A 57,671-nucleotide genomic window follows, 5' to 3' on the forward strand; every position below is an offset into this window, starting at 1 on the left:
CGATGGTCGCGTCCAGCAGCGCGATCAGCGACTCACCGCCCTCCAGCGAGAAGCGCTTCTGGCCGACGTACTTGGTCTGCAGGAAGGTCTCGAAGGCCTCGGCCGAGTTCAGGCGGCGGAGGATCCGCAGCTGCTCCTCGCGCTCGGGCTTCGCGTACGGCTTCTCCAGGCGCTCCTGCAGCCACTTGCGCTGCTTCGGGTCCTGGATGTGCATGTACTCGATGCCGACGGTGCGGCAGTACGTGTTGCGCAGCAGGCCGAGGATGTCGCGGAGCTTCATCATCTTCTGGCCGCCGAAGCCGCCGACCGCGAACTCGCGCTCCAAGTCCCACAGGGTGAGGCCGTGGGTGGTGACGTCCAGGTCGGGGTGCTTGCGCTGCTTGTACTCCAGCGGGTCGGTGTCGGCCATGAGGTGGCCGCGGACCCGGTAGGAGTGGATCAGCTCCATGACGCGCGCGGTCTTGTTGACCTCGTCGTCGTGGGTGGTGGCGACGTCGGTGGCCCAGCGGACCGGCTCGTACGGGATCCGCAGCGACTCGAAGATCTCGTCGTAGAAGCCCTTTTCGCCGAGCAGCAGGCGGTGGATCTCGCGCAGGAACTCGCCGGACGCCGCGCCCTGGATGACGCGGTGGTCGTAGGTCGAGGTCAGCGTCATGATCTTGGAGACGCCCAGCCGGGACAGGGTCTCCGGGGCGGAGCCCTGGAACTCGGCCGGGTACTCCATGGCGCCGACGCCGACGATGGTGCCCTGGTTCTGCATCAGGCGCGGCACGGAGTGCACGGTGCCGATGCCGCCGGGGTTGGTCAGCGAGACCGTGACGCCGGTGAAGTCGTCCATGGTCAGCTTGTTGGCGCGGGCCCGGCGGACGATGTCCTCGTAGGCCTGCCAGAAGCCGAAGAAGTCGAGCGTCTCGGCCTTCTTGATGGCCGCGACGACCAGCTGGCGGTCGCCGTTCGGCTTGACCAGGTCGATGGCCAGGCCGAGGTTGACGTGCTCCGGCTTGACCAGGAAGGCCTTGCCGTTCTCCACCTTGTAGCTGTAGTTCATGCCCGGGGCGGCCTTGATGGCCTGGACCAGGGCGTAGCCGATCAGGTGGGTGAAGGAGACCTTGCCGCCGCGGGCGCGCTGCAGGTGGTTGTTGATGACGATGCGGTTGTCGATCAACAGCTTCGCCGGCACGGCGCGGACCGAGGTCGCGGTCGGCACCTCCAGCGAGGCGTCCATGTTGGTGGCGACGGCCTTGGCCGGGCCGCGGAGCTGGATCAGCTCGGGGCCGGCGGCGGCAGCGGGCTCGGCCGGCGCCGGGGCGGCGGCCTTGGGGGCCGGGGGCGCGGCGGGCGCGGCGGCGAGCGGAGCCGGGGCGGCGGCCGGAGCCGGAGCCGGGGCGGCCGGCGCCGGAGCGGCCGGAGCCGGAGCGGCGGCGGGCGCGGCCGGAGCAGCGGCTGCGACGGCGGGCGCGGGGGCAGCGGCAGGGGTCGGCGCGGGGCCGGCCTGGGTCGCGGCCTGGGTCACTGGGGTCACCTCGGTACCGGGCTTGTAGTCGGCGAAAAAGTCCCACCAGGCTCGGTCGACCGAGTTCGGGTCCTGGAGGTACTGCTGGTAGATCTCGTCGACGAGCCACTCATTGGGGCCGAAGCCAGTGGAGCTTGCCGAGCTGTTGGGGGTTTCAGGGGACTGTGGCGACACGGCGGCAACCGCCCTCTTCCGCTTCCTTTTGGGATGTTTGGACAGCGGGGATTAAGGCTACGCCCCTGACCAGTGATCGCGCAGTCCCCGGGGCCCAGGCGTCGCCCAGATCACAGTGCTGACCTGCACTTTGGCTGAAAAAGTGCGTTAGAAAGCCGTATCTGAGGGGAACCGATCAGCGCCGAACAGGGGGCATACCGGGGCCAAAGCGGACAAAAACCCGGCCAAATCCTCTAACGATCTTCGTAGACCGCTGTGTCGGATCTGTGACAAATGTCCCGACCGTCGCTCTGACGCCGTGCGGGCAGCCGGACCTCGATCCGGCAGCCGCGCGGGGACTCGGCCACCGCGATCCGTCCGCCGTGCAGGTCCACCGCCCAGCGGGCGATGGCCAGGCCCAGTCCGGTGCCGCCGTCCGAGCCCGGTCCGGCGGCGGTCGCGGTGCCGCTGCGGCTGAACCGCTCGAAGACCCGGGAGCGGTCGGCCGGCGGGATGCCGGGGCCCTCGTCCTCGACCTCCAGCAGCAGGCCGCCCTCCTCGCCCTCCGGCCTCGCCCGCACCGTCACGGTGCCGCCGGGCGGGGAGTGCTTGCAGGCGTTGTCGACCAGGTTGGCGACCACCTGGTGGAGCCGTTCCGGGTCCGCCACGCCGGTCAGGCCGGTCGGGCTGACCTCCAGGGCCAGCCGGACGTCCCCGCGCCGGGAGAAGGCGCCGCCGGCCGTCGCGCCGTCCACGGTGACCCCGCGCAGCACGCCGTCCAGGAACTCGCGCACCTCGAAGGGGCGGGCGTCCAGGGCGACCACGCCGTCGTCGATCTTGGAGAGGTCGAGCAGGTGGGTGACCAGGCGGCCGAGCCGCTCGGTCTGCTCCAGGGCCGCCCCCAGGGTGGCCGGATTGGGCTGGACGACGCCGTCCACCACGTTCTCCAGGACGGCGCGCAGCGCGGCGATCGGTGTGCGCAGTTCGTGCGAGACGTTGGCGACCAGCTCGCGGCGGTGCCGGTCGGCGGCCTGGAGGTCGGCGGCCATGGCGTTGAAGGCGGCCGCCAGCTCGCCGATCTCGTCGCGAGAGTTCACCTCGACCCGGCGGCTGTAGTCGCCGGAGGCCATCGCGCGGGCGGCGGCCGTCATCTCGCGCAGGGGGGCGGTCAGCCCGTGCGCGAGGAACTGCATGAAGAGCAGTGAGGCGATCATGGAGAAGACCATGATGATCCGGATCTGCGTCTCGGACCGGATCGCCACGACCACCATCCCGGTGGCCAGGCACACGGAGACGATCACGAGCAGGGTGAGCTTGCCCTTGATCGAGCGGACCGGGTCGAGCGGCCGGATGTCGGCCCAGACCCGGCGGGCGGCACGGGCGGCCAGGTTCTGCGGCCGCGTGTCGGCGGATTCCCCGTTGCGTTGCTGTGGAAAGGTCATCGGTTCCTTGTGGTCCCCGCGGTGTCGGCCCGCGTGGTGGCACGGCGTCGTCCGGGCTGCGGGCCCCCCGGTGGCCCGTCGCCCTGGGAGGCCCTAGGAGAGCGGGGCCTCCAGCGCGTATCCGACACCGTGGACGGTGCGGATCCAGCTGGCGCCGATCTTCCGGCGCAGCGCCTTGACGTGGCTGTCCACCGTGCGGGTGCCGGAGGCGTCGGTCCAGTCCCAGACCTCGGCCAGCAGCTGCTCGCGGGTGAGCACGGCGCGCGGCTGGGCGGCCAGGCAGGCGAGCAGGTCGAACTCGGTCGGCGTCAGGTGGACGTCGCCCGAGGCCAGCCGGACCCGGCGCTGCACGTGGTCGATCTCCAGCTCGCCGAACCGCAGGCTGCCCAGCGCGGGCGTGCGGGCGGCCTGCTGGGCGCGCTCGACGCGGCGCAGCAGGACGTTGACGCGGGCGGCCAGTTCGCGCATCGAGAACGGCTTGGTCATGTAGTCGTCCGCGCCGACACCGAGGCCGACCAGCAGGTCCGTCTCGTCGTCGCGGGCGGTCAGCATCAGCACCGGCACCGGGCGCTGGGCCTGGATCCGGCGGCACACCTCCAGGCCGTCGAAGCCGGGCAGCATGATGTCGAGGACCACCAGGTCCGGCTGCCAGGTGTGGAAGCCGTCGACCGCGCCGGGGCCGTCGTGGGCCACGGCGACCTTGAAGCCCTCGGCGCCCAGCCGGGCGGCGATCGACTCGGCGATCGTGGGCTCGTCCTCCACCACCAGGACTCTGCGCTGGCTGCTCACAGTGCCGCCGGCGTTGTGGTTGTCCTGCTGAATCTCTGTCACGGTCACGCCACCGCCCCCAGGGCTGCGGGCCGGCCACCTGTGGGGATGGCGGGGCTCCGCTCGTAGTCTTGTTCCGTCGTGGACTGTGCCGGGTCCGCCGTCCCGTCGCGCGATCGGGAGCCGAGGACGGATGGTCGGCCGCCCACTTCTCCCGCGCACTTCGCAGCGTACGGACAGCGGATGCTTCCCGGCAGGTGGACCGGACGTTTCCGGCCCGTGGGCCGGCTGTCGGGCCGCCCTCGGACCCACTGCACGAGTGGGCACGGGCCGATACCTTACCCGTCGAATTTTCTCTGCGTAACGGTACGTATGCAGTGCAGTTGACGCCAAGTCGCCGGTCAGAGGCCCTGGTGCCCCGTTTATGGGGAGAAGGTCTGGACCAATGTCGGGAATCCGGCGGTCCGCTACGGCGACGGTCTTCACGGGCTTCTTTCAGGTGCCTCTCAGAACCTCGACGTACCGTGGCCAGGTGAGCGCCCGGCCGGGCGGAATCCGCGGCGCGCGCCGGTACGTTGGGCATCCGGCGGGGAGCCGGTGGCTGCGGCGTGGAGCGGAGGCGGCATGGCGGGACTCGGGCGGGGTGCCGACGGGTACGGGAGTGCGGGGGCGCCGTACGGAATGCTCCGCCTCGGGCTGCGCACCGGCGTCCTGGAATGGCTGCTGGAACGGGTGCCGACGCCCCGGAGAACGCCCTTCACGCTCGGGTACCTCGCCGTCGTGGGAGCCACCACGACCTTCGCCCGGCTCGCCGATCCGGAACTCGTCCAGCGTCTGCAGGAGGCCTCCAGTTCGGACGGCCACAACCTGCTCCAGCATCCTTTGCGCGCCCTTGTGCTGAGCGGGTTCTGGGTGGCCGGCGAGGTGTGGATGCCGTACCTGTGGGGATTCGCCCTCACCCTCGCCCCGCTGGAGCGCAGGGTCGGCCCGGCCCGGGCCGCGGCGGTGTTCGCGGCCGGGCATGTCGCGGCGACGCTGCTCTCCCAGGGCGTGGTGATCACCGCGGTGGAGACCGGACGGATGGCGCCCGAGGCGATGGACTACCTGGACATCGGGGTCAGCTACGGCGTGCTCGCCTGCCTGGGCGCGGTGGCCGGGCTGCTCTCCTGGCGCGGGCGGCTGCTCGCGCTGGGCGGCGCCGGGCTGATGATCGCCGAGCAGATCGCCACCGACAAGGACGTGATCACCGGGGTGGGGCACCCGGCCGCGGTGCTGACCGGGGTCGCGCTGTGGCGCTGGCTGCGCCGGGCCGAGCGGCGCCCGCCCCGGCCGCGCCCGGCCGCCGCGACGGCCGCGGGCGGCGCGCCCGCGCGGGTGCGTGCGGCGCGCTGACGCCGTCGCCCGGTCGGACCTCCCCGGACTCGCGGGGCTCCCCGTCGGGACTTTTCGAGGCGTGTCCGGTGCTCTTTTGACGAAGTCGGGTGCCGCGCTTTCCCTGCCGATTCCTGTTCGCTCACGGCGAACAGGGGGCCGGGAACATCCGACGCCCGTAAAGCCTTAGTCAGGTCGACTCAAGTTCACTGACTGGGGAGAGATCATGGCATCGACGTCCACACCGCTCACCCTGCCCGTGCTGCCGCTCGACGACGAGGTCGTCCTGCCGGGCATGGTCGTCCCGCTGGACCTGAAGGACACCGAGGTGCGCGCCGCCGTCGAGGCCGCCCGGGCCGCCGCCACCGGCGCCGGCAAGCCGCAGGTCCTGCTGGTCCCGCGGGTGGACGGCTCGTACGCGGCGGCCGGCACGCTGGCCACCGTGGAGCAGGTCGGCCGGCTGGCCGACGGGGAGCCGGCCGCGCTGGTGCGCGCCGTGCGCCGGGTCCGGATCGGGGTCGGCACCACCGGCCCCGGCGCCGCCCTCTGGGTGGAGACCACGCCGTTCACGGAGTCCTCGGTGGGCACCCCGGTGGCCGGCCGGGCCGCCGAGCTGGTCAAGGAGTACAAGGCGCTGTCCACCCAGTGGCTGCGCAGGCGCGGCGCCTGGCAGATCGTCGACCGGGTGGCGCAGATCGAGGGCGTCGGCGAGCTCGCCGACAACATCGGCTACGCGCCCTTCGCCACCGCCGAGCAGAAGCTCAAGGTGCTGCTGGAGGCCGACCAGGTCGCCCGCCTGGAGTACGCGCTCGCCCTGCTGCGCGACCACCTCGCCGAGGAGGAGGTCAACGACACCATCCGCAAGGACGTCGAGGAGGGCGTGGCCAAGCAGCAGAAGGAGTTCCTGCTCCGCCGCCAGCTGGAGGCCGTCCGCAAGGAGCTGGCCGAGCTGAACGGCGACCCGGCCGACGAGGAGGGCGACTACCGCGCCCGGGTCGAGGCCGCCGACCTGCCGGAGAAGGTCCGCGAGGCCGCGCTCAAGGAGGTCGACAAGCTGGAGCGCTCCTCCGACCAGTCGCCCGAGGGCTCCTGGATCCGCACCTGGCTGGACACCGTCCTGGAGCTGCCCTGGAACGAGCGCACCGAGGACGCGTACGACATCGCCGGCGCCCGCGCGGTGCTGGACGCCGACCACGCCGGCCTGGCCGACGTGAAGGAGCGGATCGTCGAGTACCTGGCCGTCCGCAAGCGCCGGGCCGACCAGGGCCTCGGGCTGATCGGCGGCCGCCGCGGGGGAGCGGTGCTGGCCCTGGTCGGGCCGCCCGGAACGGGAAAGACCTCGCTCGGAGAATCGGTGGCCCGCGCCATGGGCCGGAAGTTCGTCCGGGTCGCGCTCGGCGGCGTCCGGGACGAGGCGGAGATCCGCGGCCACCGGCGCACCTACGTCGGCGCGCTGCCCGGCCGGCTGGTGCGGGCGATCAAGGAGGCCGGCTCGATGAACCCGGTCGTCCTGCTCGACGAGATCGACAAGGTCGGCTCCGACTACCGGGGCGACCCGGCCGCCGCCCTGCTGGAGGTGCTGGACCCGGCGCAGAACCACACCTTCCGGGACCACTACCTGGAGGTCGAGCTCGACCTCTCCGACGTCGTCTTCCTCGCCACCGCCAACGTGCTGGAGTCCATCCCCGGGCCGCTGCTCGACCGGATGGAGCTGGTCCGGCTGGACGGCTACACCGAGGACGAGAAGGTCGTCATCGCCCGCGACCACCTGCTCCCGCGCCAGCTGGAGAAGGCCGGTCTGGGCGGCGGGCAGGTCACCGTGGACGAGCCGGCGCTGCGCAGGCTCGCCGGGGAGTACACCCGGGAGGCGGGCGTCCGCACCCTGGAGCGCTCGATCGCCCGGGTGCTGCGCAAGATCGCCGCACAGGCCGAGCTGGGCGAGCGCGAGCTGCCCGCCGCGGTCGGCGCCGAGGACCTGCGCGCCCTGATCGGCCGGCCGCACCACGTGCCGGAGTCCGCCCAGGAGCCGGCCGAGCGCCGTACCGCCGTCCCCGGCGTGGCCACCGGCCTCGCGGTGACCGGCGCCGGCGGCGACGTCCTCTACATCGAGGCCTCGCTGGCCGACGCCGAGACCGGCGGCACCGGGCTGACCCTCACCGGGCAGCTGGGCGACGTCATGAAGGAGTCCGCGCACATCGCGCTCTCCTACCTGCGCTCGCGCGGCGCCGAGCTGGAGCTGCCGGTCACCTCGCTGCGCGACCGCGGCGTGCACCTGCACATCCCGGCCGGGGCCATCCCCAAGGACGGGCCGAGCGCCGGCATCACCATGACCACGGCGCTGGCCTCGCTGCTCTCCGGGCGCAAGGTGCGCACCGACGTGGCGATGACCGGCGAGGTGTCGCTGACCGGGCGGGTGCTGCCGATCGGCGGGGTGAAGCAGAAGCTGCTCGCCGCCGACCGGGCCGGGGTCACCACGGTGATCATCCCCAGGCGCAACGAGGCCGACCTGGACGACGTCCCGGCCGAGGTGCTGGAGCGGCTCACCGTCCACCCGGTGGCGGACGTCCGGGAGGTGCTGGAGCTGGCGCTGGAGCCGGCCGGGGCCGCGGTGCTGGTCGCCGCCTGACCGGCTCGCCCCGGCCGCCGCTCCGGCCGCCGCCCGGGCCGCCCGAGCGGCGGTCCGGGCGGCCCGTCGGCACCCCGCGGGGCCGCGGCGATCTGCGGGGCCGACGGCACCCCCGCGTGCGAGACTGCGGAGATGCCGTCCCCCACGCAGCGGGCCCTGGCCCGGGTGCCCGCGCGGCTGCGCCCCTTCCTGGTGCGGCACCGCCGGCTGGTGAAGTTCCTGCTGGTCGGGAGCGGCTGCTTCGCGCTCACCACGGTGATCGACTTCGAGCTCAAGTTCACCGTGCTGGAGCACAAGCCGGTGGTCGCGCTGACCGTCGCGACGGTGATCGGCACCGTCGTCTCGTACGTGCTGAACCGCCGCTGGGCCTTCCGGGCCCTGCGGGCCGACGGCCGGCGGCGCGAGGTGCTGGTGTTCGTCCTGGTCAGCGCGGTGGCGATCGCCGTCAACGACGTCCCGCTGGCGGTCTCCCGGTACCTCCTGGACCTGCGCGAGCCGTACGTCGACCCGCTCCGGCAGGAGGTCGCGGACTACCTCAGCGGGATGGTCGTCGGCACCTTCGTGGCGATGCTGTTCCGCTACTGGGCGATCCGGCGGTGGGTCTTCCCGCCCGCCGGGACGGCCCCGGCCGAGCCCGTCCCGGTGCCGACGACGGTGCCCCCGGAACCCGGCTACGCTGCACCCGAGATGCCACGGGATGTGCCGTAAGGACGTAAAAGGGGCGAGGTGAGCCTTGTGCACGAGTCCGACCCCGCCCGGACCGGGCCCGCCAGCCAGCAGGGGATGCGCCGGGCCAACCTGGCCCTGGTGCTCGGGACGATCGCGAGCGGGCCGCGCTCGCGCGCCGAGGTGGCCGCCGGGACGGGGCTGACCAGGGCCGCCGTCTCCTCGCTGGCCGAACAGCTGATCGCCGCCGGCCTGGTGGTCGAGGAGGGCCCCGCCGCGCCCAGCGGCAAGGTCGGCCGCCCCGGCACCGCCCTCGGCCTCAACCCGGCCGGGCCCGGCGGCCTCGGCGCCGAGATCGGCGTGCGGCACCTGGGCGCCTGCGTGGTCGACCTGCGCGGGGAGGTCCGCGGCTGGCGGCGCCGGGAGGTCTCCAACCACGGCCGCGAGCCCGCCGCCGTGATGGCCGACCTCGCCCACCTGCTGCACGAGGCCGTCGCCGAGTCGGGGCTGCGCCCGGCCGCCCTCACCCTGGCCGTGCCCGGGCTGGTCGGCGGCTCCGGCGGGATGCTCCAGCGGGCCGCCAACCTGGGCTGGCAGGACGTCCCGCTGGCCGCCGCCCTGCGCCCCGCGCTGCGGACGGCCGGGGGCGGACTGGCCGACCTGCCGATCGAGGCGGACAACGAGGCCAACCTCGGCGGACTGGCCGAGCGCTGGCTGGGCGAGGGCCCGGAGGACTTCCTGTACGTCTCCGCCGAGGCCGGGGTCGGCGCGGCGATCGTGGTCGGCGGCCGGCTGCTGCGCGGGGCGGGCGGCTTCGCCGGGGAGTTCGGCCACGTGCCGGTCCACCCCGACGGGCCCCGCTGCGCCTGCGGGGCGCACGGCTGCCTGGAGCAGTACGCGGGCGAGGCGGCGGTGCTGCGGGCGGCCGGCCTGACCGGGGCCCTCGGCGACTGGGTGGCCCTGCTCGCCGACCGCGCCGGGGCCGGGGACCCGGCCGCCCTCGCGGCGTTGGCCGGGGCCGGTACGGCGCTCGGCACCGCGGCCGCCGGCGCGGTCAACCTGCTGGACCCGGCCGAGGTGGTGCTGGGCGGCGGCTACGCCCGGCTGGCGCCCTGGCTGCTGCCCGCTATGCGGGCCGAGCTGGCCGCCCGGGTGACGGTGCGGCCCTGGTCGGAGGAGCGGCTGACGGTCTCCCGGCTGGGCCGCCGGGGCCCGCTGCTGGGCGCGGCGGTGCGGGTCGTCCGGGCCGTCGTGGCCGACCCGGGCCCGGTCGGGTAGCGGCGGGCCCCGGCGGCGAACGCGCCCGAGCCCCCGGCCGTGGCGGCCGGGGGCTCGGTGACGATCGGGAGGAGTGCGGGGCTCAGCTCTCGGTGGCGGCCAGTTCGCGGCCGCCGGAGCGCGGGCCGCGCAGCACGGCCAGCAGGGCGACGCCGATGCCGATCAGCGCCCAGACCACCATGACCAGGATCGGCAGCCCCAGGTTGGTGGAGCCGAAGTAGGCGACCGACTTGGTGGCGGTGGTGCCGGCGCCGTTCGGGATCCAGGAGCCGATCGCCCGCCAGAACGGCGGCGTCATCGGTGCCGGGTAGACCCCGCCCGCGCTCGGGTTGCCGAGCACCACGAAGATCAGCACCGCGACGCCGATCCCGAGGATGTCGAACAGGCACTGCAGCGCCATGGTGAACGCGCCGACCGTGAACACCACCAGGGCGCCGATGGCGCTCAGTCCGAGGACCGAGCCCGGCAGGGCGTCGAGCACCGGCCCGGCGATCACCGTGCCGAGGACGCCGGCGCCGACCGAGTACACCGCGAGGACGCCGAGGCGGATCAGCAGGCGGTGGGTGTTGGCCGGCTTGGAGCCCGCGCTGATGCCCAGGATCGAGGCGACCAGGTAGCCGCCGACGCACCAGCCGATCACCAGGTAGAAGGCGGAGAGGCCGTTGGTGTCGCCCTTGGCGAGCGGCACCACGTCGTGGACCTTGACCGTACGGCCCTGGGTCTGGTCGATCGCGGTGGTGATGGACTCGGCGGCCTTGGCGGCGGAGGTGCCGCGGGCGCTGCCGACCAGCAGGGTGTCCTGGGTGGAGGTCGGGTCCACGACCAGTGCGGCGTAGAGCTTCTGGTCCTTGATCAGCTGGGTCGCCGTCTCGGCGTCCGGCGCGGTGCTGGCGCGGACGGCGTCGTTCGGCACCGACTCCAGCGCGCCGACCAGCTTGGGGGCGACCTGCGGCGGGGCGACCACCGCGATGGAGAGGTTCTGCGGGGCGGGCTTGTGCAATGCCCCGATGTAGGAGGTGATGAAGCCGAGCTGGAGCAGCAGCACGCCGATCACGAGCAGTGCCGCGCGCGGGGTGACCGCGCTCTTCAGTTCGGCGATGAAACCCTGCCCCGGGGCTGCCATCCACATCTCCTCGTGTAATGGGGAAAAACGGTACTTCCAGAACCGATACTTCATACCATGAAGTAGTTGGCTTGTCGCACCGGCCGCGCCGGGCCGCCGCCGGCGTCGCTGCGCGATACTGGCGCGGTGAGTGACGAGGAATCCCTGGTGGCGGTGGAGCGCGAGGTCGCGCTGATGTTCCGACGGGGCCGGGCCAGAGTGGCGGAACTCTCACGGCGGGTGCACCCCGGGCTGGAGGGGATGGCGTACAGCCTGCTCGGCTACATCGAGCAGGCCGGGCCGGTGCGGGTGACCGACGTCGGCGCGCACTTCTCGGTCGGCAAGGCGACGGTGAGCCGGCAGGTCCGGACGCTGGAGGAGCTGGGCCTGGTGGCCCGGGAGACGGACCCGCTGGACCGCCGGGCCGCGCTGGTCTCGCTCACCGAGGACGGGCGGCGGCGCTACCTGGCCGCGCAGGGCGTCCGGATGCGGCGGGTGCGCGAGGTGATGGGCGACTGGTCGCCGGAGGACGTGACCCGTTTCGCGGAGCTGCTGCACCGCTTCAACGACGTGCTGGGGGAGTCGGCGGCCGACTGACCGGGCGGTCTCCGGCGGTGCGACAGGGCCCGTAGCTGCGGGTTTTACTTGCCCTTGAAGAAAGTTGCCTTATTCAACCATCTCGTTTTATGGTTGCTTACGGCAACGAAATTTCATGATCCGCGCATCCCGCCCGCCCGCCGAAGGACCCAGATGACCGTGACCACCGAGGCCGCGAGCGGAACCGCCGCCGCGGCCGACAGTCCCCAGATGACGCACCGGCAGGTGATGGAGGCGCTCTCCGGCCTGCTGCTCGGCCTGTTCGTGGCCGTGCTCTCCTCGACCGTCGTCTCCAACGCCCTGCCGCACATCCTGGCCGACCTGCACGGCGGCCAGTCCGCGTACACCTGGGTGATCACCGCGGCCCTGCTCACCCTCACCGCCTCCACCCCGATCTGGGGCAAGCTCTCCGACCTCGTCAGCAAGAAGCTGCTGCTCCAGATCGCCCTGCTGATCTACATCGGCACCTCGGCGCTGGCCGGCCTCTCGCAGAACACCGGCGAGCTGATCGCCTGCCGCGCGCTCCAGGGCGTCGGCGCCGGCGGTGTCGTGGCGCTCGGCCAGATCTGCCTGGCCGCGATGGTCCCGCCGCGCGAGCGCGGCCGGTACAGCGGCTACTTCGGCGCGGTCTTCGCGCTCGCCACCATCGGCGGGCCGCTGATCGGCGGCGTCATCGTGGACACCTCCTGGCTGGGCTGGCGCTGGTGCTTCTACGTCGGCATCCCGTTCGCGCTGGTCGCGATCCTGGTGGTGCAGCGCACCCTCAAGCTGCCGCTGGTCAAGCGCAAGGCGAAGATCGACTACCTGGGCGCGCTGGTCATCACCGCCTCGGTCAGCCTGCTGATGATCTGGATCACCCTGGCCGGCAAGAACTACGCCTGGCTGTCCTGGCAGACCGCGGCCATGGTCGGCGGCGGCCTGGTGCTGGGCGTCCTGGCCGTCGTGATCGAGCGCCGCGCCGCCGAGCCGATCATCCCGCCGAGCCTCTTCAAGTACCGCACCGTCACCCTGGCCGCCATCGCCAGCGTGCTGGTCGGCGTCGGGATGTACGGCGCGACCACCTTCCTCAGCCAGTACTTCCAGCTGGCCCGCGCCAAGTCCCCGACCATGGCCGGCCTGATGACCCTGCCGATGATCCTCGGCCTGGCGGTCTCCTCCGCGGTGGCCGGCCGGCTGATCACCAAGTACGGCAAGTGGAAGGCCTACCTGGTCTCCGGCACCGCGCTGCTCGCCATCGGCTTCGGCCTGCTGGGCACCGCCCGGGCCGACACGAACTACGCGCTGCTCTCCCTCTACATGGCGATCACCGGCGTCGGCCTCGGCCTGACCAGCCAGAACCTGGTGCTCGCGGTGCAGAACACGGTGCCCCGGCACGAGCTCGGCGCGGCCAGCTCGGTGGTCACCTTCTTCCGCACCATGGGCGGCGCGATGGGCGTCTCCGCGCTCGGCGCGCTGATGACCAACAAGGTCGGCCACTACCTGGCCGAGAACCTGGCCGCGGCGCACGTCCCGGCCTCGCCCGCGGCGACCGGTGGCGGCATCCCGGACCTGGCCAAGCTGCCGGCCCCGATCGTGCCGCTGGTGACGGACGCGTTCGGCCACGGCGTCGGCACCGTCTTCCTGTGGGCCGCCCCGTTCGCGGCGCTGGCCTTCGTCACCGTCCTCTTCATCCGGGAGACCGTGCTGAGGACCACCCAGGAGGGCTGACCGGCCGGCGGGACCGACCGCGGGCAGGGATGCGCGAACGGGCCGGGGAGTGTGGAGACACTCCCCGGCCCGTTCCGTCGTGCGTGGCGCGTGTGGCTAGTGGCCGGCGATCAGGGACAGCCCGTAGAGGACGACCCCGCCGCACAGGGCGAAGCAGACGTACGCGCCGGCCAGGGCCAGCCGGCCGCCCGCGGCTCCGGCGGCGCCCTCGCCCGTACCGGCGGCGCTCACCGCGGCCTCGCGGCGGGACAGCGCCAGGATGCCGAGCGCGAAGACGGCGACCACGGCGACGGTGATGCCGAAGCTGAGACCGGCGGTCTGGGCCAGGGCGTTCCACTTGATGTGCATGGTGAGTGCTCCTCAGCCGGTGGCGCTCAGGCCGCGACGGTGGTCGAGGCGGGAGTGGGGGTGTTCGCGGTACCGGCCGGTGCGACCTCGACCGGGGTGACGTCGACGTCGTTGACGTTGTCCGCGCCGACCGGCTGGCGGCGGGAGATCACCCACATCGCGGCCGCGCCGGCCACCAGCACGGCGCCGACCAGGGCGACGCCCCAGCTGCCCTGCTCGGCCAGCAGGGCGGCGCCGCCGGAGACCACCGCGGCGGCCGGCAGGGTCAGGCCCCAGGTGTAGACCATGCGGCGGACCAGGCTCCAGCGCAGCTCGCCCTTCGGGCCGCCGAGGCCGGCGCCCATGATGCCGCCGGAGCAGACCTGGGTGGTGGAGAGGCCGAAGCCCATGTGCGAGGAGGTCAGGATGACGGTCGCAGCGGCCGACTCGGAGGCGAAGCCCTGCGGCGGGCGGATGTCCGCCAGGCCCTTGCCCATCGAGCGGATGATCCGCCAGCCGCCCATGTAGGTGCCGAGCGCGATCGCCGCGCCGGCGGAGACGATCACCCAGGTGGGGGGCAGCGCGCCGTGCGGCAGGGCGCCGACCGAGACCAGGGTCAGGGTGATGATGCCCATCGTCTTCTGGGCGTCGTTGGTGCCGTGCGCGAGCGAGATCAGCGAGGAGGAGAAGACCTGGCCGGTCTTGAAGCCCTTCTCGGTGGTCGCGGTGTTGCCCTTGCGGGTGATCGCGTAGGCCAGCTTGGTGGCGCCCCAGGAGGCCAGTCCGGCGACGAAGGGGGACGCGACGGCCGGGATGAGGATCTTGGTGACCACGGTGTCGAAGTTGACGCCGCTCGTGCCGACGCCGACGATCGTGGCGCCGATCAGGCCGCCGTACAGGGCGTGCGAGGAGCTGGACGGCAGGCCGCGCAGCCAGGTCAGCAGGTTCCAGAGGATCGCGCCGGCCAGTGCAGCGAAGATGATCTCGGGATGGACGCCGGCCTTCTCGTTGACGATGCCGCCGGAGATGGTGGTGGCGACCTTCACGGACAGGAACGCGCCCGCGAAGTTGAGCAGGGCCGCGATGGTGACCGCGACCTTCGGACGAAGGGCCCCGGTCGCGATCGCGGTGGCGGCCGCGTTGGCGGTGTCGTGGAACCCGTTGGTGAAGTCGAAGGCGAGCGCCGTGATGATCACAACGGCTACCAGGAACGAGATGTGTTCCATACCCAAACAATCGTCGTAGTTGTCGCACGGACGTTGGTGACGTCGCGACCGTAGGTCTGCTTGGTAAACGGAAGGTGAACTGGGTCGGGAATCGTGGTTCCAATGGTTGACTCGCAGTGACCACTGGGTTTCGTCGGGGTGACATACGGCGCGCTGAACTGGACATTAGCGAAGAACGCGCCGGTTCGACCCGGTTTGCTGAGAGCTGTCTCACAGGTCAATCGAGAATTAACCTCCCAGTCCGCATGCGCCCTGTTTCCGGTGAGTAACCCGTGGGAGGATCTGCGGGATCCGGGAAGCCGGGACAGGGGCAGTGCGCGGCGGGGAGGACCAGCCATGGGCGGGGCGGGACAGAGAGCGGAGACGGCACGCGTACGGCCCTGGGTACGGGCGGCACTGCGCTGCGGAGCCGTCCTCGCGGCCGCGGCGCTCGCGCTGCCGGTCGGCGCGGCGGCCGCCTGGGCCGCACCCGACCCGGGAGCCGGGCAGGTCGTCGCCGGCGCGGACCCGCTCGCCGACGCCAAGGCCACCCTCGGCCCGCTGCTCGACCGGCTGCACGCGCTGTACCAGAGCGCCGAGGCCGCCACCGAGCAGTACAACGGCGCCGTCGCCAAGGCGGCGGAGCAGCAGACCTCGCTCACCGACCTCCAGGGCCGGCAGGACCGCCAGCAGAAGCAGGTCGACGCCGGCACCGACATCGCCTCCCAGCTCGCCGCCGCGCAGTACCGCAACGGGTCCGCCTCGGCCTACGCCGAGCTGCTGCTCTCCAAGGACCCGTACGAGGCGGTCGTCATCGCCGAGCTGCTCGCCTCGGCCAGCCGCTCGCAGTCGGAGTTCCTGGACAAGCTGAAGAGCGACCGGGACGCGCTGGACGGGCTGAAGAAGCAGACCGAGGAGGCGCTGAAGACCTCCCAGGCGCTGGTCGCCCAGCAGGACGCGGCCAAGGCCAAGGCCGCCTCCGACCTGGCCGCCGTCGAGCAGACGGTCGCCACCCTGACCGGCGCCCAGCGGGCCGAGCTGGAGCAGCTGGAGAAGGCCAAGGCGGACGAGGCGCAGCTCGCGTTCCTCGCCTCCGGGGCGCTCGGCAAGGGAGAGCGCACGCCCTCCCAGCAGGGGCGCGGGGCGATCGCCTTCGCGCTGGCGCAGGTGGGCAAGCCGTACCTGTGGGGCGGCACCGGCCCGGACGCCTACGACTGCTCGGGCCTCACCTCGCAGGCCTGGCTGCACGCCGGTCGGCCGATCCCGCGCACCAGCCAGGAGCAGTGGGCGCAGCTGCCGCACGTGGCGCTCAACCAGCTGCGGCCCGGCGACCTGGTGGTGTACTTCCAGGACGCCTCGCACATCGGGATGTACATCGGTGGCGGGCTGATCGTGCAGGCGCCGCGGCCCGGGGCGTTCATCAAGATCTCGCCGATCGGCTCGATGCCGATCCTCGGCGCCGTCCGGCCGGACCCGACCGGTGCGGCGGACGAGGCCGGCGGCGCCTGGAAGGTGCCCGACCTCCCGGCGAACTGGGACTCCGTGACGCCGATCGCGCCGAGCTCGGCCAACCAGGTGCCGGCCCCGCCGGCCACGGGCGGCACGGTGACGCCGCCGGCCGTGCCGGGCACGCCGACCGACCCGGGCACGCCGAGCACGCCGGGCGGGACCGGTACGCCGACCGACCCGGGGACGCCGACCGGCGGCACGCCGACCACGACCCCGACCACGACCCCGACGGGGACGCCGACCGGGCCGGGCACCCCGAGCGGGACCGGCACGCCCACCCCGACCGGGACGGGCACCCCGACGGGGAGCCCGAGCGGCACCGGTTCGGCGACCGCCACGGCCGCGGGCAGTGCGACGGCGACGCTGCCGCTGGGCACCCCGACGCACTGACGCGTCGATCAGGCCACGAGGAGGCCGCCCCACGTCACCGGACGCGGGGCGGCCTTCGCGGTGCTCGGGGTTACGCGCCGCTGTCGGGGGCGAAGCGGATCACGACCGCCTTGGAGGTCGGGGTGTTGCTGATGTCGGCGGTGGAGTCCAGCGGCACCAGCACGTTGGTCTCGGGGTAGTAGGCCGCCGCGCCGCCGCGGGCGACGGGGTAGTGGACGACCCGGAAGTGCGGGGCGCGGCGCTCCACCCCGTCGCTCCACTCGCCGACCAGGTCGACGTACCCGCCGTCGGTCAGCCCCAGCTCCTCGGCGTCCGCGGGGTTGACCAGGACCACCCGGCGGCCGCCCTTGATGCCGCGGTAGCGGTCGTCGAGGCCGTAGATCGTGGTGTTGTACTGGTCGTGCGAGCGCAGGGTCTGGAGCAGCAGCCGGCCCGGCGGGACCTCGGGGGCGGTCAGCGGGTTGACGGAGAAGTTGGCCTTCCCGGTGGCGGTCGGGAAGGTGCGGGTGTCCCGGGGGCCGTGCGGCAGGGTGAAGCCGCCGGGGCGGCGGACCTTCTCGTTGAAGTCCTCGAAGCCCGGGACGACGCGGGCGATCCGGTCCCGCAGGGTGTCGTAGTCGGTGGCGAAGTCCTCCCACGGCACGGTGTCCCGCGGTCCGAGCACGGTGCGGGCCAGCCGGCAGACGATCGCGGTCTCGGAGAGCAGGCCGGGGGCCGGCGGGCGCAGGCCGCCGCGCGAGGCGTGCACCTGGCCCATCGAGTCCTCGACGCTGACGAACTGGGCGCCGCGTGCGCTGACGTCCCGGTCGGTGCGGCCGAGGGTGGGCAGGATCAGGGCGCGGGCGCCGGTGACCACGTGCGAGCGGTTGAGCTTGGTGGAGACGTGGACGGTCAGCCGGCACTTGCGCATCGCGGCCTCGGTGACCTCGGTGTCCGGGGTGGCCGCGACGAAGTTGCCGCCCATCGCGAAGAAGACCCCGATCCGGCCGTCGCGCATGGCGCGGATGGTGTCCACCGAGTCGAGGCCGTGCTCGCGCGGCGGCTCGAAGCCGAACTCCCGGCCCAGGGCGTCCAGGAAGGCGTCGCCGGGGCGCTCGAAGATGCCCATCGTCCGGTCGCCCTGGACGTTGCTGTGCCCGCGCACCGGGCAGACCCCGGCCCCGGGGCGGCCGACGTTGCCGCGCAGCAGCAGGAAGTTGACCACCTCGCGGATGGTCGGCACGGCGTGCTTGTGCTGGGTGAGGCCCATCGCCCAGCAGACGATGATCTTCTCGGACTTCAGCACCAGCCGGCCGAGCTCCTCGATCTGCTCCCAGGGCAGGCCGGTCGCGGCGAGCACCTCGGCGCGGTCGGTCCGCCGTGCCTGGGCCTCGAACTCCTCGAAGCCGTAGCAGTGTTCGGCGACGAAGTCGCGGTCGACGCCGTCCTGCTCCAGGACGATCCGGTTCAGCGCGCGGAACAGCGCGAGGTCCCCGCCGAGGCGGATCTGCAGGAAGAGGTCGGTCAGCTTGGTGCCGTGGCCGACCAGGCCGCGCGCGTGCTGCGGGTTCTTGAACCGCTCCAGGCCGGCCTCCGGCAGCGGGTTGACGCTGACGATCGTGGCGCCCGCCCGCTTGGCGCGCTCCAGCGCGGAGAGCATCCGGGGGTGGTTGGTGCCCGGGTTCTGGCCGGCCACGATGATCAGGTCGGCCTGGTAGAGGTCCTTCAGGCTGACGCTGCCCTTGCCGACGCCGAGCGTCTCGGTGAGCGCCGAGCCGGAGGACTCGTGGCACATGTTGGAGCAGTCCGGCAGGTTGTTGGTGCCGAGCCGGCGGGCGAACAGCTGGTACGCGAAGGCGGCCTCGTTGCTGGTCCGGCCGGAGGTGTAGAAGGCGGCGCCGTCCGGGGTGTCCAGGGCCTTCAGCTCCTCGGCGACGAGCGCGAAGGCGTCGTCCCAGGAGACCGGCGTGTAGTGGGTGGCGCCCTCGTCCAGCAGCATCGGCTGGGTGAGCCGGCCCTGCTGGCCCAGCCAGTAGCCGGAGCGCTCGGCCAGGTCGGCGACCGGGTGGGCGGCGAAGAACTCGGCGCGGACGCGGCGCTCGGTGGCCTCCTCGGCGACGGCCTTGGCGCCGTTCTCGCAGAACTCGGCGGTGTGCGGCTTGTCCGGCTCCGGCCAGGCGCAGCCGGGGCAGTCGAAGCCGTCCTGCTGGTTGACCTTGAGCAGGGTGGCCAGGGTGCGGCGGGCGCCCATCTGCTCGGCGGCCATCCGCAGGCTGTGGCCGACGGCGGGCAGCCCGGCGGCGGCGTGCTGGGGCGCGGACACCTCGGGGGCGTCCTGCGCCGGGTCGCTCTGCGGGGCCTGCTTGGCCATGGCCGCTCTCCTCGGGCTCTGCTGGTGCGTACCGCCGCCTTCGTGCGGGGGTTCGATTCCATCCTTCCACCTGGCCGGGGGCCGGGGGAGGGGGCGGGCGGGGAGGGGCGACGGCGGGGCGAAGGGCGGCGGCCGGCGTCGGTAGAGTCTGGGCGTCATGGCGGGAGGGGAGCGCGCGTGCGAGTCGGGGACGTCCTGGACGGCCGGTACGAGCTGGTGGAGAAGCTCGGGCAGGGCGGGTTCGGGGTGGTGTGGCGGGCCGAGGACAGCCGGATGGGGCGGCCGGTGGCGGTCAAGGTCATCGGGCACCACGGCGGCGACCGGGCGAAGGCCGCGCTGCGGTTCGTCCGGGAGGCCGGCGCGGCCGGCAACCTCTCGCACCCGCACATCGTCACGGTGCACGACCTCGGGCAGTGCGAGCTCGGCGGCGAGGAGGTCACCTACCTGGTGATGGAGCTGCTCACCGGCCGCACCCTCACCGAGGTGCTGGAGGCGGGGGTGCCCGAGCCCGGGCTCAGCCTGCGCTGGGGGCGGCAGATCAGCGGCGCGCTGGCCGCCGCGCACGACGCGGGCATGGTGCACCGGGACATCAAGCCGGACAACGTGATGATCACCGACGCCGGGCACCTGAAGGTGCTGGACTTCGGCATCGCCCAGCTGGACACCGGCGCGGGCGGGCTGACCACCACCGGGACGATCGTCGGCAGCCCGGCGTACATGGCGCCCGAGCGGTGGACCGGCGGCCGGGTGGACGGGCGGGCCGACCTGTACGCGCTGGGCTGCGTCCTGGTCGAACTCTTCACCGGGGCACGGCCGTTCGGTGGGGACTCGACGCCGGTGCTGATGTACCAGCACCTCAACGAGGTGCCCGCGCCGCTGGACCCGGCGCAGTTCGGGCTGCCGCCGCAGGTGGCCGGGCTGGTCGCGGAGCTGCTGGCGAAGGACCCGGCGGACCGGCCGGCCGACGCCCGTACGGTCGAGCGGCGGCTCGCCGAGCTGGCCGGGTGGGCGGGCGGCCGGGCGGGTGCGCCGGCGCCGGTGCCGACGGTGGTGGAGCGGCCGGCGCCGGTGGTGCCGCCTCCGCCGAGCGCCCCGCCGGTCGTCCCCGCGCCCGCCGTTCCCCCGCCCGCCGTGCCGCCCGCAGTTCCCCCGCCTGCCGTTCCCGCTCCCGCCGCGCCGCCCGCCGTCCCGTCGGTGCTGCCGCCGCTGACCACGCCGCCGGTGACGGCCGCGCCGCCCTCCGAGGCCGTACGGGCCGGGCTGCGCGAGCGCCGGTCGGCCGCCTACCGGGCGGCGACGGCCGGCGAGTCGGCGATGCTCCTGCAGACCGTCGCCCAGGAGTGCGTGACCGTGCTCGGCGCGAGCGACCGGGACACCCTGTGCACCTGGCGGGACTTCGCCTGGTACCTCAGCCGGACCGGGGACCTGAACGGCGCGATCCGGCTGCTGACCGCCCTGGTGGGCGACATGCGCTCGGCGCTCGGCCCGCTCGACCCGGACACCCTCGGCGCCCGCTACCACCTGGTCTGGTGCGTCGGCGAGAGCGGTGCGCCGATCACCACGATCAGGCTGATGCACGAGCTGCTGCCCGACCTGCACGCCGCCTGGGGCCCGTACGACCCCCGGGTCCTGAAGGCCCGGCACGACCTCGCGCTGCACCAGGCCAACCGGGGCGACCCGCAGGGCGCGGTGATCCAGCTGCACGGGCTGCTGCCGGACCTCGCCCGGGTGCTGGGCGAGCAGCACCCGAGCACCGTGCAGGCCTGGCAGGACCTGGCCGGGTACCAGCGGCAGCTGGCCGAGGCCGGCCGCAAGGGGCCGGGGCCGCGCCGCCGGACGCCGCGGATGAGCCCGATGGAGGCGCTGGTGCTGGTGCGGCGGCTGCGGGTGTGGGACTTCGCCACCGACGAGCAGGCCCGGGCCTGCATGGACGCGCTGGACCGGGGGATCGGCCTGAAGGGCGTCGCGGACGTGGTGTTCGACGCGCCGGACCACGTCTCGGACGAGGACCTGGTGGAGGAGATCTTCGGGGCCTGAGCGCCGCCGCCACGGCGCCCAGGCCACGCCGGTGCCGTCGCCGCGGTGCTCAGGCCGATACCGCCGTCACCGTGCGCACGCCGCCAGCGCCGGGGCTGCCGCCGGGAGCGCGGCCAGGGCCCGGAGCAGGGCGCGGGCGGCGGCGTCGTTCTGCCGGAAGCCGGGGGCGTCGGTGCGGGGGCGGGCGAAGGCGGCGGCCGCGCGCAGGCTGGTGTGCGGGCCGAGGGCGGTGCGGCGCGGGTGCGGGGCGCCGCCGAGGGCCGGGTCCAGCAGCCGGCTGTCGCCGGCGGCGATGGTGACCAGGCCGGAGCGGTGGGTGTAGTCCGGGTCGGTGACCACCTCCTCGACGATCCGTCCGGTGCGGTGCAGTTCGCCGAGCACCGGGTCCAGGGTGCGGGCCAGCGCGTGCTTGGGCAGGTACGCCTCGACCAGGGCCGTCGCGGTGACGTGGTGGCCGGGCACGGTGGCGCCGGAGGCCCGCCAGGTGCCGCTCGCCTCGTCCCGTTCGATCCGGACGTCCGCGCCGAGGAAGCGCACCACCCCGGCCTCGGAGAGGGCGAGCAGCTGGCGCAGCCGGAACCCGGGCGGGCCGGAGGCGAGGAAGCTGAAGTAGCCGAAGAACCACTCGTCCACCTCCTCGGCGAGGGAGCGGGCGGTGAGCCGGCCGCCGGCGACGACCCGGGGGAGCCGGCCGAACAGCGAGAGCAGGGCGAGGAAGGCGCCGAGGTCGGCGCTGTGCGCGGGGTCGGCGCGGCGGTCGGCGTCGGCGGTGACGTACCCGCGCAGGTGCGCCTGGAGCTCCTCGTCGGTGCCGAGTTCGAGCCCGGCCAGCGGGTGGTCGAGCCGTTCGAAGTCGATCCGGTCGGCCGGGTCGGGGACGGCCTCGGCGACCAGGGCGGCGAGTTCGGGGGAGTACCAGGCGTGCCGGTCGTAGCGGGCGAGGAACTCCGGCCAGGGCAGGGCGGTGCGCCCGGGGTGGGCGTGGAACAGCTCGTGGTAGTGCCCGAAGGCGATCTCCTTGGCCATCAACGGCCAGAAGTCGCGCCGCAGTTCGAGCTGTCCACCGGTGGCGAGCACGGCGTCCACGGCGGCCTCGTCGAAGTACCGGGGGAGCGGGGCGGGCGGCCCCTGGAGCCGGTAGCCGGTCTTGGAGTGGTACGGGACGCCGCGCCGGGAGCCGAGGTGGAGCACCGGCTCGCGGCCGGAGGGGTGGTAGCGCAGCGCGGGCCCGTCCCCGGTGGGCTCGAAGCGGCCGCCGCGGCCCTCGGTGAGCAGGGCGACCAGGTCCACCGAGGCGAGGCCGAGGCCGCGCAGCACCACGTGTTCGCCGGGGGCGAGGGCGGCCAGGTCGTCGGCCGCGTCGGCGGAGTAGGCGGGCGGGAGGTGGAAGCGGCCGTGCCGGGCGGCGAACCGGGCGTCGGCGGCGTAGCGCGGGTGCGGGACGGAGTCGAGGTGGCCGAGGGTGAGCACGACGTGGTCGGCGCCGAGGGTCCGGTCGCCGAGGCGGACGGTCTGCGGGCCGTCGGCCGGGCCCTCGATCCGGCGGACGGTGTCGCGGTGGACGGTGACCGTGACGTGGGCCGGCAGTTCGGCGACGGCGCGGCGGAACACCCAGTCCAGGTAGGCGCTCTGGGCCCGGCGGGTGGGGAAGTCGGTGGGGGCGAGGGTGCGCAGCTCGGCCCGGACGGCCGGGTCGGCGACCTCCCGGTAGGGCGCGAACTCCTCCTGCCGGGGCGCCCATTCGGCGAGCGAGGGGCCGGGGCGGACCGGTCCGTCGAGGGTGGAGCGCTCGTCGGTGAACATGGTGACGTCCTCGGCCATCGAGTTCATCCGCAGCAGCGGGGACTGGTCGTGGCGCCAGATCCGGCCCGCGCCCGGCGGGTACGGGTCGACCAGGTGGATCGCCAACGGCCGCTCGGTAGGCAGGAGTTCGGCGGCGTTGGCGGCGATCCGCTCCAGCAGCCCGGTGCCGCGCGGGCCGGCGCCGACGATGACGAGCTCCGTCATGCCCGCACCACCTTGACGAGGGCCGCGCGGGCCCGCTGCAGCGGCGTGGGCGGCAGGCCGTCGCGGGTGGCGCCCCGGGCGAAGCGGCGCTCCACGTAGTACTGCCCGATGGACAGCAGGGTGGTGACCACCAGGTACCAGATGGTGGCGACCATCAGCATCGGGATGACCTGGTACGACTGGAGGTAGACCAGCTGCACCGAGTAGAGCAGGTCGGAGACGGCCAGCACGCTGACGATGCTGGTGCCCTTGAGCGCGCCGATCAGCATGTTCCCGGCGGTCGGCACGATCGCCCGCATCGCCTGCGGCACCACGATCCGGCGCAGCACCCGCCACCGGCCGAGCCCGAGCGCGGCCGCCGCCTCCAGTTGGCCGCGGTCGACGGAGAGGATGCCGCCGCGGATCACCTCGGCGGCGTACGCGGTCTCCAGCAGGGTGAGGCCGATGACGGCGGTGAGGGTGGGGCCCATCAGGTTGACGGTCTTGACCGTGACGAACTCGGGGCCGAACGGGATGCCCAGGCCGAGGGTCGGGTAGAGCGCGCCGATGTTGAAGAAGAACAGCAGCTGCACCAGTGGCGGGGTGGAGCGGAACACCCAGATGTAGCCCCAACTGAGCGTGCGCAGCACGGGGTTGTCGGACAGCCGCATGGTGGCGAGGAGGGTGCCGAGCACGAAGCCGAGGGCGAGGGTGGCGGCGGTCAGCCAGAGGGTCAGGGCGAGGCCGTCGAGCACGGAGCGGGCGGTGAACCAGTCGGCGACCACGCTCCACCGGAAGGCCTTGTTGCGGACCACCGAGTTGACCGCCATCGCGGCCAGCAGCAGGGCGACGGCGGCCGCGGCCCACTGGCCGGGCTTGCGGCGGGCGACGATCCGGGCCTCGGGGGCGGGCGGCGTTCCGGGGCGGTCGAGGAGGGTGGGGGCGGGCAGGACGTCCTGCGGGGTGGCCATGGCGGCGGCTCCTGGGCGGAGTGCGGGCGGGGAGAGGTACGGCGGTGGTCACGTACGGGGGCGGCGGCCCGTGTCCCTCAACACGGCCGGCGCATGGCACTGCACTCCGCGTCGATCGTACGCACGCGCGATCGACGGCTGTCAAGGGTGGTCGGGGGTGCCGGACGGCTTCGTCGAAGCGCGTCGAAAAACCGACAGGAGATCGCAACAGTGCGGCAATGATGGATGGTTGACGTACCGATCGGCCGACTGTTCAACTTGGGGCCATGTACGCCGAGCAGCCCCTGGTCACCCGCGACCACATCGACTTCGGTCGGGTGTGGTCCGCGGCGTGTCGCGGCTGACCCGGCAGCGGGCCGCCCGTCCGGCCTGATCCCCCGGCGGGGAGAGCCCTCCCTCGGACCGCCCCGTCGCGGCCGGATCCGTCGTCGACGACCGGCGACGCGTCAGGCCCCCGCTGCCGCCGATGACCCCGCACTGCGCTCCGGCCCTCCCGCGCTCCGGCCCTCCCGTCGTCCGGTACCTCCGCTCCCGTACCCCTCCCACCGTCACCCGCTCGACGGCCGCCCCGCCGCGGCCGCCTCCGGTGCCGCCCACCCGCGGTCCACCGGACCTCCACCCACCCCGAAAGGTTCCGCCATGCCCGTCGAATTCCTCGGCATCGCCGCCACCGGCGACGGTTCGGAGACCACCGCCCGCACCACCGCAGCCTTCGACCGCGACTACACCCTGCGGCTGGCCCGGGCGCACGAGGACCACGGCTGGGACCGGGTGCTCTTCGCGTACGGGGCCGGCGCCCCCGAGCCGGCGGCCGCGGCGGCCTTCCTCGCCTCGCACCTGGACCGCCTCCAGATCCTGCTGGCGCACCGGCCCAACGTCTCCTACCCGACCTTCGCGGCCAAGACCTTCGCGACGCTCGACCGGATCAGCGACGGCCGGCTGACCGTCCACTTCATCACCGGCGGCAACGACCACGAGCAGCAGCGCGAGGGCGACTTCCTGACCAAGGACCAGCGCTACGAGCGCACCCGCGAGTACATCGGCATCGTCAAGAAGGCCTGGACCAGCCGGGAGCCCTTCGACCACGAGGGACCGCACTACCGCTTCAACGACTTCGTCTCCGACGTCTTCCCCGTGCAGCAGCCGCGCCCCGGGGTCTCCTTCGGCGGCTCCTCGGACGCGGCCTACGCGGCCGGCGGCGCCGAGGCGGACGTCTACTGCCTGTGGGGCGAGCCGCTGGCCCGCACCGCCGAGCAGATCGAGCGGGTGCGGGAGGCGGCCCGGGCCGCCGGGCGCACCGACGTGCCGCGGATCCAGGTGGCGTTCCGGCCGATCATCGCGCCGACCGAGGCGCTGGCCTGGGAGAAGGCGCACCGGACGGTGGCCGCGATCCGGGCCCGCCGGGGCGCCGACCGGCCGGAGGGCGTCCCCGAGGCCGTGACACCCGAAAACACCGGCTCCCGGCGGCTGATCGAGATCGCCGAGGCCGGCGAGCGCTACGACCGCGCGCTGTGGACCCCGACCGCCGCGGCCACCGGCGGGGCGGGCAACTCCAACGCGCTGGTCGGCACCCCGGAGACGGTCGCCCAGGCTCTGCTCGACTACTACGACCTCGGTGTGGACATCCTCTCCGCGCGCGGCTACCACCTGCTGGACGACGCGATCGACTTCGGCCGGTACGTCATCCCGATCGTCCGCGAGGAGGTCGCCAAGCGGGACGCCGCCAAGGCCGGGGCCGCCCGGGCCGAGCGGGCCGAGCGCGACCGCCACCAGCTGATCGCGGCGCAGGCGTGAGCGCGGCCGGCGGGTGGGAGTTCCGCAAGGCGTCCGTCGACGACCCCCTGGTCGAACCGCTGCTGCGCGAGCTCACCCACGAGTACGTCACCCGGTACGGCCCCGAGGCGCACCAGGAGATGACCCGCTACCCGGGCGAGGCCTTCGCCGAGCCGCACGGCGTGCTGCTGCTCCTGCTGGAGGACGGCGAACCGGTGGCCGGCGGCGCGTACAAGCGCTACGACGAGCGCACCGCCGAGGTGAAGCGGATGTGGACGCACTCCGCGCACCGCCGCCGGGGCCTGGCCCGCCGGGTGCTGGCCGAGCTGGAGCGGACGGCCGTCGCGGCCGGCTACAGCCGGTTCTACCTCACCACCGGGCCGCGCCAGCCCGAGGCCAGGAACCTCTACCTGGCGGCCGGCTACACCCCGCTGTTCGACGTCTCGGCCGATCCGCTGACCATCGGCCCGCTCCCCTTCGAGAAGCGGCTGCCGGTCCTCGGACCGCAGTCGCCCGTTCTGGCCCACACTCCCTGAAAGGCCCCCCGTGAGAATCAGCACCGTCCGCCGCCGCCTGCTCGCGACCGCCGCCCTGCTGCCGGTCCTGGCCCTGGCCGCCTGCGGCTCGGACCCGAAGATCGCGGGCGCGGCGGGCGGTCCGTCCGCCGCCGCCACCGAGGACCTCGTCTCCGGCCTCAGGACCTCGCAGGCCGCCGCCGCGCTGCTGCCCGAGGACGTCCGCGCCGCCGGCACGATCAGGTTCGGCTCGTCCTTCGGCACGCCGCCCAGCGCCTTCTACACCGACCAGGCCGACCGGAGGCCCGCCGGGATCGACGTGGACTTCACCGACGCGGTGGCCAGGCTGCTCGGCCTGACCGTGCAGCGCGAGCAGGCCGCCTTCGAGACCATCCTGCCCGCCCTGGACAGCGGGAAGTACGACGTCGGCACCGGCAACTTCGGGGTCACCGCGGCCCGGCTGAAGACCATCGACTTCGTCACCTACATCGACGACGGCCAGGGCTTCGCGGTGAAGAAGGACAACACCGCGATCCAGCCGGTCACCGACCTGGTCCAGCTGTGCGGACTGACCATCGGCACCGGCGCCGGCACCACCTTCGAGAGCACCCTCAACAGCCGGAAGAGCGTCTGCACCGACGCCGGGAAGAAGCCGTACGAGGTCAAGGCGTTCAGCGAGAGCGGCGCCCTGCTGACCAGCCTCCAGCAGGGCCGGGTGGACATCGAGATGTCCACCATCAACGGCCTGCGCCACCAGGTCGCGCAGGAGGCCTCCGGGACCCGCTTCCTCAACGAGTTCCACCGCCTCGACGTCGGCTTCGCCCTGAAGAAGGGCTCGAAGCTCGCCCCGGCCCTCCAGGCGGCGGTCAACCAGCTGATCAAGGACGGGACGTACGAGCGGATCCTGCGCAAGTGGGGGGTCGCCGAGTCGGCGATCAAGGAGTCGCAGATCAGCCCGCCCGAGCACGCCTGAGCGCCGGCCCGAGCGAAGGAGACCCCCGATGACCACCGCCACCACCGCCACCACCGGGACCAGCGCGGCCCCGCCCAGCCGGCCGGCCCCGGCCGCCGCCCTCGACCTCGACCGGCTGGCCGGCCTGCGCACCGTCCCCGCCCGGCACCCCTGGCGCTGGGCCGCCGGGATCGCCGCGCTGGTCGTGCTCGCCCAGTTCGCCCACGGCCTGGCCACCAACCCCGGCTGGGACTGGGCCACCTTCCGGCTCTACTTCACCGCCGACACCATCCTCCGGGCGATCGGACGGACCCTCGAACTCACCGCCTACGGCACGGTGCTGGGCTTCCTGCTGGGCACCGTGGTGGCCGCGATGCGGCTGTCCCGCAGCGCGATCCTGCGCTCCATCGCCTGGGCCTACGTGTGGGTGTTCCGCTCGATCCCGCTGATCGTCCAGCTGGTGTTCTGGTTCAACCTCTCCTACCTGTACAAGCGGTTCGGGATCGGCATCCCGTTCGGCCCGACCTTCGGCGAGGTCGAGACGGTCGGCGTGCTCAGCGCGCTCGGCGCGGCGGTGCTCGGCCTCGGGCTGCACCAGGCCGCGTTCGCCGCCGAGATCATCCGCGGCGGCATCATCGCGGTGGACGCCGGCCAGCGCGAGGCCGCCGCCGCGCTCGGCATCCCGCGCTGGCGGCAGGGCCGGCGGATCGTGCTGCCGCAGGCCATGCGCGGCATCCTGCCGGCCGCCGCCAACGAGGTGATCTCGCTGCTCAAGGGCACCTCGGTGGTCTATGTGATGGCCATCGGCGAGCTCTTCTACCAGGCCCAGGTGGTCTACGGCCGTACGGGCCGGGTGGTGCCGCTGCTGATGGTCGCCACCGTCTGGTACGTGCTGCTGACCACCGTGCTCTCGGTCGGCCAGTACTACGTCGAGCGCCACTTCGCCCGCGGCGCCCAGCGCACCCCGCCGCCCACCCCGTGGCAGCGCGTCCGGGCCCTCGCCCGGAGCCTGCCGGACCGCACCCGGCCCGCCGCCGCCCGTACCCCCGGAGGACAGTCGTGACCACCCTGACGAAGCCCGAGCCGAGCCCGGCCGCCCCGAGCCCGGCCGCCCCGATGGTGCAGGTCCGCGGCCTGCACAAGAGCTTCGGCCGGCTGGAGGTGCTGCGCGGGGTCGACCTGGACGTCCCGGCCGGCTCGGTGACCGTGGTGCTCGGCCCGTCCGGCTCCGGCAAGTCCACCCTGCTGCGCGCGATCAACCACCTGGAGAAGCTGGACCGCGGCCACGTCGCCATCGACGGCGAGCTGATCGGCTACCGCCGCTCCGGCGACCGGCTGTACGAGCTCAAGGAGCGCGAGGTGCTGCGCCAGCGCACCGGCATCGGCTTCGTGTTCCAGAACTTCAACCTGTTCCCGCACCTCACCGTGCTGGAGAACCTGGTCGAGGCGCCGGTCTCCGCGCTGCGCCGCCCCCGGGCCGAGGCCAGGGCGACGGCGCTGGCGCTGCTGGAGCGGGTCGGGCTGGCCGACAAGGCCGCCGCCTACCCCCGGCAGCTGTCCGGCGGGCAGCAGCAGCGGGTGGCGATCGCCCGGGCGCTGGCGCTGGAGCCGAAGGTGCTGCTGTTCGACGAGCCGACCTCGGCGCTCGACCCGGAGCTGGTCGGCGAGGTGCTGGACGTCATCAAGGACCTGGCCCGCAGCGGCACCACGATGATCGTGGTCACCCACGAGATCGGCTTCGCCCGCGAGGTCGCCGACACCGTGGTCTTCATGGACGGCGGCGTGGTGGTCGAGCAGGGCCCGCCCGCCGAGGTCCTGGACCGGCCGCGGCACGAGCGCACCCGGGCCTTCCTGGCCAAGGTCCTCTGACCTTCCCCTTTCCCCAACCCCCCTTCACCGAGCAGGAGTTCCGCCATGTCCCTACCCCGTCGCGCCCTCGTGACCGCCGCCGCGCTCACCGCAGCCCTCGTCCTGGCCGGCTGCGGCAGCGGCGCCACGGGCGCGGCGGGGGAGCTCGCCCCGGCCAAGGGCAGCACCGCGCCGGACGGCACGGTGGTGAACCTGTCGCCGAACCAGGAACGGGTCACCACGCCCAAGGTCGACGCGATCGCCGCGCTGGTCCCGGAGGAGATCAGACGGAAGGGGACGCTGAGCGTCGTCGACTCCATCGGCTCCACCCCGCCGCTGGACTTCTACGCCAACGACGACAAGACCATCATCGGCGTCGAACCGGACCTCGCCCTCCTGATCGGCAACGTGCTCGGCCTCAAGGTCGAGTTCAACCCGGTCTCCTGGGAGAACATCTTCGTCGGCCTGGACAGCGGCAAGTACGACGTGGGCCTGTCCAACATCACCGTCACCGAGGCGCGCAAGGAGAAGTACGACTTCGCCACCTACCGGCTGGACGTCCTGGGCTTCGAGGCGAAGAAGGGCGGCGGCCTCAAGGTCACCGGCCCCAGGGACCTCGCGGGCAAGACGGTCGGCGTCGCCACCGGCACCAACCAGGAGAAGCTGCTGGTCTCCTGGAGCGAGGAGAACGTCAGGAACGGCCTCAAGCCGATCGACATCAAGTACTTCCAGGGCACCGAGTACTACCTGGCGCTCTCCTCCGGCCGGATCGAGGTCTACACCGGCCCCAACCCCAGCCTGGCCTTCCACGCCGTGCAGACCGGCGAGACCGAGGTCGTCGGCACCTACTCGGGCGGCGGCGCGGACGTCCTCGGCAAGATCGCGGCGACCACCCGGAAGGACAACGGCCTGGTCAAGGCGTTGAACGGGGCGATCGACGAGGTGATCAGGAACGGCACGTACGGGCAGGTGCTCAAGCGCTGGGGCCTGGACAACGAGGCCGTGAAGAGCTCCGAGATCAACCCGCCCGGGCTGCCCAAGCCGTAGCTGCCGGAAGTGCGCCCGGCTCGTTCACCCGTTCGTCCCCGCCCGCCGCTATGGTGACCCCTCCGACCCCTCCGGCGGCGAACGCCGAGCGGGCGCGGTCGGGTTGGGGGAGGGAATGGAGAAGGGCGAGGTGCTCGGCGGCCGCTTCCGGCTGGAGCAGGAGCTGGGCCGGGGCGGCTTCGGCGTGGTCTGGCGGGCGACCGACACGACCATCGACCGGCCGGTCGCGGTCAAGGTGCTGCTCGCCGAGCACGCCACCGACCGGGAGGCGGTCAGCCGGTTCGTCCGTGAGGCCCGGACGGCCGGCGGCCTCAACAACCCGCACATCGTCACCGTGTACGACTACGGGTGGACGGAGTCCGGCTCCGGGAAGATCCCGTATCTGGTGATGGAGCTGGTCCGCGGCCGGGCGCTGTCCGAGGTGCTCAAGGACGGCCGGCCGGACCACAAGCAGGGGCTGCGCTGGATGCGGCACGTGTGCAAGGCGCTGGACGCCGCGCACCGCTCGGGGATCGTCCACCGGGACATCAAGCCCGAGAACGTGATGATCGTGGAGGACGGGGAGCGGGCCAAGGTCCTGGACTTCGGCATCGCCCGACTGGTCACCCAGACCGTCCGGCTCACCTCCACCGGCAACGTGGTCGGCACCGTCCCGTACCTGGCGCCCGAATGCTGGTCCGGCGGCCCGGTGGACGGTCGGGCCGACCTCTACGCGCTCGGCATCATGCTGTACGAGGTCTGCACCGGCACCCGCCCGTTCCGCGCCGCCTCGGCCGCCGAGTACATGTACAAGCACCTGGAGGAGGTCCCGCCCCGGGTGCGCGGCAAGGACCCGGCCCTGGCCGGGCTGGTCGCCGAACTGCTCGCCAAGCGGCCCGGACAGCGGCCGGCCGGCGCCGCCGAGGTGCTGGAGCGGCTGCGCGCCATCCGGCCCGGGATGCTGCGCCCGGACGACCCCAGCCCGGAGCAGCTGCGCCGGCGGGCCGACCGGGCCTGGCGGCACGGGGAGGCCGGCGAGGCCGCGGAGGCGGTGGAGATCCTCACCGCACTCGTCCCCGACTTCGCCCGGATCTGCGGCCCGGAGGACCCGCGCACCCTGCGCACCTGCCACGACCTGGCCCTCTGGGTGGCCCGGGACGGCAGCCCGGGCGCGGCCGCCGCCCTGCTGGACGAGCTGGCCCAGGTGCCCGGCGCCACCCCGGAGGCCCGGGCGGACGCCCGGCGCGACCTCGCGCACTGGCAGCGGGAGGCCGCCCGGCTCGGCCCGGGCCGGCCGCGGGCCGTCGCCCTGGCGGCGCTGCTCGGCGGCGGCGCGCAGGACGGCTGAGCCGCCTCCGCACGGTCGGCCCCCGGGGTGTCAACCGTGCGGGCCGCCGAGCCGGGGCGGCGGCCGGAGCGCCAACCGGGAGGATTTCGCCCATCGGGACGGTCTGGCCCGCCGCCCCGGCGCGTTGGTATACCTCGTTGCCGGACTCGGGAGCGGCCTCCGGGCCGCCCCGGTGAGCTGCGACGAAAGGCTGGTGACGGATCGATGAAGCTCCTGCGCGTCGGACCCGCGGGCGCCGAGCGCCCGGTCGTCCTGGGTGAGGACGGCACCGCGTACGACCTCTCGGGGCGGACCCGCGACCTCGACGGGGCCTTCCTGGCCGGGCTGGACCCGGCCGCACTGGCCCGGGACGCGGCCGCCGGCGTCCTGCCGGTGCTGGACCTCGACGGCCTGCGGGTGGGCGCACCGGTGCCCCGGCCGGGCAAGGTGGTCGGCATCGGGCTCAACTACCGCGACCACGCGGCCGAGGCCGGGGCCGCGATCCCGGCCGAGCCGGTGATCTTCCTCAAGCCGGGCTCCACCGTGGTCGGCCCGTACGACGAGGTGCTGGTGCCGCGCGGCGGCGAGAAGACCGACTACGAGGCCGAGCTGGCGGTCGTGATCGGCCGCACCGCCCGCTACCTGGACTCGCACGCCGAGGCGGCCGGGGTGATCGCCGGGTACACGATCGCCAACGACGTCACCGAGCGGGCCTTCCAGTTCGAGCGCGGCGGCCAGTGGGACAAGGGCAAGTCGGCGGAGACCTTCACCCCGCTCGGGCCCTGGCTGGTCACCCCCGACGAGGTGGCCGACCCGCAGGCGCTGACCCTGCGGCTGTGGGTCAACGGCGAGCGGCGGCAGCACGGCAGCACCGCGGAGATGGTCTTCCCGGTGCTCGAACTGGTCCGCTACGCGAGCCGGTTCATGGTGCTGGAGCCCGGCGACGTGGTCATCACCGGCACCCCGGCGGGGGTGACCCTGGGCCGCCCCGGCACGCCGTACCTCGCCCCGGGCGACGTGGTCGAGATCGAGGTCGACGGGCTCGGCCGCCAGCGCCAGGTGCTCGGCAAGGCGTAATCACGCAGGCCGCCCCGACCCTTGGCACGGGGGTCGGGAGGGGCGCCGGCACCGCTCGGGTGCGGCCGCGCCGCCTTAGGAGCCGCCGCCCAGCACCGCCCGCAGCCGCTCCGCCCGCTCCGGCCGCGGCCCCTCCAGCGCCAGCACCCCCGCCAGCACCTCGGCCGTCTGCGGGTCGTGCAGCGCGGTAGCCGCCGCCATCGCCGTGAACTGGTCCACCAGCCAGTCGCGCAGCTCCGCCACCGGCAGCGCGCGCCCCTCGTCCAGCCAGCTCAGGGACGCGCCCTCGACCACCGCGATCCAGGAGCGCACCAGCAGCGTCAGCCGCGGCCCGGCCTCCCGCACGCCCAGGTGGCGCAGCGTCCGGCGCAGCGCCTCCCGCCGGACGTCGTCCACGATCGCCGAGGTGCGGGCCGTCTCCACCACCGAACCGCCGCGCAGCAGCGCCGAGTAGCCCGCGTCGTGCTCGGCCACGAAGGCGAAGTAGCCGTCCAGCACCGCCGACAGCTGCTCGGACGGCGTCCCGCTCAGCCGTACCGCGAAGCGGCTGCTCAGCTCGTCCGCCGCGGTGCGCAGCGCGGCCTCGTACAACTGCTGCTTGCCGCCCGCGAAGTAGCGGTACACCAGCGGGCGGGAGGCCCCGGCGGCCTCGGCGACGTCGTCCAGGCCCACCTCCTCGGGCGGCCGGGAGGCGAACAGCTCCAGGGCGACCGCGATCAGCTGCTCGCGCCGCTGCTGGACCGGCAGCCGCCGGTAGCCGGTGCGGCGCGGGCGCGGCTCGGGTGCGGCCGGGGCGGGGCTGGCTTCCATGGCGGCCAAGCGTAATGGGCGCCGGACGGATCGGATCCGGTCGCGCCGAACGGATTTTCGCAGGCGAACCCGGCTCGCAAAGGGGTTGCAAAGCTGCCGCGCCACGAAATGATGTCCGAATGCGTGAAGAACTGATCACCGCCGACGGCGCCACCCCTCGCCGCATCGCCGACGACCACGTCCGCGAACTGGCCGAGCTCGACCCGCTGACCGCGGTGTACCTCGGTCTCAACCTTGACGACGACCGGCTTCCCGACCTCTCCCCGGCCGGTCCCGAGGCCGTCGCCGACCTCGCCCGCCGCACCCTGGCGAAGCTCGACGAGGCCGAGCGGGCCGGTGCCGCCGACGACGAGGCGGAGCGCCGCTGCGCCCGGCTGCTGCGCGAGCGGCTGACCGCCGAACTCGCCGTCCACGAGGCGGGGGAGAACTTCCGCTCGCTGCGCAACCTGGGCTCCCCGGTGCACGACGTGCGGGAGTCCTTCACCCTGATGGGCACCGACACCGAGGCCGAGTGGCAGGTGATCGGCCGCCGGATGGCGCGGCTCCCGGAGGCGTTCGCGCAGTACCGGCGCACGTTGACGGAGGGCGTCGAGCGCGGCCTGCTGTCCGGCCCGCGCCAGGTGGCCACGGTGCTCGGGCAGTTCGCCGAGTGGCTGGGCGAGGACGCGCCCGCCGCCGAGCGGGTGCCCGGTGCCTGGTTCGGCACCTTCGTCCAGGGCGCGCCGGAGGGCCTGCACCCCGAGCTGTCGAAGCACGCGGTGGCCGCCGCCGAGGCGCTGGCGGAGCTGCGCGACTGGCTGCGCGACGTGTACGGCCCGGCCGCGGCCGGCGCCCCGGACACCGCGGGCCGGGAGCGCTACGTCCGCTGGGTGCGCTACTGGACCGGTGCCGACCTGGACCTCGACGAGGCCTACGCCTGGGCCTGGAGCGAGTTCCACGACCTGCTGGCGCAGATGGAGACCGAGGCCGAGAAGGTCCTGCCGGGCGCGGGTCCGCTCGCGGCGATGCGCTGGCTGGAGTCGGACGGCCCGGCGATCGAGGGTGCCGAGGCCGCCCGGGAGTACCTCCAGGGCCTGATGGACCAGGCCGTCCGGGACCTCCAGGGCACCCACTTCGACCTGGCCGAGCCGGTCACCCGGGTCGAGTCGAGGATCGCCCCGGCGGGCAGCGCCGCCGCGCCGTACTACACCGCGCCCTCGCTGGACTTCAGCCGCCCCGGGCGGACCTGGCTGCCGCTGGTCGGCCGGGACCGCTTCCCGGTCTGGGACCTGGTCTCCACCTGGTACCACGAGGGCGTCCCGGGCCACCACCTCCAGCTCGCGCAGTGGAACTACGTCGCCGACCGGCTCTCCACCTACCAGGTGAGCCTCGGCGGGGTCAGCGCCAACCTGGAGGGCTGGGCGCTGTACGCCGAGCGCCTGATGGACGAGCTCGGCTACCTCACCGACCCGGGCCACCGCCTGGGCTACCTCAACGCGCAGATGATGCGCGCGCTGCGGGTCATCGTCGACATCGGCATGCACGTGGGCCTGGACTTCCCGGCGGACTCCCCGTACCGGCCGGGCGAGCCGGTCGCCCCGGAGCACGCCCGGGAGTTCTTCGGCCTGTACTGCGGCCTGTCCGCCGACTTCCTGGACAGCGAACTGGTCCGCTACCTGGGCCTGCCCGGCCAGGCGATCGGCTACAAGCTGGGCGAGCGCGCCTGGCTGCGCGGCCGGGCGGCGGCGAAGGCGGCGCACGAGGCGCGCGGCGAGGAGTTCGACCTCAAGGCCTGGCACATGGCGGCGCTCTCGCAGGGCTCGCTGGGGCTGGACGACCTGGTCGAGGAGCTCTCGGCGCTCTGAGCCACCACGCGGCGCGAGCCGTGGAACCAGGCCCCCGGGACTCGGTCCGCAGCCCCGGGGGCCTGGTTCTTTTGTCCTGAAGGTCTGATTTGGTGAGGTTTTTCCTTGCCATCCGTCCGGAGCGGGGTTTGGCTGGAAGGCGACTGCGTGACCTCTCCGCCCCACTCCGGAAGGCTCGACCAGTGACTGCGAGAACCGTCGCCGGTCATGAGGACGCGGACCGCCGCCGCTGGTGGGCGCTGGCCGTCATCGCCACCGCCCAGCTCATGATCGTGCTCGACATCACCATCGTGAACATCGCACTGCCGTCCGCCCAGCGGGACCTGGGCATCTCGGACGCCGACCGGCAGTGGGTGATCACCGCCTACACGCTGGCCTTCGGCGGCCTGCTGCTGCTCGGCGGCCGGCTGGGCGACCTCTTCGGCCGCAAGCGCGTCTTCACCGTCGGCCTGCTGGGCTTCGCCCTCGCCTCCGCCCTCGGCGGCGCGGCGGTCGGCCCCGCCATGCTCTTCGGCGCCCGCGCCCTCCAGGGCGCGTTCGGCGCCCTGCTCGCCCCCTCCGCGCTGGGGCTGCTCTCCACCACCTTCTCCGATCCGCGGGAACGCAGTACGGCCTTCGGCATCTTCGGCGCGATCGCCGGCGGCGGCTCCGCGATCGGCTTCATCGCCGGCGGCCTGCTGACCGAGTACCTGGACTGGCGCTGGTGCCTGTTCGTCAACGTGCCGATCGCCGCCGTCACCGCCTTCGCGGCCTTCAACGTGCTGAAGCGCGACCACGTCGGGAAGGGCCGCCGGCTGCGGCTGGACCTGCCCGGGGCGCTGCTCGGCTGCGGCGGCCTGCTGGCGATCGTCTACGGCACCTCCGAGGCCGTGACCAGGGGCTGGGGCGACGGCCTGGTGATCGGCCCGCTGGTCCTGGGCGTGGCGCTGCTCGCGGCGTTCGTCCTGGTGGAGCGGCGCACCGCGCACCCGCTGCTGCCGCTGCACATCGTCGCCGACCGCAACCGGGGCGGCGGCGCGCTCTCGGTGGGCCTGGCGATGGTCGGCATGTTCGGCCTGTTCCTGTTCCTGACCTACTACCTCCAGGCCATCAAGCACTTCTCGCCGATCGTGTCCGGCCTGTCCTTCCTGCCCATGACGGTCGCCATCGTGCTGAGTTCGACGGGCTTCGCGGCCCGGATGATGACCAGGGTGCCGTCCCGGAACCTGATCGGCCCCGGCCTGCTGCTCGCCGCGGGCGGCATGGCCTGGCTGACCCAGATGCGGGTGGACAGCCCGTGGGCCGGCATGGTGCTGCCCGCCGAACTGCTGATCGGCTTCGGCATGGGCCTGGTGTTCATGCCGGCCATGAGCCTGGCCACCCTCGGGGTCGCCCCGAACGAGGCCGGCGCGGCCTCGGCCACCATCAACTCGGCGCAGCAGGTGGGCGGTTCGGTCGGCACCGCGCTGCTGAACACGGTCGCCGCGAGCGCCACCGCGAGCTTCCTGGCCACCCGGATCGCCGCCGACCCGGCGGTGCGCGCCCAGGGCGCGGTGCACGGCTACGTCGTCGCGACCTGGGTGGCGATGGGCGTGCTGCTGGCGGCCGCGCTGGTCGCGGTGCTGATGATCGACCACCGGCCGACGCCGGTCGCGGCCACCGCCGTCGAGGGCGGGGCGGCATCGGCGTCCGCCGTACGGGCGGTGGACGGGCGGCCGAGCCCGCGGGCCGTGGCCCGGGCCGACGTCCGGGCGAACGTCGAGACCGGGGCCGAGGTCCGGGCCGAGGCGGGTCCGGAGCGGCCACCTGCCGATTGAAATTTGCAGCAAGTCCTTGCAGTCAACCTCCGGCGCCTGCTTGACTCCTGGCCACCACCGTCCAGGAAGCAAGGAGGCGCCGCCGTGCCGTCCGAGACCGTTTCACCCGAGGCCGCGCCGCCCGAGTTCGACCTGCTCGTCGTCGGCGGCAGCGGCGTGGACACCATCGTCCGGGTCGAGCGGCTGGAACTCCCGCCCGGCGACTCGCGGTTCGTCGAGCCGGTGCGGGACTACGTCGGCCACACCGGCAACGGCGTCGCCCTCGGCGCCCACCACCTCGGCCTGCGCACCGCGTTCATCGACTTCCTCGGCGACGACCCCCAGGGCGACCTGGTCCGCGCCCACTACGCGCGCCACGGACTGCACTTCGCGCACCTGGTGAGCCCGTACGGCACCCCGCGCGGGGTCAACCTGGTGGACCCGGCCGGCCGCCGGTTCTCCTTCTTCGACGGCCGCCACCCCGCCGACCTGCGGCTGCCGCGCGACTTCTGTCTGCCGTACGCCGAGCGCAGCCGGCACGTCCACCTGTCCATCACCGGCGTCAACCGGGACATGTACGGCGACCTGCACCGCCTCGGCCGCACCACCTCCACCGACCTGCACGACTGGGACGGCGCCGACCCGCACCACCGCGACTACGCGCTCGGCTCCGACCTGGTCTTCCTCTCGGTGGCCGGCTGCCGCGGCCGCCACGAGGAGGTGATGCGCGCGATCCTCGCCGAGGGGCGCGCGCGGGTGGTCGTCGCCACCGCCGGCGCCGAGGGCTGCCACCTGCTCACCCGGGACGACCCGGCGCCGCGCCGGCTGCCGGCCGTCGACCCGGGCCGTCCGGTGGTGGACACCAACGGCGCCGGGGACGCCTTCGTGTCCGGCTTCCTGTACGCCTGGTTCCAGGGCCGCCCGCCGCTGGACTGCGCCCGGGCCGGTACGGTGGCCGGGGCCTTCGCCTGCACCGCCGCCGGGACGCACACCGCTTTCGTCGGAGCCGCAGAACTGGACGCGGTGCTGACGCGCTGACGGTATTTCTCATCGAGCTCCAAGGAGCCGGTCACGCCCTTTCCAGGCTGAGGCGCCATAGTCGTTCACCGAACGACGCCACCGACCGCCCCGGCAGGAGAGACAGGCATGGGCAAGCACCGCCGCGAGGGCTCGCGCCGCCGCAGACTCCTGGCCCCGTCCCTGTTCACCGCGCTGTCCGCGGTGGCGGTCGCCGCGGTGCTGACCGGGACGCACGGGCTGGACCTGTCCGACACGACGGCCGCCGGGAAGGCGGCCCGCAGCACCCGGGCCGCCGTGCCCGTCCCGGCCGCCGACCCGGCGGCGGTCGCCCCGCCCGCCCCGGTCGCGGCCCCCACGCCCTCCGCGGCGCCGACCGCCGACCCGACGGCCACCGCGACGGCCACCCCCGCCGCCGCGCCGGCCGCCCCGACCACCACCGCCGCCGACGTCGCGCTCGGCACCACCGCCCCGGCGCCGGCCGGCGACCGTGAGACCGGGACGGTCGGCGCGCTGTTCAGCGGCACGCCGACGGCCGGCGACCACTTCTGCACCGCCAGCGTGCTGCACAGCGCCACCGGCAACCTGCTGCTGACCGCCGCGCACTGTCTCAGCAGCACCGACGGCGTCACCTTCGCCCCCGGCTACCGCGACGGCTCCGCCCCGTACGGCACCTGGCGGGTGACCGCGATCCACACCACCGCCGGCTGGTCCCAGAAGGGCGACGAGGACGAGGACTTCGCGATCCTGGAGACCGCCCCCAGTAACGGCCGCAACGTCGAGGACGTGGTCGGCGGCAACCGGCTGGGCACCGACGAGCCGTTCGGCGCCACCGTCCGCCTCTACGGCTACCCCGCCGACGCCGAGGCGCCCGTCCTGTGCACCAACACCACCGGGCAGCAGAGCGCCTACCAGCGGGTCGTCCACTGCCCGGCCTACCCGGGCGGCACCAGCGGCGGCCCGTGGATCAACACCGCCACCGGCGACGTGATCGGCGCGATCGGCGGCTACCAGCAGGGCGGCGACACCGACGACATCTCGTACAGCGCCCTCTTCGACCACACCATCGCGGACCTGTACACCCAGGCCGAGGCGGCCGCCTCCTGAGACACCGGGTCCGGACCCGGCCCCCACCCGGGCCCGGACCCGGTCGCGCGTCCGCATACGACAAAGGCCCAGATCCGTGGATCAACTCCACTGATCTGGGCCTGACTTGCACTTCCTGCGAAGTGCCCCCGGTAGGATTCGAACCTACGCACCCGCCTCCGGAGGGCGGTGCTCTATCCCCTGAGCTACGGGGGCCTGTTGGCCTGTCGGTCGCTCGCGCTTCCGACGTGAGAACAGTACCAGGCTCCGGCGGTGGTCCGTGCACGGGTTTCCCCGAAGATCGTCCGGGCCGCGGATCGGGCCGCGACTCGGGCGGCGGATCGACCCGGGGATCGGGCCGTGTACCGGGTGGGGGGCGGAAGTGCCCAAAGGCCGGACGGGGCGGCGGGGCCGCCGATACCCTCGGTGAGGTGTCGGGAGTGTCCGGGCGGGTCCTCGTGGTGGACGACAGCGAGGTGATCCGCCAGCTGATCAGGGTCAACCTGGAGCTCGAGGGCTTCGAGGTGGTGACCGCCGCCGACGGCGCCGAGTGCCTGGAGGTCGTCCGCCGGGTGCGGCCCGACGTGGTGACGCTGGACGTGGTGATGCCGAGGCTGGACGGCCTGCGGACGGCGGCCCGGCTGCGCGCGACCCCGGACACCAGCCGGCTGCCGATCGCGATCGTGAGCGCCTGCACCCCGGCGGACCTCGACCTGGGGGAGACGGTCGGGGTGGACGGCTACCTCGGCAAGCCCTTCGACCCGGCCGACCTGGTGGCCCTGGTCCGGCGCCTGATGGGGCTCGCGGAACAGTCCGCCGGTCCGTCCGGCGGGCGCCGTGCCGGTCCGTCCGACGTAGTTCGCCCTGAGCGAACAGAGCGGACGGATCGCGGCTGAGACCCGGTAACCACGGCGCACCGGCGTCTCAACCGGTAAACCGGGTGGCGGGCGGGCACCCCGTCTCGCCTACGCTTGGCGTCGTGACCCCCGCAGACCTTTCCCAGGCAATCCAGGCCGCAGTGAGCTCCGCCGTCGAGGCGGGCGAGCTGGCCGTCGCCGTGCCCGAGCACGTGACGGTCGAACGGCCCAAGAACAGGGACCACGGCGACTACGCGACCAACGTGGCCCTCCAGCTCGCCAAGGCGGCCGGCAAGCCGCCGCGAGCCGTTGCCGAGCTGCTGGCCGACCGCCTGCGAGGGATCACCGGCGTCGCCAAGGTCGACATCGCCGGTCCGGGCTTCCTGAACATCACCCTGGACACCGCCACCGCCGGCGCGCTCGCGCGCACCGTCGTCGAGGCGGGCGAGGCCTACGGCCGCAACGAGGCCCTCAAGGGCCTGAGGATCAACCTGGAGTTCGTCTCCGCCAACCCGACCGGCCCGATCCACATCGGCGGCGTCCGCTGGGCCGCCGTCGGCGACTCGATGGCGCGCGTGCTGCGGGCCTCCGGCGCCGACGTCACCACCGAGTACTACCTCAACGACGCCGGCGTGCAGATCGGCAAGTTCGCCGCCTCGCTGCAGGCCGCCGCGAACGGCCGCCCGGCGCCCGAGGACGGCTACGTCGGCGAGTACATCGTCGACATCGCCAAGGCGCTCACCGACGCGATCCCCGGCGTGCTCGACCTCTCCGAGGAGGAGCAGCTCCAGGTCTTCCGCACCGAGGGCCTCAAGCTCATGGTCGCCGAGATCAAGCGCTCGATGGACGAGTTCGGCACCCACTTCGACGTGTGGTTCTCGGAGAAGACGCTGCACGACTCCGGCGCGGTCGAGAAGGCCATCGACCGGCTGCGCGAGCAGGGCCACGTCTTCGAGCAGGACGACGCGGTCTTCCTGCGCACCACCGACTTCGGCGACGACAAGGACCGCGTCCTGGTCAAGGCCGACGGCGACAAGACCTACTTCGCCGCCGACGCCGCGTACTACCTGTCCAAGCGGGACCGCGGCGCCGAGGTCGCGCTCTACATGCTGGGCGCCGACCACCACGGCTACGTCAACCGCCTCAAGGCCATCGCGGCCTGCGCGGGCGACGACATGGACCACAACATCGAGGTGAAGATCGGCCAGTTCGTGAAGATGCTTCGCGACGGCGAAGAGGTCCGCATGTCGAAGCGGGCCGGCAACATCATCACGATCGACGACGTGATCGAGTGGATCGGCGTGGACGCCGCCCGCTACACCCTGGCGCGCTCCTCCACGGACTCGACGATCACGCTGGACATCAACCTGCTGACCAGCCAGACCAACGAGAACCCGGTCTTCTACGTCCAGTACGCGCACACCCGGATGTGCGGCGTGGCCCGCAAGGCCGCCGAGCTGGGCGTGGACAAGGGCACGGTCGAGCAGTTCAAGCCCGAGCTGCTCGCCACCGAGTGGGAGTCCGACGTGCTCGGCCACCTCGCGGAGTTCCCGCGGGTGCTGGCCACGGCCGGCGAGCTGCGCGAGCCGCACCGGGTCGCGCGCTACCTGGAGGACCTCGCGGGCAAGTACCACCGCCTGTACGAGAACTGCATGTTCCTGCCCAAGGGCGACGAGGAGCTCTCCGACACGCACCGCGCCCGCCTCTGGCTGGTCGAGGCGACGCGCACCGTGCTCGCCAACGGACTCACGCTCCTGGGCGTGACGGCGCCCGAGCGGATGTAGGCACCACCCCCAAGCGCACGGCGGGGGCGGCTGACGGTCAACGTGGACCGTCGCCGCCCCTCGCCATAGGTCTCGAAGGATCTCCGAAGATGAGTCGCTCCGCACACCCGGCAGGCCCCCGTCACGGCGACGTCCTGCCCGAGGGCCACTACCAGGCCCCGCCCGCCGACCTGAACGCGCTCGACCCCAAGGTCTGGTCGCGCACCGTCGCCCGGAACGCCGAGGGCGTGGCGACCGTCGGCGGCATCGACGTCAAGCGGCTGGCCGCCGAGTTCGGCACCCCCGCCTACGTGCTGGACGAGGAGGACTTCCGGTCCCGGGCGCGCGCCTGGCGGGACGCCTTCGGCACCGGCGCGGACGTCTACTACGCCGGGAAGGCGTTCCTCTCCAAGGCCGTCGTGCGCTGGCTGCACGAGGAGGGCCTCAACCTCGACGTGTGCAGCCCGGGCGAGCTGGCGGTCGCCCTGGCCGCCGGGATGCCGCCGGAGCGGATCGCGCTGCACGGCAACAACAAGTCGGCGGACGAGCTCGAGCACGCGGTGAAGACCGGCGTCGGGTACATCGTGGTCGACTCCTACGAGGAGATCGGGCGCCTGGCCGCGATCGCCGCCCGCCAGGGCGTGCGCCAGCGGGTGCTGATCCGGATCACCGTCGGCGTCGAGGCGCACACCCACGAGTTCATCGCCACCGCGCACGAGGACCAGAAGTTCGGGCTGTCGCTCACCGGGGGGGCGGCCGCCGAGGCGGTGCGCCGGGTGCTCGGCCACGACAGCCTGGAGCTGCGCGGCATCCACTCGCACATCGGCTCGCAGATCTTCGACATGGCGGGCTTCGAGGTGGCCGCCCGCCGGGTGGTCGGCCTGCTGGCCGGGATCCGCGACGAGCACGGCGTCCAGCTGCCCGAGATCGACCTCGGCGGCGGCCTCGGCATCGCGTACACCAGCGAGGACGACCCGCGCGAGCCGGCCGAGATCGCGGCCGCGCTGGCCGACATCGTCCGCCGCGAGTGCGCCGCCGCGAACCTGGACGCCCCCCGGCTGAGCGTGGAGCCGGGCCGGGCGATCGTCGGCCCGACGGCGTTCACGCTGTACGAGGTCGGCACCGTCAAGCCGCTGGAGGGCCTGCGCACCTACGTCAGCGTGGACGGCGGGATGTCCGACAACATCCGCACCGCGCTGTACGACGCCGAGTACTCGGTGGCCCTGGTGTCGCGCACCAGCGACGCGGAGCCGATGCTGGTGCGGGTGGTCGGCAAGCACTGCGAGTCCGGCGACATCGTCGTCCGGGACGCCTTCCTGCCGGCCGACCTGGCCCCGGGCGACCTGATCGCGGTGCCCGCCACCGGCGCTTACTGCCGGTCGATGGCGAGCAATTACAACCACGCCCTCAAGCCCCCCGTGCTCGCCGTCAGGGACGGTGCGGCGCGGGTGATCGTCCGGCGCGAGACGGAGGAGGATCTCCTGCGTCTGGATATCGGATGACGAAATCCTCGTCTCAGATCATGGAACGACCGTAGATCCGTACGGAAAGTCCCGGAGACTGGTAGAGACCGAAGTTCCCGGCGGTCCAGGAAAACCCGCCGGAAATTACCGAAGCAGAAGAATGCAGAGCGGAGTCGGATGATGCGTACGCGCCCGCTGAAGGTGGCGTTGCTGGGTTGTGGTGTGGTGGGCTCCGAGGTGGCGCGCATCATGACGACGACGGCCGACGACCTCGCCGCTCGCATCGGCGCTCCGGTCGAGTTGGCCGGGATCGCGGTCCGCCGGGCCGGGCGGACCCGCCCGGGCGTCCCCGAGCACCTGATCACCACCGACGCCGAGGCCCTGGTCAACCGGGGCGACATCGACGTGGTGGTCGAGGTGGTGGGCGGCATCGAGCCCTCCAAATCGCTGATCCTGTCCGCCTTCCGGCAGGGCGCCTCGGTGGTCAGCGCCAACAAGGCGCTGCTCGCCAAGGACGGCACCGAGCTGCACGCCGCGGCCGCCGAGGCCGGGGTGGACCTGTACTACGAGGCCGCGGTGGCGGGCGCGATCCCGCTGCTGCGCCCGCTGCGCGAGTCCCTCGCGGGGGACAAGGTCAACCGGGTGCTGGGGATCGTCAACGGCACCACCAACTTCATCCTCGACAAGATGGACACCACCGGCGCCGGCTACTCGGAGGCGCTGGAGGAGGCCACCGCGCTGGGCTACGCCGAGGCCGACCCGACGGCCGACGTCGAGGGCTTCGACGCCGCCGCCAAGGCCGCGATCCTGGCCGGCATCGCCTTCCACACCAAGGTCACCGCGGCGGACGTCTACCGCGAGGGCATCACCGAGGTGACGGCGGCCGACATCGCCTCCGCCAAGGAGATGGGCTGCGTGGTCAAGCTGCTCGCGATCTGCGAGCGGGCCGCGGACGGCGAGTCCGTCACCGCGCGCGTCCACCCGGCGATGATCCCGCTGTCGCACCCGCTGGCCTCCGTCCGCGAGGCGTACAACGCGGTGTTCGTCGAGGCCGAGGCGGCCGGCCGGCTGATGTTCTACGGCCCCGGCGCGGGCGGCTCGCCGACCGCCTCCGCGGTGCTCGGCGACCTGGTCGCGGTCTGCCGCAACAAGCTCGCCGGCGCCACCGGCCCCGGTGACTCGGTGTACACGCGGCTGCCGGCCAAGCCGATGGACGAGGTGGTCACCCGCTACCACGTCAGCCTCGACGTGGACGACCGCGCGGGCGTGCTCGCCCAGGTGGCATCCGTCTTCGCCGAGCACGGCGTCTCCATCGACACCGTGCGCCAGCAGGGCCGCGACGGCGACGCCTCGCTCGTCGTGGTCACCCACCGTGCCACCGACGCCGCGCTGTCGGCGACGGTCGACAAGCTCCGCGCGCTGGACAGCGTGCGGGACGTGGCCAGCATCATGCGGGTCGAAGGGGAATAAGGAACCAGCCATGAACGCCGTTGCCGAGAACGTCGTCCGAGGCGCGCACACCCACCAGTGGCGCGGCCTGATCGAGGAGTACCGGGACCGCCTGCCGGTCACCGCGGCCACCCCGGTGGTCACCCTGTTGGAGGGCGGCACGCCCCTGGTCCCCGCCCAGGTGCTCTCCGAGCGCACGGGCTGCGAGGTCTACCTCAAGGTCGAGGGCGCCAACCCGACCGGCTCCTTCAAGGACCGCGGGATGACGATGGCCATCTCCAAGGCCAAGGAGGAGGGCGCGCAGGCGGTCATCTGCGCCTCCACCGGCAACACCTCGGCCTCCGCCGCCGCGTACGCGGTGCGGGCCGGGATGGTCTCCGCGGTGCTCGTCCCGCAGGGCAAGATCGCCCTCGGCAAGATGGGCCAGGCGCTGGTCCACGGCGCCAGGATCCTCCAGGTCGACGGGAACTTCGACGACTGCCTCACCCTTGCGCGTGAACTGTCCGAGAAGTACCCGGTGGCGCTGGTCAACTCGGTCAACCCGGTGCGGATCGAGGGCCAGAAGACCGCGGCCTTCGAGATCGTCGACATGCTCGGCGACGCCCCGGACATCCACGTCCTGCCGGTCGGCAACGCGGGCAACATCACCGCGTACTGGAAGGGCTACCGCGAGTACGCGGCCGACGGCCTCGCCACCCGCACCCCGCGGATGTGGGGCTTCCAGGCCTCCGGCTCGGCCCCGATCGTGGACGGCGCGCCGGTGTTCAAGCCGCAGACCATCGCCACCGCGATCCGGATCGGCAACCCGGCCTCCTGGGACTTCGCGCTCGCCGCGCGGGACGAGTCCGGCGGCCTCATCGACAAGGTGACGGACCGTCAGATCCTGTCCGCCTACCGGCTGTTGGCCTCGCAGGAGGGCGTCTTCGTGGAGCCCGCCTCGGCCGCCTCGGTGGCCGGTCTGCTGGCCAAGGCGGAGGCCGGCCTGGTCGACCCGGGCCAGCGGATCGTCTGCACCGTGACCGGCAACGGCCTGAAGGACCCGGACTGGGCGGTGGCCGGCGCGCCGCAGCCGCAGATCGTCCCGATCGACCCGGAGGCGGCCGCCCGCAGCCTCGGACTGCTCGACCGGTAAAGGGTCCTGACGCCCCGACGGGCCGACCCTTTCGAGGGTCGGCCCGTCGGAGTTCCCCCCTGACACTTTTGTGTCCATTGGGTTCCGCATTGCGATCCTTTTCCACCCCTCCCGTCGACGGGGAGGGGTGAGCATTTCCGGCCAGAACGGCAACACACCAGATCGAAGGCCCACGGGGTGTACCGCTCGGGAACCTCTCTTCGATACTCTGGCTTCGGCCGTGTGGCACATGCCCCGGGCCCGGCGGGTCCGGGCCGCGCCGACACCGCGACCGCCCGCCCCCCGGAGGGGCCGCGGTCCGTTCCCACCCTCGCACCGACGACGCGCTCCGCGCCGCCCGATTTACCCCAGGAGAGTCCACCGTATGGCCGGTCCCGCGTTCCGTGCCGCCGCCGTCCGGGTCAGGGTTCCCGCGACCAGCGCCAACCTCGGCCCGGGCTTCGACGCCTTCGGGCTCGCGCTGGGTCTGTACGACGACGTGGTCGTCCGGGTCGCCGACTCCGGCCTCTCCGTCGACATCGCCGGTGAGGGCGCCGAGACGCTGCCGCGCGACGAGCGCCACCTGCTGGTCCGCTCGATGCGCGCCGCCTTCGACCGGCTCGGCGGCCAGCCCCGCGGCCTCGAAGTGGTCTGCGCCAACCGGATACCGCACGGCCGCGGCCTCGGCTCCTCCTCGGCCGCCATCTGCGCCGGCATCGTGGCCGCCCGCGCGGTGACCATCGGCGGCCGGTCCGCGCTGGACGACGACGCGCTGCTGGCCCTCGCCTCCGAGCTGGAGGGCCACCCCGACAACGTCGCGGCCTGCCTGCGCGGCAACTTCACCATCGCCTGGACCGACGAGGAGTCGGCCAAGGCGGTCGTGCTGGAGCCGTCCGAGCAGGTCGTCCCGGTGGTGTTCGTGCCGGCCGGCGAGGTGCTCACCGAGACCGCGCGCGGACTGCTGCCGAAGACCGTCCCGCTGGCCGACGCGGCCGTCAACGCGGGCCGTTCCGCACTGCTGGTGGAGGCGCTGACCAGGCGCCCCGAACTGCTCCTCGCCGCCACCGAGGACCGGCTGCACCAGGACTACCGCGCCTCCGCCATGCCGGACAGCGCCGCGCTGGTCGGCGCCCTGCGCGCCGAGGGCTTCCCCGCGGTCGTCTCCGGCGCCGGTCCGACCGTCCTGGCCCTCACCGACGAGGCGGGCGCCGACAAGGTGCTCTCCTTCGCCGGACACCACGGCCACGGCGGCGACCCGGCGTTCGCCGCGCACCGGCTGGACGTCGACCGCACCGGGGCCGTCGTGCTCCCGCTGGACGTCTGAGCAGCCTGAACGGGCCGCTCGGGACCCGGCGCCGGCACCCTGCCGAGCCGGGTCCGACGGACACGATTGGCAAGCGCAAGGCTGGGGAATGTCTGAGGGGGTCGGTAGTGTTAACCTCATTGCTGCACCAGGTGCCCTCCGGGGCTAGGTGCGCCGCGTCCCGATCCCAGCGCTCCACGGCAGTGGAGTCCCGGCGATGCACGGGGCGACGATTCTCCGGGAGCCCACCGCAGCGCGTACGCAGCCTGCCTGCGCGACATGCGGCCGCATCCCGAAGCCGTGACGGCACCTGACTCCCACCCGCAGCCTCCCACCTGAGGCCAGGACGGGCGGAGCACGGGCCACCGTCACGCGACGGGGGCCCGGGATTCGCAGGAAGCGTGGGGGTTACGCCCTCAGGGGAGGTCGACACACGACCGGCCCACGCGCCACTCAGCACCACCGTGCTTCACGCACCGCACCTCGCACGTAACCCTCTCTCGACAGGCTCCCGCCATTCGAGGGATCACCGCCTCGGACCGACGCAGTCGAGCGTTGGTCAGGACAGCACAACCGGTCGCCGAGCCAGACAGGCCGACGTCCGCTCCAGGGAAGGACCCTTAGTGAGCGACTCCACCGATCTGATGGGCGCGCGCCCGGACGCAGAGGCGTCGGACGCAGCCGCCGCCCCCGCTGCTCCGGCGCGGCGCCGCCGCAGTGCCGCCGCGGGCCTGGACGGCATGGTCCTGGCCGAGCTCCAGAAGCTCGCCGCGGACCTTGGCATCACCGGTACCGGACGCATGCGCAAGAGCCAGCTGATCGAGACCATCAAGGAGAAGAGCGGCGGGGACCCGCTGCTCGCCGCCGGCGGCACCGCCCCGGCCGCCAAGCGCACCGCCGCCAAGGCGGACGCCGAGGCCCCGGCCGAGAAGCCGGCCCGCCGCACCAAGGCCGCCGCCGCCAAGGCCGAGGCCCCGGCCGCCGCCGAGCCGCAGGCCCAGATCGAGATCCCGGTCCAGGCCGCCGCGGAGACCGCCGCGCCCGCCCGTACCGAGCGCACCCGCCGCCGGGCCACCTCGGCCGCCGGCGCGCCCGTCGCCCCGGTCGCCGAGGCCGCCGCCGAGCCCGCCGCCGTCGCGGTCGCCGAGCCGAAGCAGGCCGAGGCCCGCCCGGCCGAGACCCGCGGCTTCGAGGGCCGCGAGGACGGCCGCGAGTCGCGTCGCGACCGCCGCGAGCGCCGTGACCGCCGCGAGGGCACCGAGCGCACCGAGCGCACCGACCGCCAGGAGGGCGGCGAGGCCCAGGACGGCGACAGCCGCGAGTCGCGCCGCGACCGCCGCAACCGCCGCGAGCGCGCCGACCGCCAGCCCCAGCAGGGCGGCGGCCAGCAGCAGGGCGGCCAGGCCGAGCAGCAGGGCCGTCAGGGCCAGCAGACCCAGCAGCCGCAGGCCCAGCAGCAGGGCGGCTACGAGGACGACGAGTTCGGCGAGGGCCGCCGCGGCCGGCGCGGGCGCTACCGCGACCGCCGCGGCCGTCGTGGCCGTGACGGCTTCGAGGCCGCCGGCGTGGCCGAGCCGCAGGTCGGCGAGGACGACGTCCTGATCCCGGTCGCGGGCATCCTCGACATCCTCGACAACTACGCGTTCGTGCGCACCTCCGGCTACCTGCCGGGCCAGAACGACGTCTACGTCTCGCTCGCCCAGGTCCGCAAGAACGGCCTGCGCAAGGGCGACGCCATCACCGGTGCGGTGCGCCAGCCGCGCGAGGGCGAGCGCCGCGAGAAGTTCAACGCCATGGTGCGCCTGGACTCCGTCAACGGCATGGACCCGGAGAGCGGCCGCGGCCGCCCCGAGTTCAACAAGCTCACCCCGCTCTACCCGCAGGAGCGGCTGCGCCTGGAGACCGACCCGGGCGTGCTGACCACCCGGATCATCGACCTGGTGTCGCCGATCGGCAAGGGCCAGCGCGGTCTGATCGTCGCGCCGCCGAAGACCGGCAAGACCATGGTGCTCCAGGCGGTCGCCAACGCGATCACCCACAACAACCCCGAGTGCCACCTGATGGTCGTCCTGGTCGACGAGCGTCCGGAAGAGGTCACCGACATGCAGCGGTCGGTGAAGGGCGAGGTCATCTCCTCGACCTTCGACCGCCCGGCCGAGGACCACACCACCGTCGCCGAGCTGGCCATCGAGCGCGCCAAGCGCCTGGTGGAGCTGGGCCACGACGTGGTCATCCTGCTGGACTCGATCACCCGCCTCGGCCGCGCCTACAACCTGGCGGCGCCGGCCTCCGGCCGCATCCTGTCCGGTGGTGTCGACTCGACCGCGCTGTACCCGCCGAAGAAGTTCTTCGGTGCCGCGCGCAACATCGAGAACGGCGGCTCGCTGACCATCCTGGCCACCGCGCTGGTCGAGACCGGCTCGCGCATGGACGAGGTGATCTTCGAGGAGTTCAAGGGCACCGGCAACATGGAGCTCAAGCTCGACCGGAAGCTCTCGGACAAGCGCATCTTCCCGGCCGTCGACGTGGACGCCTCCAGCACCCGCAAGGAGGAGATCCTGCTCGGCAGCGAGGAGTTGGCCATCGTCTGGAAGCTCCGCCGGGTGCTGCACGCGCTCGACTCTCAGCAGGCGATCGAGCTGCTCCTGGACAAGATGAAGCAGACCAAGAGCAACGCCGAGTTCCTGATGCAGATCGCCAAGACCACCCCCGGCTCCGGCGACTGACCGTAGCCGGACGGCTGTCGAAGCACGGAACCCCGGATCGCGCGAGCGGTCCGGGGTTCCGTGCGTCCTGGCCGCTTTGTTCCAGAGTCGGGACACCTTGGGGGCGTTTGGATCATGTTGTCCGATTTACTCTGGACCGTATGGCCGAGCACAAGAGGGTCCTGAGTCGCCGCCGCAGAATCCTGCGGACGGCCGCCTGCGCGTTCGCCGCGCTCGTCGTCCTCGGCGCCGGCGCGGGCCTCTTCGCCTACTTCAGGCTCAACGGGAACATCACCAGCGTCGACATCGACGCCCGGCTCGGCGACGCCCGGCCGCCGGCCGCCACCGACGGCTCCTTCAACATCCTGGTGCTCGGCTCCGATTCGCGGGCCGGCGACAACGGCTCGGTCGCCGGCGGGGACACCGGCGGCACCGCCCGCTCGGACACCGCGATGGTGGTGCACGTCAACCAGGCCCACTCCGGCGCCCAGATCGTCTCGATCCCGCGCGACACCCTGGTCGCCCGCCCCGACTGCGTCGACGCGAACGGCAAGCCGGTGCCCGGCGCCAAGCGCGCGATGTACAACAGCGCCTTCGAGAGCGGCGGCGCGGCCTGCGCGGTCAAGACCACCGAGCAGCTCACCGGGCTGCGGATGGACCACTACCTGCAGGTCGACTTCGCCGGCTTCGCCCGGGTCGTGGACGCGATAGGCGGGGCCACCGTGACCACCACGGTGGCCATCCACGACAAGGACAGCGGGCTCGACCTGCCGCCCGGCGAGCACCACCTGGACGGACAGCAGGCGCTGGCCTTCGTGCGCACCCGGCACGGCGTCGGCGACGGCAGCGACCTCGGCCGGATCGAGCTCCAGAAGCAGATGGTGAAGTCGCTGCTGCAGCAGGTCGGGGGGAGCGGGATGCTCACCAACCCGGTCAAGCTGTGGTCGGTCGGCGACACCGTGACCAGGAGCATCACCACCGACTCCGCGCTCGGCTCGGTGAACTCGCTGGTGGGGCTGGCCCAGGAGCTCAAGGGGATAGGTCCGGACCAGCTGAGCATGGTCACCCTGCCGGTGGAGACGGCCCCCAGCGACCCGAACCGGGTGGTCCCGCTGCAGCCGCAGGCGGGGCAGGTCTGGGCGGCGCTCAAGGCCGACCAGCCGTTCCCCTCCGCGATCGTCTCCGAACAGCCGGAGAACCCCGCCCAGGCGGCCCCCACGGCCCCCGCGCCGGCCGCGGGGAAGCCGTCCGCGAAGGCCACCGCCACCCGCTGAGGGGGGTCCGGAATATCCCGGAACGCGACCCGGTTTGGGAAGATGCGGCCGGTCCTGGCAGACTGGTCCGTCGGTCCCGGTTCACGTGCGGCGCCCCAGCCGCCGACCCGGTACCCTCCCGAAACCTAGGAGAACCCCTTGAAGCCCAACGTTCACCCCGAGTACGTGGTCACGCGCGTGACCTGCACCTGCGGCGCCGAGTTCACCACCCGCTCGACCGAGACCAGTGGCGAGATCCGCGCCGAGGTCTGCTCGCAGTGCCACCCGTTCTACACCGGCAAGCAGAAGATCCTCGACACCGGTGGCCGCGTGGCCCGCTTCGAGGCCCGCTTCGGCAAGCAGCACAGCGCGAAGGCCTAGCGCTCCCTCGGCGCCGGTTCCCGGTGCCCCCGTACTCGTTGTCGGGGGCGCTGGGGGCCGGCGCCGTTCGCGTCCCCCCGCGAATTCCCCACCCCCCACACGTTTCCGAGTCACCGGGAAGAAGGCCACCCCATGTTCGAGGCAGTCGAAGAGCTCCTCGTCGAGCACGCCGACCTCGAGACGAGGCTGGCCGACCCGTCCGTCCACGCCGACCAGGCCAACGCCCGCAAGCTGGCCAAGCGGTACGCCGAGCTGACCCCGATCACCCGGGTCTACCGGCAGTGGCGGCAGGCCGGCGAGGACATCGAGGCCGCGCGCGAACTCGCCGCGGAGGACCCGGAGTTCATCGCCGAGGCGAAGGCCTCCGAGGCCCGCAGGGACGAGCTCACCGAGGAGCTGCGGCTGCTGCTGGTGCCGCGCGACCCGAGTGACGACAAGGACGTCATCCTGGAGATCAAGGCGGGCGAGGGCGGCGAGGAGTCCGCGCTGTTCGCCGGCGACCTGCTCCGGATGTACCTGCGCTACGCGGAGCGGATCGGCTGGAAGACCGAGATCATCGACTCCAACGAGTCCGACCTCGGCGGCTACAAGGACGTCTCGGTGGCCGTGAAGACCAAGGGCAACGCCGAGCCCGGCCAGGGCGTCTGGGCCCGGCTGAAGTACGAGGGCGGCGTGCACCGCGTGCAGCGCGTCCCCGCCACCGAGTCCCAGGGCCGCATCCACACCTCCGCGGCGGGCGTGCTGGTCACCCCCGAGGCGGAGGAGGTCGAGGTCGAGATCGTCGCCAACGACCTGCGGATCGACGTCTACCGCTCCTCCGGCCCCGGCGGCCAGTCGGTCAACACCACCGACTCCGCGGTCCGGATCACCCACCTGCCGACCGGTATCGTGGCGTCCTGCCAGAACGAGAAGAGCCAGCTCCAGAACAAGGAGCAGGCGATGCGCATCCTGCGTTCGCGGCTGCTGGCCGCCGCGCAGGAGGAGGCCGAGCGGGAGGCCTCGGACGCGCGCCGCAGCCAGGTCCGTACGGTCGACCGCTCCGAGCGGATCCGCACGTACAACTACCCCGAGAACCGCATCTCGGACCACCGCACCGGATTCAAGGCGTACAACCTGGACCAGGTCCTGGACGGCGAACTGAACGCGGTGATCCAGTCCTGCGTCGACAAGGACGCGGAGGCCAAGCTCGCCGCCGCGGCCCAAGAGAACTGAGACCGGCGCGCCCCAGCCCGCGCTTCGCCCGAAGCCGGAGCGCAGAAACAAGAGGTCGTACGGATGAACCTGCTGCTCGCCGAGGTGGCCCAGGCCACCCAGCGGTTGGCCGCGGCCGGCGTGCCGTCGCCGCGCTTCGACGCGGAGGAGCTCGCCGCCTACGTCCACCGCGTCAAGCGCAGCCAGCTGCACACGGTGAAGGACGCCGACTTCGACGCCCGCTACTGGGAGGCGGTCTCCCGCCGCGAGGCGCGCGAGCCGCTCCAGCACATCACCGGGCGGGCGTTCTTCCGCTACCTCGAACTGGAGGTCGGCCCCGGGGTGTTCGTGCCCCGGCCGGAGACCGAGACGGTCGTCGAGTGGGCGATAGACGCGGTGCGCGACATGGACGTGGCCGAGCCGCTGGTGGTGGACCTGTGCTCCGGCTCCGGCGCGATCGCGCTCGCCCTGGCCCAGGAGCTGCCGCGCTCCACCGTGCACGCCTTCGAACTGGACGAGGGGGCGCTGGAGTACACCCGGCGCAACATCGAGGCCAGCCCGGACCGCGCCCGGGTCACCCTGCACGCCGGTGACGCCACCAAGGCCTTCGAGGACGACCGCTCCTGGGACGGCCGCTTCGACCTGGTCATCTCCAACCCGCCGTACATCCCGCTCACCGAGTGGGAGTACGTCGCGCCGGAGGCCCGCGACCACGACCCGCAGATGTCCCTGTTCTCCGGCGAGGACGGCCTGGACACCATCCGCGGCATCGAGCGGGTCGCGGCCCGACTGCTGCGCCCGGGCGGCGCGGTGGTGATCGAGCACGCCGACCAGCAGGGCGGCCAGGTGCCGTGGATCTTCAACGAGGAACACGGCTGGACGGACACCGCCGACCACCGCGACCTGAACAACCGGCCCCGCTTCACGACCGCCCGGAGGGTCGGGTCGTGAACAGTCGGGCACAGGACGACCGCCCGGAGGGTCGGGTCGTGAACAGTCGGGCACAGGACGACCGCCCGGAGGGTCGGGTCGTGAACAGTCGGGCACAGGACGACGGCCCGGAGGGTCGGGTCGTGACCACCGAGCACCGTACGACGGCGCGCAAGGCTGCGCTGTAACGCCATGAGCCACTCCGGAAGGGGACCGCACCGATGAGCCGCCGTTACGACTGTGCCGATGCCGGGGACCGCGCCACCGGTCTGCGCGAGGCCGCCTCGGCCATCCGCCGCGGCGAACTCGTCGTGCTGCCCACCGACACCCTGTACGGGGTCGGTGCGGACGCCTTCTCCCCGGAGGCGGTCGGCGAGCTGATGGCCGCCCGCGGCCGCGGCCGCAACACGCCCTCGCCGGTGCTGGTCGGTTCGCCGACCACCCTGCACGGCCTGGTCACCGACTTCTCCGAGCAGGCCTGGGAGCTGGTCGACGCCTTCTGGCCGGGCGGGCTCACCCTGGTCGCCCGGCACCAGCCCTCACTGCGCTGGGACCTCGGCGACACCCGCGGCACCGTCGCGGTCCGGATGCCGCTGCACCCGGTCGCCATCGAGCTGCTGAACAGCACCGGCCCGCTGGCCGTCTCCAGTGCCAACCGGATCGGCGGGGTCTCCCCGCTGACCTGCGACGAGGCACAGGCCCAGCTCGGCGACGCGGTCTCGGTCTACCTGGACGGCGGGGCGGCCGAGGACTCCGCCACCTCGTCGATCGTGGACGTCACCGGCAAGGTCCCGGTCCTGCTGCGGGCCGGTGCGATCAGCGTCGAGCAGCTGAGGGAGGTCGTCCCCGACCTGGAGGCCGGCAGTTGACGCCCACCGCCTCGCTGCACGCCGGGCCGGGCATAGCGCCGTACCTGAGCGTGGGCCCCAGGCCGCTGGACCACTTCCGGATCCTGTTCGTCTGCACGGGGAACATCTGCCGATCGCCGATCGCCGAGCGGCTGACCCGGCGTGAGCTGGACACCCGGCTGAGCCCCCGGGTGGCCGGCCGGATCCTGGTGGAGAGCGCCGGCACCTGGGGCCACGAGGGCGCGCCGATGGAGGACCACGCCGCGACGGTGCTCGACGAGTACGGCGCCGACAGCGGCGGCTTCACCGGCCGCGAGCTGCTGGACGAGCACGTGGTCGAGGCCGACCTGGTGCTCACGGCGACGCTGGACCACCGCGCCCAGGTGATCTCGATGGGCCACGAGGCGGGGCTGCGCACCTTCACGCTGAAGGAGTTCACCCGCCTGGTGCGGACGATAGACCCGGGCACCCTGCCGGACCCGAGGCGCGGCGCCGACGTCACCGAGCGGGCCCGCGCGCTGGTCCGGGCCGCCGCCGCGCTGCGCGGCTGGCTGCTGGCCGCCACGCCGGAGTCGGACGAGGTGGACGACCCGTACGGGGCGCCGATCGGCATGTTCCGCAACTGCGGCGAGGAGATATTCCACGCGGTCGACCCGGTGGTCACCGCGCTGACCGGCGTCCCCGCGCCGCGCTGACGGGCCGGGCCCGGGCAGGGCGCCGCACGGGGCCGTTCGGCCGCGGCCCGGCGGGCCGGGTGGCGGGAGCGGTCCTACGCTGGGTGACACAGTCCCCGCAGCGCCCGGGAGCCCCGCCATGACCGTCACCGATGCCGCGTCCGGCCCGACCGCCACGACCGGGCGCCCCTGGGCGTCCGAGGCGCTGCACCGGGCCGATCCGCAGCTGGCCGACCTGCTGGCCGCGGAGGCCGAGCGGCGCGCCGAGACGATCCAGCTGCTGGCGGGGGAGAACCTGACCACCCCCGCCGTCCTGGCGGCGCTCACCGGCCCGCTGATCGACAAGTACGCCGAGGGCTACCCGGGCCGACGGCACCACACCGGCTGCGCGCTGGCGGACGCCGCCGAGCTGCTGGCGATCGACCGGGCCCGCGAGCTGTTCGCCGCCCCGCACGCCAACGTCCAGCCGCGGTCGGCGACTTCGGCGATGCTGGCGGCGTACGCGGCGCTGCTGCGGCCCGGCGACGGGGTGCTGGCGATGTCGCTGGAGCACGGCGGCCACCTCAGCTGCGGCTCGCGCGCCAACTTCTCCGGGCGCTGGTTCGACTTCACCGGCTACGGCGTGCGCGAGTCCGACGGGCTGATCGACCTCGACCAGGTCCGCGACCTGGCCCGGCAGCACCGCCCCAAGGCCATCGTGGCGGGTTCGATCTCGCACCCCCGGCACCCGGACTGGGCGGCGTTCCGCGAGATCGCCGACGAGGTGGACGCCTACCTGATCGCCTCCGCCGCGCAGACCACCGGGCTGATCGCGGCCGGGGTGGCGCCCTCCCCGGTGCCGTACGCGGACGTCACGGTGGCGGCCACCCACAAGCTGCTGCGGGGCCCGCGCGGCGGGCTGCTGCTGTGCACCGCGGAGCTGGCCGAGCGGATCGACCGGGCGGTGTTCCCGTTCAGCCAGGGCGGCGCGGCGATGAACGAGGTGGCCGGCAAGGCGGTGGCCCTCGCGGAGGCCTCGAAGCCCGCGTACCGGGCGTACGCGGAGCGGACGGTGTCCGGGGCGCGGGCGCTCGCCGCGGGGCTCGCAGAGGCCGGAATGCGCCCCCTGACGGGCGGTACCGACACCCATCTGGTGACCGCCGACGTGAGCCCGCTCGGCGTGACCGGCGCGGAGGCCGAGCGGCGCTGCGCGGCGGCCGGGCTGCTGCTCGGCAAGTGCGCGCTGCCGTACGACCCGGCGCCGGCCGCCGAGACCTCCGGCATCCGGCTGGGCACGGGCACGGTCACCAGCCAGGGGATGGGGGAGCCGGAGCTGGCGGAGATCGCCGGGCTGATCGCCCGGGTGCTCGCCGGGGACGCGGTCGTCCCGGCCGCGGCGCGGGTCCGGGAGCTGGCGGCGGCCTTCGCCGACCGGGCCTGACGGCGGCCTTCCGCGGGTATCCGGATCTCCTACCCGGGAGGGCGAACCGCGATGCACGGTCCGGGCGTCCGACTCAATAAGGTGTGTGCCGTGGCGACGCACCTCGAACCCCGGGAAGGCAGGGGAGTACCTTCGGTACTTCCCCGTTCGACAGTGATGCAGGAGGCCAGTGGTGCGTGAGTATCTGCTGGTGCTGTTCTGCACCGCCGCCGTCACCTACCTGTTGACGGGCCCGGTCCGGAAGTTCGCCATCGCGGCCGGCGCCATGCCGCCGGTGCGCGCCCGTGACGTGCACCGCGAACCCACGCCGCGGCTCGGCGGCATCGCGATGTTCGGCGGACTGTGCGCGGGCATCCTGGTCGCCTCGCAGCTGGACAACCTGAGCAAGGTGTTCTCCCAGGGCACCGACATCCGCGCGCTGCTGTCCGGGGCCGGGATCATGTTCCTGCTCGGGGTGCTCGACGACAAGTGGGGCGTGGACGCGCTGGTGAAGCTCGGCGGCCAGATGATCGCCGCCGGCGTGATGGTCTGGCAGGGCGTCACGGTGATCACCCTCCCGGTGCCCGGTGTCGGCCCGGTCGCGGTGAGCCCGACCCAGGGCATGGTCATCTCGGTCACCCTGGTCGTCGTCATGGTCAACGCGGTGAACTTCATCGACGGCCTGGACGGCCTGGCCGGCGGCATGGTGTGCATCGCCGCGATGGCCTTCTTCCTGTACAGCTACCGGCTCTGGTACGGCTACACGATCTCCGACGCGGCCCCCGCCGTGCTGTTCAGCGTGCTGCTGATCGGCATGTGCCTGGGCTTCCTGGCGCACAACATGCACCCCGCGCGGATCTTCATGGGCGACTCCGGCTCGATGATGCTGGGCCTGATGCTGGCCGTCGCCGCGATCTCCATCACCGGCCGGGTCGACCCGGACCTGATCAGCAACGAGGCCGGTTCGCAGACCGCCGCCGTGCACGCCCTGGTGCCGATCTACATCCCGCTGCTGCTGCCGCTGACGGTCATCGCGCTGCCGCTGGCCGACCTGCTGCTCGCGGTGGTGCGCCGCACCTGGGCGGGCCAGTCCCCGTTCGCCGCGGACAAGCGCCACCTGCACCACCGGCTGCTCCAGGTGGGGCACTCGCACAGCCGCGCCGTGATGATCATGTACTTCTGGGCCGCGCTGATCGCCTTCGGCTCGGTCGCCTTCTCGGTGACCAACACCGGCCGCACCGTCGTCCTGACGCTCGCCGGGCTCTGCCTGGTCGGCCTGGTGGTGCTGCTCACCCC

Annotated in this window: 45 protein-coding genes and 1 tRNA gene (2 of these 46 cut by a window edge); 35 read left to right on the forward strand and 11 right to left on the reverse strand. The window is 73.4% G+C overall.

Annotated features, from left to right (window positions below):
* From ACFVU7_RS06965 to ACFVU7_RS06975, 3 genes are all read right to left on the reverse strand, one after another.
* Positions 1–1,687: the 5' portion of a multifunctional oxoglutarate decarboxylase/oxoglutarate dehydrogenase thiamine pyrophosphate-binding subunit/dihydrolipoyllysine-residue succinyltransferase subunit gene (locus ACFVU7_RS06965; protein ID WP_074001426.1), read on the reverse strand. The gene continues 2,087 nt to the left of window position 1, outside the view; the window shows 1,687 of its 3,774 coding nt (coding positions 1–1,687); it begins with the start codon at positions 1,685–1,687; its stop codon lies beyond the left edge, outside the window.
* A gap of 233 nt (positions 1,688–1,920) precedes the next feature.
* Positions 1,921–3,108, reverse strand: coding sequence for a cell wall metabolism sensor histidine kinase WalK (locus ACFVU7_RS06970; protein WP_082346227.1), 1,188 nt, complete (start codon positions 3,106–3,108; stop codon positions 1,921–1,923).
* Positions 3,109–3,201: 93 nt separating this feature from the next.
* Entirely contained in the window at positions 3,202–3,939 is a 738-nt protein-coding gene (locus ACFVU7_RS06975) for a response regulator transcription factor (RefSeq protein ID WP_181970677.1), read from the reverse strand.
* A gap of 561 nt (positions 3,940–4,500) precedes the next feature.
* Here ACFVU7_RS06975 and ACFVU7_RS06980 point away from each other — a divergent pair.
* From ACFVU7_RS06980 to ACFVU7_RS06995, 4 genes are all read left to right on the forward strand, one after another.
* Positions 4,501–5,268, forward strand: coding sequence for a rhomboid-like protein (locus ACFVU7_RS06980; protein ID WP_143204494.1), 768 nt, complete (start codon positions 4,501–4,503; stop codon positions 5,266–5,268).
* Between the two features lie 205 nt (positions 5,269–5,473).
* Complete coding sequence (gene lon, locus ACFVU7_RS06985; RefSeq protein WP_049660270.1) at positions 5,474–7,873, forward strand: endopeptidase La; 2,400 nt, start codon at positions 5,474–5,476, stop codon at positions 7,871–7,873.
* A gap of 132 nt (positions 7,874–8,005) precedes the next feature.
* Positions 8,006–8,581 (forward strand): GtrA family protein, encoded by a 576-nt coding sequence (locus ACFVU7_RS06990; protein ID WP_388044581.1) that lies wholly within the window; start codon positions 8,006–8,008, stop codon positions 8,579–8,581.
* A 75-nt stretch (positions 8,582–8,656) separates the two neighbouring features.
* Positions 8,657–9,817 carry an ROK family protein gene (locus tag ACFVU7_RS06995; RefSeq protein ID WP_388044636.1) on the forward strand — a complete coding sequence of 387 codons (1,161 nt, stop codon included), beginning with the start codon at positions 8,657–8,659 and terminating at the stop codon, positions 9,815–9,817.
* Between the two features lie 82 nt (positions 9,818–9,899).
* Here the strand turns inward: ACFVU7_RS06995 and ACFVU7_RS07000 are convergent, their stop codons facing one another.
* Entirely contained in the window at positions 9,900–10,940 is a 1,041-nt protein-coding gene (locus tag ACFVU7_RS07000; protein WP_375876493.1) for a DUF3533 domain-containing protein, read from the reverse strand.
* A 126-nt stretch (positions 10,941–11,066) separates the two neighbouring features.
* On the opposite strand from ACFVU7_RS07000, the gene ACFVU7_RS07005 reads away from it, so the two are divergent.
* A complete protein-coding gene (locus ACFVU7_RS07005; RefSeq protein WP_388044582.1) occupies positions 11,067–11,516 on the forward strand; it encodes a MarR family winged helix-turn-helix transcriptional regulator in 450 nt (149 codons plus the stop codon).
* A gap of 153 nt (positions 11,517–11,669) precedes the next feature.
* On the forward strand, positions 11,670–13,223 hold the full coding sequence (locus ACFVU7_RS07010; protein ID WP_049658083.1) for an MDR family MFS transporter: 1,554 nt from the start codon (positions 11,670–11,672) through the stop codon (positions 13,221–13,223).
* A 96-nt stretch (positions 13,224–13,319) separates the two neighbouring features.
* Here ACFVU7_RS07010 and ACFVU7_RS07015 read toward each other — a convergent pair whose 3' ends face one another.
* Both ACFVU7_RS07015 and ACFVU7_RS07020 read right to left on the reverse strand, forming a co-directional pair.
* Positions 13,320–13,571 carry a hypothetical protein gene (locus tag ACFVU7_RS07015; RefSeq protein WP_388044583.1) on the reverse strand — a complete coding sequence of 84 codons (252 nt, stop codon included), beginning with the start codon at positions 13,569–13,571 and terminating at the stop codon, positions 13,320–13,322.
* Between the two features lie 26 nt (positions 13,572–13,597).
* The gene (locus tag ACFVU7_RS07020) at positions 13,598–14,776 is read right to left on the reverse strand and encodes an inorganic phosphate transporter (RefSeq protein WP_049658086.1); all 1,179 of its coding nucleotides are present in this window, start codon (positions 14,774–14,776) and stop codon (positions 13,598–13,600) included.
* Between the two features lie 336 nt (positions 14,777–15,112).
* On the opposite strand from ACFVU7_RS07020, the gene ACFVU7_RS07025 reads away from it, so the two are divergent.
* Entirely contained in the window at positions 15,113–16,654 is a 1,542-nt protein-coding gene (locus tag ACFVU7_RS07025; RefSeq protein ID WP_388044584.1) for an NlpC/P60 family protein, read from the forward strand.
* Between the two features lie 70 nt (positions 16,655–16,724).
* Here the strand turns inward: ACFVU7_RS07025 and ACFVU7_RS07030 are convergent, their stop codons facing one another.
* Complete coding sequence (locus tag ACFVU7_RS07030; RefSeq protein ID WP_388044585.1) at positions 16,725–19,004, reverse strand: FdhF/YdeP family oxidoreductase; 2,280 nt, start codon at positions 19,002–19,004, stop codon at positions 16,725–16,727.
* A gap of 177 nt (positions 19,005–19,181) precedes the next feature.
* On the opposite strand from ACFVU7_RS07030, the gene ACFVU7_RS07035 reads away from it, so the two are divergent.
* On the forward strand, positions 19,182–21,041 hold the full coding sequence (locus ACFVU7_RS07035) for a protein kinase (RefSeq protein WP_388044586.1): 1,860 nt from the start codon (positions 19,182–19,184) through the stop codon (positions 21,039–21,041).
* A gap of 66 nt (positions 21,042–21,107) precedes the next feature.
* Here ACFVU7_RS07035 and ACFVU7_RS07040 read toward each other — a convergent pair whose 3' ends face one another.
* Together ACFVU7_RS07040 and ACFVU7_RS07045 are read right to left on the reverse strand one after the other, a co-directional pair.
* Positions 21,108–23,048, reverse strand: a complete 1,941-nt coding sequence (locus tag ACFVU7_RS07040; RefSeq protein ID WP_388044587.1) for an FAD/NAD(P)-binding protein — start codon at positions 23,046–23,048, stop codon at positions 21,108–21,110.
* Positions 23,045–23,998, reverse strand: coding sequence for an amino acid ABC transporter permease (locus ACFVU7_RS07045; protein ID WP_388044588.1), 954 nt, complete (start codon positions 23,996–23,998; stop codon positions 23,045–23,047). Before ACFVU7_RS07045 ends, ACFVU7_RS07040 begins: the two co-directional genes overlap by 4 nt.
* Before the next feature lie 639 nt (positions 23,999–24,637).
* Here ACFVU7_RS07045 and ACFVU7_RS07050 point away from each other — a divergent pair.
* The 8 genes from ACFVU7_RS07050 (at position 24,638) to ACFVU7_RS07085 (ending at position 32,516) form a co-directional block, all read left to right on the forward strand.
* Positions 24,638–25,792 carry an LLM class flavin-dependent oxidoreductase gene (locus tag ACFVU7_RS07050; RefSeq protein WP_074001437.1) on the forward strand — a complete coding sequence of 385 codons (1,155 nt, stop codon included), beginning with the start codon at positions 24,638–24,640 and terminating at the stop codon, positions 25,790–25,792.
* A complete protein-coding gene (locus ACFVU7_RS07055) occupies positions 25,789–26,307 on the forward strand; it encodes a GNAT family N-acetyltransferase (RefSeq protein WP_049655459.1) in 519 nt (172 codons plus the stop codon). The genes ACFVU7_RS07050 and ACFVU7_RS07055 overlap by 4 nt, the downstream gene beginning before the upstream one ends.
* Before the next feature lie 10 nt (positions 26,308–26,317).
* Positions 26,318–27,259 carry an ABC transporter substrate-binding protein gene (locus ACFVU7_RS07060; RefSeq protein WP_388044589.1) on the forward strand — a complete coding sequence of 314 codons (942 nt, stop codon included), beginning with the start codon at positions 26,318–26,320 and terminating at the stop codon, positions 27,257–27,259.
* 28 nt (positions 27,260–27,287) lie between these two features.
* The gene (locus tag ACFVU7_RS07065; protein WP_079271885.1) at positions 27,288–28,301 is read left to right on the forward strand and encodes an amino acid ABC transporter permease; all 1,014 of its coding nucleotides are present in this window, start codon (positions 27,288–27,290) and stop codon (positions 28,299–28,301) included.
* A 53-nt stretch (positions 28,302–28,354) separates the two neighbouring features.
* A complete protein-coding gene (locus ACFVU7_RS07070) occupies positions 28,355–29,107 on the forward strand; it encodes an amino acid ABC transporter ATP-binding protein (protein ID WP_049655467.1) in 753 nt (250 codons plus the stop codon).
* A gap of 45 nt (positions 29,108–29,152) precedes the next feature.
* Positions 29,153–30,133, forward strand: coding sequence for an ABC transporter substrate-binding protein (locus tag ACFVU7_RS07075; RefSeq protein WP_387821987.1), 981 nt, complete (start codon positions 29,153–29,155; stop codon positions 30,131–30,133).
* A gap of 115 nt (positions 30,134–30,248) precedes the next feature.
* Positions 30,249–31,460 (forward strand): serine/threonine-protein kinase, encoded by a 1,212-nt coding sequence (locus ACFVU7_RS07080; RefSeq protein ID WP_388044590.1) that lies wholly within the window; start codon positions 30,249–30,251, stop codon positions 31,458–31,460.
* Between the two features lie 204 nt (positions 31,461–31,664).
* On the forward strand, positions 31,665–32,516 hold the full coding sequence (locus ACFVU7_RS07085) for a fumarylacetoacetate hydrolase family protein (RefSeq protein WP_375876482.1): 852 nt from the start codon (positions 31,665–31,667) through the stop codon (positions 32,514–32,516).
* Positions 32,517–32,591: 75 nt separating this feature from the next.
* Here ACFVU7_RS07085 and ACFVU7_RS07090 read toward each other — a convergent pair whose 3' ends face one another.
* Positions 32,592–33,326 carry a TetR/AcrR family transcriptional regulator gene (locus ACFVU7_RS07090; protein ID WP_380740226.1) on the reverse strand — a complete coding sequence of 245 codons (735 nt, stop codon included), beginning with the start codon at positions 33,324–33,326 and terminating at the stop codon, positions 32,592–32,594.
* A 119-nt stretch (positions 33,327–33,445) separates the two neighbouring features.
* On the opposite strand from ACFVU7_RS07090, the gene ACFVU7_RS07095 reads away from it, so the two are divergent.
* The 4 genes from ACFVU7_RS07095 (at position 33,446) to ACFVU7_RS07110 (ending at position 39,069) form a co-directional block, all read left to right on the forward strand.
* Positions 33,446–35,170, forward strand: coding sequence for a DUF885 domain-containing protein (locus ACFVU7_RS07095; RefSeq protein WP_049657741.1), 1,725 nt, complete (start codon positions 33,446–33,448; stop codon positions 35,168–35,170).
* Between the two features lie 182 nt (positions 35,171–35,352).
* Positions 35,353–36,966, forward strand: a complete 1,614-nt coding sequence (locus ACFVU7_RS07100) for an MFS transporter (RefSeq protein ID WP_074001445.1) — start codon at positions 35,353–35,355, stop codon at positions 36,964–36,966.
* An 84-nt stretch (positions 36,967–37,050) separates the two neighbouring features.
* Positions 37,051–37,983 carry a carbohydrate kinase family protein gene (locus tag ACFVU7_RS07105; protein WP_049657742.1) on the forward strand — a complete coding sequence of 311 codons (933 nt, stop codon included), beginning with the start codon at positions 37,051–37,053 and terminating at the stop codon, positions 37,981–37,983.
* A 108-nt stretch (positions 37,984–38,091) separates the two neighbouring features.
* The gene (locus tag ACFVU7_RS07110) at positions 38,092–39,069 is read left to right on the forward strand and encodes a serine protease (protein ID WP_074001447.1); all 978 of its coding nucleotides are present in this window, start codon (positions 38,092–38,094) and stop codon (positions 39,067–39,069) included.
* A 123-nt stretch (positions 39,070–39,192) separates the two neighbouring features.
* On the opposite strand, the gene ACFVU7_RS07115 is transcribed toward ACFVU7_RS07110, so the two are convergent.
* A tRNA-Arg gene (locus ACFVU7_RS07115) sits at positions 39,193–39,264 on the reverse strand.
* A 224-nt stretch (positions 39,265–39,488) separates the two neighbouring features.
* Here ACFVU7_RS07115 and ACFVU7_RS07120 point away from each other — a divergent pair.
* The 15 genes from ACFVU7_RS07120 to ACFVU7_RS07190 all read left to right on the forward strand — a co-directional run.
* Positions 39,489–39,944, forward strand: coding sequence for a response regulator (locus tag ACFVU7_RS07120; protein ID WP_380776557.1), 456 nt, complete (start codon positions 39,489–39,491; stop codon positions 39,942–39,944).
* 83 nt (positions 39,945–40,027) lie between these two features.
* A complete protein-coding gene (gene argS, locus ACFVU7_RS07125) occupies positions 40,028–41,689 on the forward strand; it encodes an arginine--tRNA ligase (RefSeq protein WP_049655895.1) in 1,662 nt (553 codons plus the stop codon).
* An 89-nt stretch (positions 41,690–41,778) separates the two neighbouring features.
* The gene (lysA, locus tag ACFVU7_RS07130; RefSeq protein WP_388044591.1) at positions 41,779–43,170 is read left to right on the forward strand and encodes a diaminopimelate decarboxylase; all 1,392 of its coding nucleotides are present in this window, start codon (positions 41,779–41,781) and stop codon (positions 43,168–43,170) included.
* A 138-nt stretch (positions 43,171–43,308) separates the two neighbouring features.
* Positions 43,309–44,601 (forward strand): homoserine dehydrogenase, encoded by a 1,293-nt coding sequence (locus ACFVU7_RS07135; RefSeq protein WP_049655891.1) that lies wholly within the window; start codon positions 43,309–43,311, stop codon positions 44,599–44,601.
* Positions 44,602–44,611: 10 nt separating this feature from the next.
* The gene (gene thrC / locus ACFVU7_RS07140; RefSeq protein WP_388044592.1) at positions 44,612–45,712 is read left to right on the forward strand and encodes a threonine synthase; all 1,101 of its coding nucleotides are present in this window, start codon (positions 44,612–44,614) and stop codon (positions 45,710–45,712) included.
* 364 nt (positions 45,713–46,076) lie between these two features.
* The gene (thrB, locus tag ACFVU7_RS07145; RefSeq protein WP_049655887.1) at positions 46,077–47,015 is read left to right on the forward strand and encodes a homoserine kinase; all 939 of its coding nucleotides are present in this window, start codon (positions 46,077–46,079) and stop codon (positions 47,013–47,015) included.
* A 602-nt stretch (positions 47,016–47,617) separates the two neighbouring features.
* Positions 47,618–49,720: a transcription termination factor Rho gene (rho, locus tag ACFVU7_RS07150; RefSeq protein ID WP_198959321.1), complete on the forward strand. Its 2,103-nt coding sequence runs from the start codon at positions 47,618–47,620 to the stop codon at positions 49,718–49,720.
* A 140-nt stretch (positions 49,721–49,860) separates the two neighbouring features.
* On the forward strand, positions 49,861–50,973 hold the full coding sequence (locus ACFVU7_RS07155) for an LCP family protein (protein WP_388044593.1): 1,113 nt from the start codon (positions 49,861–49,863) through the stop codon (positions 50,971–50,973).
* Between the two features lie 138 nt (positions 50,974–51,111).
* Positions 51,112–51,333, forward strand: a complete 222-nt coding sequence (gene rpmE, locus ACFVU7_RS07160) for a 50S ribosomal protein L31 (protein ID WP_030057539.1) — start codon at positions 51,112–51,114, stop codon at positions 51,331–51,333.
* A gap of 132 nt (positions 51,334–51,465) precedes the next feature.
* Positions 51,466–52,545 (forward strand): peptide chain release factor 1, encoded by a 1,080-nt coding sequence (gene prfA, locus ACFVU7_RS07165; protein WP_049658075.1) that lies wholly within the window; start codon positions 51,466–51,468, stop codon positions 52,543–52,545.
* Between the two features lie 63 nt (positions 52,546–52,608).
* Positions 52,609–53,475: a peptide chain release factor N(5)-glutamine methyltransferase gene (gene prmC, locus ACFVU7_RS07170; protein ID WP_049658073.1), complete on the forward strand. Its 867-nt coding sequence runs from the start codon at positions 52,609–52,611 to the stop codon at positions 53,473–53,475.
* A gap of 200 nt (positions 53,476–53,675) precedes the next feature.
* Positions 53,676–54,323, forward strand: coding sequence for an L-threonylcarbamoyladenylate synthase (locus ACFVU7_RS07175; protein ID WP_049658072.1), 648 nt, complete (start codon positions 53,676–53,678; stop codon positions 54,321–54,323).
* Between the two features lie 14 nt (positions 54,324–54,337).
* Positions 54,338–54,997, forward strand: coding sequence for a protein-tyrosine-phosphatase (locus tag ACFVU7_RS07180; protein WP_369808349.1), 660 nt, complete (start codon positions 54,338–54,340; stop codon positions 54,995–54,997).
* A 118-nt stretch (positions 54,998–55,115) separates the two neighbouring features.
* A complete protein-coding gene (gene glyA, locus ACFVU7_RS07185; protein ID WP_049651808.1) occupies positions 55,116–56,396 on the forward strand; it encodes a serine hydroxymethyltransferase in 1,281 nt (426 codons plus the stop codon).
* 172 nt (positions 56,397–56,568) lie between these two features.
* Positions 56,569–57,671, forward strand: the 5' portion of a protein-coding gene (locus ACFVU7_RS07190) for an MraY family glycosyltransferase (RefSeq protein ID WP_049651812.1). The gene runs 187 nt beyond the window's last position; only the first 1,103 of its 1,290 coding nucleotides appear in the window; the start codon lies at positions 56,569–56,571; the stop codon falls past the right edge of the window.

It is taken from the genome of Kitasatospora sp. NPDC058046, assembly GCF_042885595.1.
Classification (GTDB): domain Bacteria; phylum Actinomycetota; class Actinomycetes; order Streptomycetales; family Streptomycetaceae; genus Kitasatospora.

Excerpts from the sequence above, each read along its gene's own strand:
- ACFVU7_RS07015 (WP_388044583.1), bottom strand. The coding sequence starts at position 13,571 with ATGCACATCAAGTGGAACGCCCTGGCCCAGACCGCCGGTCTCAGCTTC.
- ACFVU7_RS07175 (WP_049658072.1), top strand. The coding sequence starts at position 53,676 with ATGAGCCGCCGTTACGACTGTGCCGATGCCGGGGACCGCGCCACCGGT.
- ACFVU7_RS06970 (WP_082346227.1), bottom strand. The coding sequence starts at position 3,108 with ATGACCTTTCCACAGCAACGCAACGGGGAATCCGCCGACACGCGGCCG.
- ACFVU7_RS07010 (WP_049658083.1), top strand. The coding sequence starts at position 11,670 with ATGACCGTGACCACCGAGGCCGCGAGCGGAACCGCCGCCGCGGCCGAC.
- ACFVU7_RS07025 (WP_388044584.1), top strand. The coding sequence starts at position 15,113 with ATGGGCGGGGCGGGACAGAGAGCGGAGACGGCACGCGTACGGCCCTGG.
- ACFVU7_RS07065 (WP_079271885.1), top strand. The coding sequence starts at position 27,288 with ATGACCACCGCCACCACCGCCACCACCGGGACCAGCGCGGCCCCGCCC.
- thrC (WP_388044592.1), top strand. The coding sequence starts at position 44,612 with ATGAACGCCGTTGCCGAGAACGTCGTCCGAGGCGCGCACACCCACCAG.
- ACFVU7_RS07090 (WP_380740226.1), bottom strand. The coding sequence starts at position 33,326 with ATGGAAGCCAGCCCCGCCCCGGCCGCACCCGAGCCGCGCCCGCGCCGC.
- ACFVU7_RS07095 (WP_049657741.1), top strand. The coding sequence starts at position 33,446 with ATGCGTGAAGAACTGATCACCGCCGACGGCGCCACCCCTCGCCGCATC.
- ACFVU7_RS07045 (WP_388044588.1), bottom strand. The coding sequence starts at position 23,998 with ATGGCCACCCCGCAGGACGTCCTGCCCGCCCCCACCCTCCTCGACCGC.
- ACFVU7_RS06995 (WP_388044636.1), top strand. The coding sequence starts at position 8,657 with ATGCGCCGGGCCAACCTGGCCCTGGTGCTCGGGACGATCGCGAGCGGG.
- ACFVU7_RS06980 (WP_143204494.1), top strand. The coding sequence starts at position 4,501 with ATGGCGGGACTCGGGCGGGGTGCCGACGGGTACGGGAGTGCGGGGGCG.
- ACFVU7_RS07155 (WP_388044593.1), top strand. The coding sequence starts at position 49,861 with ATGGCCGAGCACAAGAGGGTCCTGAGTCGCCGCCGCAGAATCCTGCGG.
- glyA (WP_049651808.1), top strand. The coding sequence starts at position 55,116 with ATGACCGTCACCGATGCCGCGTCCGGCCCGACCGCCACGACCGGGCGC.
- ACFVU7_RS07040 (WP_388044587.1), bottom strand. The coding sequence starts at position 23,048 with ATGACGGAGCTCGTCATCGTCGGCGCCGGCCCGCGCGGCACCGGGCTG.
- ACFVU7_RS07075 (WP_387821987.1), top strand. The coding sequence starts at position 29,153 with ATGTCCCTACCCCGTCGCGCCCTCGTGACCGCCGCCGCGCTCACCGCA.
- ACFVU7_RS07070 (WP_049655467.1), top strand. The coding sequence starts at position 28,355 with ATGGTGCAGGTCCGCGGCCTGCACAAGAGCTTCGGCCGGCTGGAGGTG.
- ACFVU7_RS06990 (WP_388044581.1), top strand. The coding sequence starts at position 8,006 with ATGCCGTCCCCCACGCAGCGGGCCCTGGCCCGGGTGCCCGCGCGGCTG.
- lysA (WP_388044591.1), top strand. The coding sequence starts at position 41,779 with ATGAGTCGCTCCGCACACCCGGCAGGCCCCCGTCACGGCGACGTCCTG.
- ACFVU7_RS07085 (WP_375876482.1), top strand. The coding sequence starts at position 31,665 with ATGAAGCTCCTGCGCGTCGGACCCGCGGGCGCCGAGCGCCCGGTCGTC.
- prmC (WP_049658073.1), top strand. The coding sequence starts at position 52,609 with ATGAACCTGCTGCTCGCCGAGGTGGCCCAGGCCACCCAGCGGTTGGCC.
- ACFVU7_RS07000 (WP_375876493.1), bottom strand. The coding sequence starts at position 10,940 with ATGGCAGCCCCGGGGCAGGGTTTCATCGCCGAACTGAAGAGCGCGGTC.
- ACFVU7_RS07020 (WP_049658086.1), bottom strand. The coding sequence starts at position 14,776 with ATGGAACACATCTCGTTCCTGGTAGCCGTTGTGATCATCACGGCGCTC.
- ACFVU7_RS07050 (WP_074001437.1), top strand. The coding sequence starts at position 24,638 with ATGCCCGTCGAATTCCTCGGCATCGCCGCCACCGGCGACGGTTCGGAG.
- prfA (WP_049658075.1), top strand. The coding sequence starts at position 51,466 with ATGTTCGAGGCAGTCGAAGAGCTCCTCGTCGAGCACGCCGACCTCGAG.
- ACFVU7_RS07030 (WP_388044585.1), bottom strand. The coding sequence starts at position 19,004 with ATGGCCAAGCAGGCCCCGCAGAGCGACCCGGCGCAGGACGCCCCCGAG.
- thrB (WP_049655887.1), top strand. The coding sequence starts at position 46,077 with ATGGCCGGTCCCGCGTTCCGTGCCGCCGCCGTCCGGGTCAGGGTTCCC.
- ACFVU7_RS07135 (WP_049655891.1), top strand. The coding sequence starts at position 43,309 with ATGATGCGTACGCGCCCGCTGAAGGTGGCGTTGCTGGGTTGTGGTGTG.
- ACFVU7_RS07080 (WP_388044590.1), top strand. The coding sequence starts at position 30,249 with ATGGAGAAGGGCGAGGTGCTCGGCGGCCGCTTCCGGCTGGAGCAGGAG.
- lon (WP_049660270.1), top strand. The coding sequence starts at position 5,474 with ATGGCATCGACGTCCACACCGCTCACCCTGCCCGTGCTGCCGCTCGAC.
- ACFVU7_RS07110 (WP_074001447.1), top strand. The coding sequence starts at position 38,092 with ATGGGCAAGCACCGCCGCGAGGGCTCGCGCCGCCGCAGACTCCTGGCC.